Source organism: Domibacillus sp. PGB-M46 (assembly GCF_022668875.1).
Lineage (GTDB): Bacteria > Bacillota > Bacilli > Bacillales > Domibacillaceae > Domibacillus.
In genome coordinates this window covers 57,672-115,342 of record NZ_JAKGCR010000011.1, presented here as the reverse complement: position 1 = coordinate 115,342, position 57,671 = coordinate 57,672, and the positions used below count along the sequence as shown (strand labels likewise).

Here is a 57,671-nt window from a genome sequence, read left to right as displayed (position 1 = left end):
CTTCATAGCCCTTTTGCGTCCTTCTCCGGTGCGGGAAACAATCATATCCCGTTCAAATTGTGCAAAGCTTCCAAGCGTATTAAAGAGCAGCATCTGAAATGGATCATCTTTTGAATTAGCTTTGAATGTCATATTATGATCGATGAACGTTATACTGATTCCCTTCTCCATTAACCCACTGACAATCTTATTCAAATCCAAAATGCTTCTGGCCAAACGATCAATCTTAGTTACATAAATATGGTCACCAGAACGGGCATGTTTTAGAAGTGCTTGTATTTGTTCTCGCGCCGCCATTTTTGTTCCGGTCACTTTCTCAATAAATAATTGATCTTTTTGTACACCAGCTGCTTCTAACCGTTCAATCTGAGTTTCTAAATCCTGACCAATTGTACTTACTCTGGCATAGCCAAGCTTCACCCTTGACACCCTTTCTTTTTTGAATTTACATTATTCCCCTTTGAGAGCTTCCCAAAGTTGCTGAAGCTTTCGTAAATCCTCTTCACTTGCATTTAAAAGGTCGTTATACCAATAGTTGAGTTTTGGATCTTGAATAACCAAATCATTCTTAGTAGGCTTATATTCATCTCGTCCAATAAGCCAGTCCGTCGTAACATTATAGAAATCCGCTAATATTTTTAATCCTTTAATAGTAGGGTACCGCTCCCCTTGTTCATAACTTGACAAAGCAGAAGTCGATAAGCCCAACGCTTTGCAAACACCGGTCTGAGACAATCCTTTTTCTATTCTGACAGTCCTTAGTCTTGAAGCAAATATAGAATGAGAGTTTTCAGTCTTCACATAGAACAGCTGCTTTCTTTTTTTGGTCCCTTAGAATACATTGCTTTATTTTAAACATTCTAAGTTCCACCTCTCTTCAGTGATTAATGTTCAAACTTGCTTCAACTCTTTAAATAAATTACACCTAACATTTCCTACCGAGATAAGTATCTTGCCAAACCAATACATCCATATTATACCACACACCATCTGTATCATTGTTATATTATAGACATTTAATTTAGACTAATTTTTAGACTCTATATTCACCCCGAAATGCACCACTTATTTAAAATAAAAAGAGTGTCTAAAACTTTTAGTTTCTAGACAAAAAAAACATAAAGTAGCCTTTGATAGAGCTACTTTACGTTTCTCTCTATTCCCCTTGCTCTCCGCAAATTATTCTTCAATATGAAAGAGATATTTTTGTGAATGTTCTAAATAATTGTTGGACAAATGATTAAAAAACTGCTTTCTCTAGTTTTATGCAGGGTTATATCTGAATAAGTATAAAAGAAGACCATCAGTTTTACGCTAAATTTCTAGGCCAATCCTTGTATTGTTCTTTTGCTTGTTCAACAATTGCATTTGTTAGAAACTTTAATTGTTCTCCTGTAATTTTCTCTTTCATCAAAACCATCTTTACGGCCAGATTCACCTTAGAAAGAACATCTACTCTATGCGGATTGGTCCAGTCTACTTTAAACTCTTTCTTCATGGCTGTTAATACCTTCCGGACTAGACTTGCAATAAACTCATTTGTGAATACCTTATCACCAAGATTTTCTATAACATGGTAAAAAGCTACCTCTTCATCTGAAAGACCAAGATCATCCTCAAAGCGCAACTCATCTTCCATTCCTTTACGTACTTCCATCATCATTCTAATAACATCTGCAGCCGAGATGACTCGATCATGATACTCAGTTATTGCTTTCTCTAACGCTTCTTTTAATGTTTTTTGTTTTGGATTGGAACTTTTCAATTTTAATTTGAGCTCATCATCAAGTAATTTCTTTAAAAGCTTTAGCCGAAGATCTACATGCTTTTTCTCCACTAAATCAGCCATAAATGCTTCATCAAGGATTGAAATATCAGGTTTTTCAATTCCAGCGACAGCAAACAAGTCAATTGCTTCTTTGGCTTCTATGCTTTCGTTTACGAGTTTCGCAACCTGTTGTTCTAGGTCTTTTTCTTTTTTCCGCTTTCCAGTATTCCCTTCAACAATTTTCCGAATTTGAGTCGCTAAAAGTTGGTAAAGAGTAATTTCGTTAGCAAAAGAACGTACTTCATCAATATGCCTAACTAATTGATGAGCCTGCTTCAATTTTAATTGAGCTGTCAAAAATGCTTCTTGATCATCTCCTAAGAGTTTGCCTACTAATTCCGCAATATAATCTTCACGATCCACCTTCTCAAAGGCCTTCCATCCACTTACATCTGTACCTTGTGGAATATAATTACGGATAGTTCCTAGATGTTCATAGAAAATAGCAACTGCAGCTTCTATATCAAATGTCGGTTTACCCTTACCTCCACCATTAGTGTATTTCTTTGTTGCCTCTTTAAGATTTTGCGCAATGCCGATAAAATCAACTATAACACCGCCTTCTTTACCTGGGAACACCCTGTTCACGCGGGCAATGGCTTGCATAAGGTTATGTCCTCTCATTGGTTTATCCACGTATAAGAACTTCATTGTAGGAATATCAGTCCCAGTCAACCACATATCTGTAACAATAACCATTTTAAGAGGATGATCCTCATCTTTTAAATTCTCTTTTATAGTCCTTTGTTCTTCCTTTGTTTTAATATGAGGATACTCACTACCAGGTTGAGTGACTGTTTTCCACTCTTCTGGATCCTTCTTTACATTACCAGTCATGATTATTTCAACTAACGGACAATTTGGCAATTTCTTCATTTCCTCATATAATGCGACGCAGATTTCACGACTCATACATACAATCATGGCTTTATCTTGGGGACTAGCTGCCTGTTCAAAATGATAAAGAATATCCTTCGCTAATCTTGCAAGTCGCGGTTGGGTTCCTACAACACTTTTTAAAGCTGACCATTTTATTTGAGCCTTTGAACTCTCATCATTTGAATCGGCTTGTGAAATTAACTCTTGGAAATCCTCATTGAGTTGTGCGTTCGTGTTATCAAGAGGAATTAAACGAGACTCGTAGTAAATGGGAACTGTTGCTTTATCCAGTACCGCTTGTTGCATGTCATAAACGTGAATGTAATTGCCAAATAGTTCAACTGTATTACGACCTACAAAGTCTATCGGTGTACCCGTAAATGCAATATGTGAAGCATTAGGTAATGCCGTCCGCAAATGACCCGCAAACCCTCCTTCGTTGTATTGGGTACGATGAGCTTCGTCAGAAATTACAATAATGTTTCTCCGTGTAGAAAGAACTGGGTGTTTAATTTCTTTCTTTTTTTCTTCCCCTTCTGAACCTTCTTTCTTTAGACGAAACTTCTCAATTGTTGAAAATACAATCTGTCCTGATTCGTTTTTCAATATTTCACGCAACTCGTCTGCGCTTTCAGCATGATGAATATTACCAACTAAATTTTCTCCATCTTTAAATGTGTCATATAACTGTTGATCTAAATCAGATCTATCTACTTGAATAACAACGCTTGGATTCTCCATGTCAGGATGATTTACAATCATCCCGGCAAAGAACATCATAGAAATACTTTTTCCAGAACCTTGCGTATGCCAAATGACACCAATTTTCCTATTTCCTTCGGGACGTGTTGCTCTTATAGTTTCCTGTACGGCAAATTTCACTCCGAAGAATTGGTGATATTTTGCACCTATTTTATACGCCTTTTCACCGTCTCTCATATAAACCAAGAAAAACCGAATATACTCAAGTAGACGCTTTTTCGGGAACAATCCTTCAATAAGTGTTTTCATAGTATTTGCTACATTATTGTCTACTGTCCTGCCATCTGTAGATTTCCATGCTGAAAAAAATTCGATTGGCGCGCCTGGAACACCGTGAAGTGTTTCTACATTGTCTGAAATAACGGAAAAGGCATTGTAGATGAATAGTTGAGGAATGTCATTAGTGTAATTCGTTATTTGTGTGTAGGCATCATCCACAGTAGCCTGTTCGTTATAGGGACTCTTCAATTCAAAAATAATCAACGGGAGACCATTTATAAAAACAATAATATCCGGCCTTCTTGAAAATCGGCCCTCTATTGAGAGTTGATTAACTACTAAAAAATCATTTTCATCATATTCTTTCCAATTTATTGGGAATATATGCTCGAAATAACGCTCTACCCCATCTTCCCATGAAAAAGTAAAACCTTTTGTTAGCATTTCATGAAACCGTTCATTCCTTTGCTGATTCGTTACACCGTCTGGATTTATGATTAGAGAAGCCAAAATAGGTATTTGTTTATCAGGGAGCGAAGGGTATTCCCTTCGCAAAAAAAACTCTAAACGATCCCGTAGTACTACATCACGAACGCTTTCTCGACCTCTAAATAATTCCGTAGCATGCAGATAACTATATCCAATGCGCTTAAGCCTTTCTATGGTCGTGTCTTCAAAGTCTGATTCATAAAGTCCATTTGCCAATCAAAGTACCTCCTCAACTTGTTTTTCTACTTCTTTCAGTTCAATTGTGCCTGATATTAGGCGTGGTAGAAGGAAGTCACGCAAACTTACCAACACACTGTTTTCTCGTTCATTTTCTAGAGTAATTAAATACCAATCATTAACTATATTTTCGTAATCCTTTTGAATATTAAGAGGTGGATAAACAACTTGAAGATTAAGTACCTCAGAAGAAAGTTCCGCCTGACCAGTACTACCTTCTGTCATTGTTTGCAATAAAGATTCATTCATTTTCATTACTTGACCTATATATAAAGGTGAACAAATTTCTACATTTGGTCTACAAATCCGTACATGACTATCAACTGTAATCGGTTCTCTTACCTCAAATAATTGGGCAACCCTGCCCAAAGTACCTATCCCTGTTGAATTTATGAGAATATCGTATTTTTGCAAATATTTATCTTTGGGAATGTTTTTTATCAAATCATGTCTTCTGGCCAGTGAAGTAGATATTTTTTTATTTCTTATACACTTCTGGTTTATCACAAGTACAGACCCTTCAATATCTTCTGTATATTTTGGTGTTATTCCTTTCTTTGAGAGATATAGAAGTTCAGACAGCTTTTTAGTCTTCCAACCCGCTGGAATCGTTCCTAATTCAGATTCCTCAAAATCATTATCTTGAAATGGACCAAAATCTACAAACCAATTTTTATACAAGGCCGCAGACATGTCATGAAGAGTTTGATTTATTTTGTTATTCATTAGAATTTTATCATCTACATTCGATAAAAATCTTGCAATTTGTTGTTGTTCATGCAGTGGTGGGAGAAGTAGAGAATATTTCATAATTTCTTCTTTATCCCCTCTTGGCATTTTTGCACCCTTTGCTCCAGACATTACATAATCAAAAAAGTTATCAGTGAATAAACAGTAATATAAATATTTGCTATCAACTTGTTCTTTGTCCTTACTACGAATGACTAAGACATCGTTTGAGCATCCACCATCTTTATCTGCAAACCAAATCTTTTTAAAATATGGTCTTATATTCGAAATAAGAATATCACCTGCGCAGTATTTGGAAACGGTTTTTGATGATGGTAAGGAAGAAGCGTTAGTTACTCCATTTCTATCCGGATTCATATTTTCAGTAGAGACATAGTTAGAAAAATTTATTTGCTCTAAACTTATTCTTTCTTTATTATAAAAACTTATATCTTTCAAAGAAACTTCTTTCCATTCACTCAAAATAACCCCTCCAAACCTTTCTTAATCTTTTCTTGGAGACGATTAGATTCTTCAAATTGTTCCGTTAGTGTTATCATTAATTCTTCCATTTTTTCCTCAAATGGTATATCATCCATTTCTATTTCTTCTGCTCCTACATAAATACCTGGCGTTAATTTGTAATCATTCCCTTTAACGTCCTCAATAGTAGCAACTTTACAAAATCCTTGAACATATTCACATTCACCTTCACCTGTCTTATAGGCATGGTAAATAGTCGTTATTGTGTCAATGTCCTCTTGTGTAAAGGCTCTCTGTCTGCGGTTGACCATTATCCCTTTCTTCCGAGCATCAATAAATAATATTTCATTCCGACGGTCCCTAAATCCATTTTCACCTTTACGATTTTTACTCAAGAAAAACAGACAACAAGGTATCCCGGTGCCATAAAAGAGCTTTTCAGGAAGCTGAACAATACAGTCAATATAGGAATCTTCGACTAATTTTTGACGTACTTCCTTTTCTCCAGAGCTATTAGTAGTCATAGCCCCATTTGCCATAACGTATCCTGCCGTCCCACCTGGAGCTAAGTGCCACAGGAAATGTTGCATCCACATGTAGTTAGCATTAGTATTGTTTAAAGCTTTTTCATGTTTAACAATCAAACGGGGGTCTTGCTTTGATACACGCTCTGCTCCCCAATCTTTCAAATTAAAAGGAGGATTTGCAATAACATGGTCAAACTGAATAGGCTCAAACGAACCATCCTCATGCTTGATTAGAAATTGATCGTTAAGTAGCGAGTTCCCTAAGCGAATATCAGCATTAATTCCATGCATAAGAACATTCATCTTTCCGAGACGAAGGGTCATATCTACGTTTTCTTGTCCGTAGAACGACAAAGAATGTTTATTAGGAGTATAGTCCTCCGATTGGACAAACATTCCTCCACTACCACAAGCAGGATCGAATAATGTACCTGAAAGTGGTTCTAACATTGCAACGAGAAGCTTTACAATGGAAGCAGGGGTAAAAAACTCGCCACCCCTTTGACCTTCACTTGAAGCAAATTCTGAAATGAAATATATATATGTCGCTCCTAATACATCGATTGCTTCACTATTATTTCCAAAAACATCCCTTGAAAAAACTTCAATGAGCCCAGCAATGCTTTCTGCAGGAATGTTACTCGCTTGATATATATTGCGCGGCAAAACTCCTTCCAATTCTGGATTAGCTTCTTCAATTAACGTCATAGCTTCATCTAATAATTTTTTGATAGTTGGCTGCTTCGCATTAGCAATGATGTATGACCAATTCGCTTTATTAGGAAGAATGTATACCCGCTCTGAACGGTATTGATCTTCATCAGAGAGAACTTCTTCCCTCATTTTAAGGTCTTCCATATACCAATCACTGTTTGGATTGCTTACTAACGCTTCAAGTTCTTCACGTCTTCTCTCATATCGAAGTGAAAGATACCGAAGAAATATAAGTGGTAGGACAAAATTTTTATACTCGGATGGAGCCACACTGCCTCGGAGTTTGTTAGCTGCATCGAATAAGTCTTTAGTAAAATCTATATCTGCTTTTAGTTTCATTTTTAGTACCTCCTGTTGTTTTCCAGTTACAATTTTACCACTTTTATATAAGAATCATAATAGTCTTCCTCATTTTAAAAAACAAAACTCTTGAATTAAAGAACCTATTGAGGGTTATAGTACCCAAGCAAACATTGAAGGAAAAAGTTCTCCTGCTCTACACATTTTTCTTTTGGATGGCCTGGTAACTCAACCTTTTCTATAGAAATTATTGCTCTCCTTTTTGGTTCCTGGTATATCTTCTATTAATTTCCCTGTTTTAATTGCTGTAGAAAAGTGTTGTGTGACAAGGTATCTTGCCACACCCACTTCCTCTCTTCCTTTTACAACTGGATTGGATGGCATGGTCGCCTTTTAACTTTTCACATTTAGTAATTCAAACGATTTATGAATTCCCATCTCTTCGTACGCCTTTCTCTTTTCGCTTTTCAATTGTTGTTCTGCTTCTTTTACAAGTTCTTTATAACGCTCATTTGCTAATTTATATCGTTTAGCTACAGCTTCCTGTAGATCCAGGGATGGCAGTGAAATTTGGAGGCTACCAAAGTTTTTAGGATTTAAAACTGGCATTGCAGTACCGATCATTAAATGACTTAGTTGATATTTTCCAATTGGACTTTCCAAATATGCTTGTAGAAAGTGTGGGTACAGCTTGTTTTTTACAGATCGAAAACCAATGAAATTCTGGGAAAGCAGGATAGCTCCTTCATGTTCTGGAACCACAGCAATCTTTATATTCGATCCTTTAGATGAAATGATAACGTCTCCTTCCTGAACCTGGTAAAGTGAGGTCTTGAAATTTGTCTTCGCTTCGATAGTAGATAGTTCATCCATTAAGATTGCACCATCTTGAACGTCGGACAATTTAATGACCTTAAATTCACCATTATCTACCTCATCTACTGTTTTAGAGGTTATATTTAATCCTCTGTAAATCTTCCCGAGTGAATTGATCTCCACAAGAGGGGTTTGATCGTTTCCTAAACGATTTATATGGATACGGAAAGTGCCTTCACCATCAATTTCAAATTCATTTGATTGGATGTATCTTGCTACAGTTAAGCTCTCTTCAAGGTCACTTATAGGAACATACTTGCTAAAACCCTCTACTTCTTCAGCATTCTCCAGTGCTTGATGAATTTTACTGATATGTTCTTCCGTTAAATATCTGATTCTTCCCTGCTCTTGAAACAACTCGCTTGCCTGAATAAACTGAACCTTCTTCTGTTTATACTCTGGTTTATTTTTGTTGAGAATCAACAGGCTAATTGGGATAGCCGTATTCATTAAAAGATTAGGCGCCAGTGAGATAACGGCCTCAATTTGGTCAGTGTCAATTAGATTTTGACGAATAACCTGTTCCGGGCCACTTCTGCTTAAGACACCGTTAGTGACAGTGATTATTGCTTTTCCCCTATCTTTTAAAGAAGACAGAGCGTGTTGAATAAAGGCCATATCTGCACTGTTTCTTGGAAGGTCTCCCATTGAAAATCGTTGATAAGTATCATTACTCAGTTTTTCTTGTGTCTGCTCATCCAAACGGAGACTTAAAGGGATCGCCATGGCAATACAATCAAAATTTTTCACCTTGTTTCCTTCCAGGAAAAGTGGATTGGTCAATGTATTTCCCTGTTCAAATTCAGCATCTATAGCACCTGACATAAGTAAACAAAGTTTACCAGCAGCCCAGCTACTTGGATTTAGTTCCTGGCCATAAAGAGTAATTGTTTTTTCCGGATGCTGCCTTTTCACTTCAATCATAGAACCGCCATAACCTGCAGCGCCATCATAAAAAGAATTTCCGGCTTTTATATCTAATAAAGTCACCATTAACTGATTTAAAAAATTAGGTATTAAATGTTCTCCTCCCTTTTTTCCTTCAGTCCTCATAGCCCAATTTCTAATTTCGTGGACTATCTCTGAAAACTCTTCAGCCGGTGTTTTATATACGGAAAGCATCGTTTCAAATATTGTTTTATTATCAAACGAATCCCAGTCGATGTTTAGTTTTTCATATACACCCTGCAATTCCGATATCTGTTTTTCAATTATTTTAAATGCTTTTTTAATGTTCTCTTTTGCATTCACTGCATCTTTCACCAGGTAAGACAACCTGGCTTCATTTGACAGACGTTCTTCAAATTCTTGTTCTACATATTTAAGACTGAAACTGGCCAGCATAATGGATGCTGACATTGAAGAACCCCTTAAAATATCTGCTACATCCCATACGTTTTTTTTGTACAAGCAAATCATCTCCTTAGTAATTAATTACTAACTTTTTATTTCTTGTTCAAAGTATATTATCTTTTGTATTTAAAGTCAACAAAAAAGTTAGTAATTACTTACTAACTTTCGACAACTTAAATCCTTAAATTAATTTGGGATTTCTTAAACCCTTTTTGAGTTAATCTTCTTCCTCAATATTTCAATTACGTAATTAGTTCTTTGAAGAGAAAGTATTGCTTTTCTTTTCCATAAAGTGCTTTCTTTGTTCTGAGTAAGTTTCTGTTATATAAGTTTTTACTCGGTTAAAGCTTTTTAATTTATCTTTTCGAAGCATTAAATATTGCCCGTTTTTGCGGCCATCACACTAGAGAAGGATTGTACTACTTCTTTTAAATAGCCTCATCTTACTTTTGCATAATCAATGAACCCTATTCCAAAGTTATACGACTGCAGAGCTAAATCTACATCACCTCTAGCCTTTTTCAGCACACTTGCAAAATACTTCACCCCAACAGCAATGGGCTGTTCTGGATCGGTAATCGTATTTCTCGGCAATCCAACCGATTCAGAGGACTGCATAACATCCGATATCCCTCCTCCTGATTCCTGCAGCATTTTCGTAAGGAGGAGCTGAGTATAATCAGAAACTCCATATTGCGCTGCATATTTAGCTATTAACGGCTCGTACTGTTTAACAAATGCTGATATTTGTGCCTTACCGACGGTTCCGTTCCCAGTATATCCACCTTCCTGCTGTTGTTCTTGCGCACCGAAGAAAAACAAGAACATAACCATAAAGATCGCAATCAACAAAATGAGTAGCTTCTTCCAATGTTGAACAGCAAATACAGCTAGTTTAATGTACATGCTATAACGCCGCTTTCTGTCCGTAAGTTTTCTCGTATTTTTCTGGGTGGATCAGCCTCATTTCTTCTGGTCTATGGTCTACACTCATATGAATACGATTGTTTCCGACTATGTAGATTCCTTCACCCTGTAGGAACTTGCTGATAATGAGCTCTTTCTCTTCTGATAACTTAAGAATTTCATGATTCTTTAAGTCGGCAATATCCTTCTCTTTTAACGGCAGAATTAGCTGAGAAATAGAGTTACCGATGATGATTACTTTATAATTCCCTCTATTTGATGTTGTGCTTATTACAAAACGTAACAACCCTGTTCTGCATCCTTCAGATACTTGGGTAATCTTTCTTCCCTCTACTCTTACTAGAACGATATAGCAAGGCTTTATATATGAATGGATTGGAAGATCAATTATTCCTTTGAACTTTTCTTTATTCATTTTTAATCCGTGAAAGAGCGGAAGATACCCATCAACCTTCGTTACTAGTTCTTCAGATGGATGAATAACAAGTTCCTTAATGAGCTTTCTTATCATAGTCATCGAAACTTGCTGCCTGCTTACTGTTTGACTCTTCGTGTTTCTCCTTGTATTAGCCCATGGTTTTGATGTTTCTGCTATCTTAGTGGACCATAAGATAACTTTCCGATATTTTATCTTTGATGTTTTTTATAATCTAATTAGGTATTCTATATTTTAACCCTACCTTTAATTTTAACTACAAAAAAGAAAAATCCTAAAATACAAAGAAACTTTGTTTATAACTTATTCAATCTCAGTGTTTGGATTCCACACTGTATGCTCCAAATAATGCGTTATTTCTGGATATAAAATAGTAACATCACTTAAGGCCATAAATAAATAGTTAGAAAATATTTTAATATGTGTGTTCTGACTATCACTAGGAATAAAAACATGCTTAAATTCCTTATTTTTCTTCTTTGGATACTGTGAATATTTCTTTGATTGACTAAATTCGTCTTGGTAAAGAAATAATCCATCCTCTAAACTAAGTATCATATTATGCCTAAATTCTTTCTTAAGCTTACTTGGGTACTTATCGATTACTGCCTTCGCCTTGTTATTAGTATTTTTATTAAAATTAATTTTTTCACATATTAAAAAAGTTAATATGTTATCCTCATGGTTGGTATTTAGATTAAATTCATTATTTCTTTTGTTTTCCTTGTGATAAAAATATTTATCCAGATTATCTATTAATTTCTCTTGAATCGAATGCTCCTTTATATAGTTTTTTATGTTGGTTATAATCTTATCCTGGGCTAAATTAAGCTTAAATTTATTTAGATCACTAGGATTAACTTCACGTTGAACAACCTTATTGTGAAAGTACACACATTCTTCAATTCTTTGCTGACTATTTTCTACATTTGACCTAAGATGCTCTGTTCTATAAATTAAAGATGGATCTTTAAGTATGTCTCTCATTCTCTTTGTATTTGCAAGTCGATTCAATGCTTTTTTCAATGTTGTCTCAGTGAGTACTGATTTTACTTCCCCAACTGCTGCCACTGTCTCTATAGGATAAAATCTTTGGAGTGCAGGATCTTGAACTAAAGGGGTAGCACTTTTATCAAACAATATTACATCACATTGCGTACTTCTCCCACTTTCATTTTGTCTATGGTTAATTACAAAACCTTCACTAATAGAAAATTTCCCCGGGGTAAAGTACCTAATAAATTCTCTTACTAATGCTTCTCTATACATTCCAAACTCGCCATTATGAATATAAGATTTACTATTCTCTGTTTTAAAAAGCTCTTTAGATTTATTACAAAAGTTGTTTTTAAAAATTTCTATATTTGTATTTAATATCTCCGTAAAATATTTGTTTGGCATGCTCTACCTCCAGAATAAGTGAGTAAGAAAAAAATAAGGCTATAATTTCTTTTGATCTACTTCCTAATTTATTTAACATAAAAACATTTTATCAAATAATTATCTAGAGCTAATGAGAAGATTTAAGATACTATAATTTTTTTAGATATAGAGAATGCTAAGCTTTACTTAAGCGTTATGATATAATTTAGTATTTCACCTAAAAAATAAGCGCTGAATACATGCCAATATTAATTTTTATTTCCTAATAAGTAGAGAACAGCACTCTACCTAACTTTCCTTCTTTACACAAAGATTCGTCGATATTGTACTTGTGGCTATCTGGAAAAAGTACATTGTTATCTATACGCTCAAGTAAAGAAGGAAAGGAGAATGCAAATGGCTAGTATCCGCAAGTATAAAAAAAGCGGTGATAAAAAAGCGTATTATGAATTTCGTATACGCTATAAAGATCCTATAACGCATGAATACAAAGAAAAATCAAAGAGGGGTTTTACGTCGTCAATTGAGGCTCAAATTGCTGCTGCAGAAGAAGAAAAAAGAATTTTGGAAGGCTTTGAAGTAAATGAAAAAGTATACACCCTGGAATCATTCTTAACAAACTGGCTGCTTGAGTATAAAAAAGGTTCAGTTCGCAAAAATACGTACCTCGTACATGAAAGGAATATAAAAAACCACATCATTCCATATTTTCAAAACCTCCTGCTGAAAGATTTAAAGCCCATTATGTATCAAAAGTTTTTAAATCACCTGACTGATAAAGGTTACAGCAAACGAACTGTGGAAATCGCGCATGGAACAATGTATAACGCCATGAGTAAAGCGATTATTCTTGGTATACTGCAGAAAAATCCCTGCTTGGGGGCGACCGTTAAAGGCACGGAAAAGCGAAAAGAAATCCAATTCATCGATTCCGCCGACATTCCGGCCTTTTTACAGGCAGCCTACCAGGACAACTATCTTTACTGGCTCTTTTTTATGATGCTTATTGAAACTGGGATGCGTAAAGGAGAAGCCGCTGCCCTCCAATGGACTGACGTTGATTTAAAAGGAAAAACCATTTCTATTAATAGGACATTAGATTTTGATCCGAAAGAAGATGAGGAGTTGTTTGGAGATACAAAAACGCATAAGTCAAAACGAATCATCACGATTAGCCAGTCTTTAACCAATGCTCTTCAATTTCATTTGAAATACCAGAATCAAAATAAGCTGGCGCTGAAGGATTTCTATAACCATGATTTAAATCTCGTTTTGTGCCGTAATGATGGAAATGTCATGCCCAAATCCACTCTCTTCAATTCCTTTGCCCGCATATTGAAAAAAGCAGGCCTCCCTCAGCTTTCAATTCATTCGCTGCGCCATACCCATGCAGTCCTTTTATTAGAATCTGGCGCTGATATGAAGTATATACAAGAACGCCTCGGTCATGGGAGTATGGGTATTACGGCAGATGTGTACTCTCACATTTCGAAAAAGCTGGAACAGGGGAATCTAAAAAGGTACGAAGATTATTCAGAACAGCTTTTTAAAAGAGAATAACATCTTGTGGGTGTTTTGTGGGTGCGGGGTTTTCCGCACTCTTTTTTCATGTCTTTTACCCACATTTTAAAACATAGAAAAACCCCTTGAAGCCATACGGCTCAAGGGGTTGTCCATCTTAGTACATTGACATGTACTGTTCGCGCTCCCAAGGATGTACTTGTGTGCGGAACATATCCCATTCAATTTCTTTTGCTTCGATGAAATGCTCAAGAATGTGTTCGCCTAGCGCGTCTTTGATTGTGTCGTTTTGCTTCAACACTTCAAGAGCTGCTGCTAGTGTCGCTGGAAGGTCGCGTACGCCTTCTGCTTCGCGCTCTTCTTTGTCCATTGCGTAGATGTTACGGTCTACTGGAGCTGGAGCTGGCATTTTGTTTTTGATTCCGTCAAGACCTGCTTTTAGAAGCACAGCCATTGCAAGGTACGGGTTCGCTGACGGGTCAACAGAACGTACTTCTACGCGTGTGCTCATGCCGCGTGATGCCGGGATACGGATAAGCGGGCTGCGGTTTTGTGCTGACCATGCAACGTAGCAAGGAGCTTCGTAACCTGGTACAAGGCGTTTGTAAGAGTTAACTGTTGGGTTACAGATCGCTGTGAACGCTTCTGCGTTTTTCACTGTACCCGCGATAAATTGGTAAGCTGTTTCGCTTAGTTTCAATTCGCCGCTTTCATCAAAGAACGCGTTTTTGCCGTCTTTGAATAGAGACAAGTTCATGTGCATGCCAGAGCCGTTTACACCGAACAGTGGTTTTGGCATGAATGTCGCGTGCAAGCCGTGCTTGCGGGCAATTGTTTTAACAACAAGCTTGAATGTTTGGATGTTGTCACAAGCTGTAACGGCATCCGCATATTTAAAGTCGATTTCGTGCTGTCCTGGTGCTACTTCGTGGTGAGATGCTTCGATTTCAAAGCCCATTTCTTCAAGCTCAAGCACGATGTCGCGGCGGCAGTTTTCACCAAGGTCTGTTGGCGCAAGGTCGAAATATCCACCGTTGTCATTTAGCTCAAGAGTTGGTTCACCTTTTTCGTCCAATTTGAACAAGAAGAATTCCGGCTCAGGCCCAAGATTAAAGTCTGTGAAGCCAAGCTCTTCCATTTCTTTTAAAACACGTTTTAAGTTTGCACGCGGGTCGCCTGCGAACGGCTCGCCTTCTGGAGTGTAGATATCACAGATAAGACGCGCTACTTTACCTTTTTCAGCAGTCCAAGGGAATACAACCCAAGTGTCAAGGTCTGGATAAAGCTGCATGTCAGATTCTTCAATACGCACAAAACCTTCGATTGAAGATCCATCGAACATCATTTTGTTATCAAGCGCTTTGTCAAGCTGGCTCACTGGAATTTCTACGTTTTTGATTGTGCCAAGAATGTCTGTGAACTGAAGACGAATGTATCTTACGTCTTGTTCTTTCGCTAAGCGCTGAATGTCTTCACGTGTGTACTTACCCATTTGTATCCATTCCTCCTCAAATATGTAAACCTTGTATGCAAAAGATTAGTGAAAAAACCGCCGGTCCATTCCAGAAGAACGATTGAAGCGCCCAGCATTGATCAGTTCTTTGCGAAGCAGCTTGCGAAGTTCTTCATCCGTGAACTCTTTTTTTGGCTTTTGGCCACTATCTCTTGTTTCTAATTCGAGCTCCTGCGAACCGTCTTTAAGCAGGATTTTTTTAATCCCGGCCATATTGATGCCCTGGTCCAGAAGATCTTTTACTTCTAAGAGGCGGTCAATATCGTTCAATGAATAGAGACGCCGGTTTCCATCAGAACGATCCGGGGTAATTAATTGATGCTGCTCATAATAGCGAATCTGCCTTGCGGTTAAATCCGTTAATTTCATGACGGTTCCCATTGGAAAAAGCGGCATCGTCCGGCGTATTTGGCTGCTCATATTATCCCCCTCCTTTTTCTTATCTGATCTGATACCTTTACTATAAATCATGTAAGATCATTTGTCAACTCTGTGTAACATTTTATCACACTTCATTCATTTTTTGATTCATAGGTTGTCAGATTTTTTCCGTTTCCATTAAATAGTCAATCGCGCTTGCCACCGCGATTTTCACATGCGCATACGTAAGTCCGCCCTGTACGTATGCCGCGTATGGTGGACGCAGCGGCCCGTCTGCGGTCAGTTCAATACTGGCACCCTGTACGAATGTGCCTGCCGCCATAATCACGTCATCCTCATAGCCTGGCATGTAAGCAGGCTGAGGGGTTACATGCGAGTTTACAGGCGAGGCAAACTGTATTGCCTGGCAAAAAGCGACCATTTTATCGCGGTCACCAAACTCTACCGCTTGAATTAAATCTGTGCGCGGCTCGTTCCATGCCGGTGTAGTACTCATGCCAAAGCCTTCAAGCATCGCTGCTGTAAACACAGCGCCTTTTAAGCTTTCCGCCACTACATGCGGGGCGAGAAACAGTCCCTGGTACATTTCCTGAAGGCTGTAAAGGCTGGCGCCTGCTTCCGCCCCGATGCCCGGTGAGGTCATGCGGTACGAACAGCTTTCTACATATTCCTTTTTGCCGACAATGTATCCGCCGGTCTTAGCAATGCCGCCGCCCGGATTTTTAATGAGGGAGCCGGCCATCAAATCAGCACCGGCATGCAGCGGCTCTTCCTGCTCAACAAATTCCCCGTAGCAGTTGTCTACAAACACGACAGCATCGGGCTTGATTTCTTTCACAAACGAAACCATTTCGCGAATGTCTTCTATCGTAAAAGACGGCCGCACGGCGTACCCTTTTGAACGCTGGATCGCAATCATCTTCGTCCGTTCATTGATACTGGCGCGGATACGGTCAAAATCCGGCCGGCCGTTTTCATCCAGATCCACGTGCTGATAGGAAATGCCAAATTCACGAAGTGAACCATTGGATGGTCCGTTTATACCGATAATTTCATCTAATGTATCGTATGGCTTTCCAGTAATATAAAGCAATTCATCGCCAGGACGCAAAATGCCGAACAGTGAAATCGTGATCGCGTGCGTGCCGGAAATAATTTGCGGGCGCACAAGGGCACTTTCACCGCCAAATACGTCTGCGTATACTTTTTCAAGTGTTTCCCTTCCCGCGTCATCGTAACCATAGCCGGTGGATGGGGTAAAGTGAAAATCGCTCACTTGATTCGATTGAAAGCTTTTGAGTACACGAAATTGATTGAACTCCGCCCGCTCGTCAATCTGCCGGTGAATGCCGGCAATTTTCGCCTCTGCCTCTGCCGCTTTTTCGCGGATGGCAGTGCCGTTTTTCAGTAAATCAAACATGCTGGTCATTATTGTGTTCCTACTTTCTTATTCGCTTTTTTCATCATAGCAAAATACCGGATTTCTTGAAAGAAAAAGTAGATGCGAATGAATAGAATGGTTTATAATAGAAGCCGAACATTAATCATTTTGAATGAAGGAAGGTTCGGAATGGAGCTTACATGGGATGTTTTTACGATCCTTGGCACGATTGCTTTTGCGATTTCAGGGGCAATTGTGGCAATGGAAGAAGAGTATGATTTGTTTGGCATATATATTTTAGGGATGATTACCGCGTTTGGGGGCGGTGCTATCCGGAATTTATTAATCGGTGTTCCGGTTTCCGCGCTGTGGGAGCAGGGAGAATTTTTCACGATCGCAGCTCTTTCCATTACGGCGGTCATTTTGTTTCCACAAAATCTGCTCCGCCACTGGCCGGTATGGGGGAATTTTTTTGATGCGATCGGCCTCGCTGCTTTTGCTGTGCAGGGTGCATTATATGCAGCCGGCATGAATCACCCGCTCAGTGCTGTTGTTGTGGCGGCTGTACTGACTGGAAGCGGCGGCGGGCTTGTACGGGATGTGCTGGCACAGCGAAAGCCTGCACTGCTGCGCGATGAAGTATATGGCGTCTGGGCGGCGCTTGCCGGCTTAATCATTGCCCTTGGCGGTGCAGAGACGCCGGCGCAGCTTATTATTTTATTTCTGTTTATTACGGTGCTGCGCATTCTTTCTTACAAATATGGCTGGCATCTGCCAAAACGTACGGTTAAACTGTAAGAGCCCGTCCCAGACGGGCTTTTTTTGCGCAAAAAAAGAACCCGTTTACTGGACGGATTCTTTTTTTAGCAGGAATTGATCTCCTTTTCCGGCTTTCATGGCGCTTTCGGTCAATAGGGAATGCAGCATCATATCATTAAAAATACGGGCAATGTCTTCAATCGACAATTCGCCTTCTTTTTTAAACCATTTGTACATCCAGTTGATCATTCCCATAATCGCCATAGTGGAAATTTCAGCCGGCACTTCCGGACGGAAATCACCATTATCCTGCCCTTCACGGATAATCTGGAGAAGCAGCTGGCGGTACTGGTCACGTTTTTCGTTAATCTGCTTTTCAAAATCCCCTTTTAAATACGTACTTTCCTGGTAGAATACCGTAATATGCGGCTTATACAAATCAAAGATTTTTGTAAACGAGGTAATAATTCCGCACATTCGTGAAACAGGGTCTGTTTCTTTTTCGTACGATTCTTTGGCTTTGTTGAGCAGATACGAAATAAACACGTCATGAATATGGTACAGCAGCTCATCTTTTGACCGGAAATTGTGATAAAATCCGCCTTTTGACGTTCCGCATTCATCTACAATCTGGTCGATGGTCACTCCGTGGTAGCCGTGTTTTTCAAACATTACTAAAGCGGTTTCAATGATTCTTTCCTTCACAGGCTTTTTTTTCATCTTCATCATCCTTTTGGACATTCTAACATATGTTTTTTTATTGTGACAATTGAAAATCTTCCCCTTTCAATGTTTTCAGCTCTTTTTTTGAATGGGCGGTCTGCTTCATCAGCCGGATCGCCTGGCGCCGGGCCGCTTTTTCAATGAGCGTCCGCACATTCCTCCCGTTTGCGAAACGAAACCCCGCCCGCCGTTTTTCCTGTTCAATCATCGCCTGAAGGACAGCCCGGCCTTCCCGGTCGATTTCATAATTTTTTTCTCTGGCGATCACATCCGCAATTTGAAGCAGCTCCTCCGTTGTATAATCCGGAAAGTGGTGAACAATTGGAAATCTTGACTGAAGCCCCGGATTCATCGACAAAAAGTGCGCCATTTCCCGTGGATAACCGGCCAGTATTAAAATAAAGCTGTTTTGATGATCCTCCATTTGTTTCACAAGCGTATCAATCGCTTCTTTGCCAAAGTCTTTTTCTCCGCCCCGCGCCAGGGAATAGGCTTCATCAATAAACAGCACGCCGCCAAGCGCTTTTTTAACGAGATCGCGTGTTTTCTGCGCCGTATGACCGATATATTCCCCGACCAGGTCCGCCCGCTCGGCTTCAATAAAATGGCCTTTTTCCAGCAGGCCGATCCGCTTAAACATCGAAGCAAACAGCCGCGCAGCGGTTGTTTTTCCGGTGCCCGGGTTGCCGGTAAACAGCATATGCAGCATTTGCCCGCGCGTATCGATGCCGGCTTCGATGCGCTTTTTGCTGATGTAGGCTGCTGCATACAGCTCCCGTATGAGTATTTTGAGGCCGCTCAGGCCAATTAACGTATCCATTTCTTCTTCAATCTTGCGAAGCACCCCGTGCTCCGGGTGCTCCGGCCAGCCGTCAGCAAGCGGTGCCGGCTTTTCTTTTGGGTTGAGGACGACATGAATACGGCCTTCCTTGTTTGTCTGCTTCATGCTGCGCCCCTCCTTTATAAAAAAAGATATGCAGGCGTACAAAAAAAAGACCCGCTCTAGGCGGATCTCTGGAGTCTTCTCTTATTGTTCTTCGAAATTCAAGTTGACGCTGCGCTGAGGAGCAAATGTCGAAATGGCATGTTTAAACACAAGCTGCTGTTTCCCATCAGTTTCTACCAGGACGGTAAAGTTATCAAATCCTTTAATCAGCCCGCGCAGCTGAAATCCATTCAGTAAAAACACGGTAACCATCGTATTTTCTTTGCGCAGCTGGTTTAGAAATTGGTCTTGAATGTTAATTGGCTGTTTCATGCTTGGTTCCTCCTCTTTCTCTCTGAATCCATTATTATTAATTCTACCTTAGATTCAGCTTTCCTGCCAGCAGCGAGCAAATTTGTTGTTTTTTTTCTTTTCGTGCAGCTTCATCCGTTACATCAAACCAGTCAATCTCCATTTTATTACGGAACCAGGTAAGCTGGCGCTTGGCGTACCGGCGTGAATTTTGCTTGAGCACATCGAGTGCTTCTTCAAGCGCCTGCTCACCGCGCAAAAACGGAAACAGCTCTTTGTAGCCAATCGCCTGAACAGCCGGCACATCGGACAGCTGCTGGCGGTACAGCCATTCTGCTTCTTCCAATAAGCCCTGCTCGACCATCAAATCTACCCGGCGGTTGATTCGGTCATACAGCACATCCCGGTCCATGGTCAGCCCGATCATGGCACTTTCGTACTTTTCTGTCGGTGCCTCAGCACTTGGCCTCTGGGATGGCGGCTCGCCTGTTGTCCGGTAAATTTCAAGCGCCCGGATCGTCCGGCGCACATTGTTCGGATGAAATGTGGCAGCTGTTACAGGGTCCACCCGCTTCAACTCATCATGGAGTGCTTGTGACCCTACCCTGTCCGCTTCTGCTTCAAGAGCTGCCCGAACGGTGCCGTCTGTCTCCTCACGGGCAAATTGGTAGTCGTATAAAACAGATTGAATGTAAAGGCCCGTGCCGCCGCATATGATGGGCAGCCGGCCCCGAGCGTTGATATCCGCGATTTTTTCGCGGGCGAGCTGCTGAAACTCGGCAGCAGAAAAAGATTCATCTACATTTTTAATATCAATTAAATGATGCGGAACCCCGTCCATTTCTTCTTCTGTTACTTTTGCGGTTCCGACGGAAAGCCTCCGGTAGATCTGCATGGAATCCCCGCTGATCACCTCACCGTCAAATTGTTTGGCCAGGTGAATACTTAAATCGGTTTTTCCGGATGCTGTCGGGCCAATCACGACAGCGACTTTGTTTTTTGTCACGTTTTTCACAGCCTTTTATGGATAAGTATCCTTATTATAGCGGATACGGATCCTTACGAACAGGCATCGATCTCTTTTTGAAGCTCTGTGGCATGTTTGGCCCTTTCTTCCTCTGACCAGCCGAACAGCCGGGCCATTTTGTTTATCACCTGCTCTTTGTACGTAAGGACAGTTTGGATATCAAACAGCAGGGCTCCTGTACGGCGGATGAAAAAGTCTGCCGGCGTATACGCCATTTCTTCTTCGATTGCATACATCAGCTGCGCATTTAACAAGTCCGGCAGTTCGCTGTCTTCCTTATAAGCAAACACTTTTTCCGCATTGGACCCGTACATACGGGCAATTTTTTCTGCATCCTTTTGAGTAAAGCCTTTGGCTGCACCGGCTGCTGCTTTCGATTGCACAAACGCCGGGAAGTTCACCGAGCCGCCCACATCACCGCCTGAAATCGGCAGGTGCTTGGTTTCGGATGGGCTATAAAGAATGCCCCGCTCCTCCTTCAGCCGCTTGGCAACCAGATCCACAATCGTTTCAGCCATTTTCCGGTAGCCGGTCAATTTCCCGCCGGCGATCGTCAGCAGGCCGGACTCGGTTTCCCAAATTTCATCTTTACGAGAAATTTCAGACGGGTCTTTGCCCTCCTCGTAAATAAGCGGACGAACACCCGACCAGGACGATTCAATATCGGCTTCCTCCACCTTTATAGAAGGGAACATAAACCGGATCGCACCAAGCAGATAAGCGCGATCCTCCGCTGTAATATCTGGGCGGATCGGATCGGTGTTGTAGAATGTATCGGTTGTACCGATATACGTTTTTCCGTCACGCGGAATCGCAAACACCATCCGTTTGTCCGGCGTATCAAAGTAAACAGCCTGCTGAAGAGGAAAAACGGACTGATCGATAACAATATGAACGCCTTTTGTCAGGCGTAGGTGCTTTCCGTTTTCACTTCCGTCTTTTTTACGCACTTCATCTACCCACGGGCCGGAAGCGTTAATCACTTTGGCAGCCGTAATAGTCAGCGCCTGGCCGGTTAATTGATCAATGGCTTGAACGCCGGTTACTTTGCCGTCCTCATATGTAAAGCCTTCCGCTTTCACATAGTTCATGCAGTGTGCTCCTTTTTCGGCCGCCCGCTTCATCACTTCAAGCGTCAGGCGTGCATCGTCCGTCCGGTACTCCACATAGTAACCGCCGCCTTTTAAGCCTTCACGCTTTACAAGCGGTTCCTGCTTCAGCGTTTCTGAAGCCGAAAACATTTTCCGGCGCTCTGACCGCTTGACACCTGCTAAAAAATCATAAACACGGAGGCCGAGAGATGTAGATAGCGGGCCGAATGTACCGCCTGCGTGAAACGGAAGCAGCATCCATTCTGGTGTGGTTACATGCGGGCCGTTTTCATATACGATCGCCCGCTCTTTGCCAACCTCTGCCACCATTTTCACTTCAAATTGTTTTAAGTAGCGAAGGCCGCCGTGCACAAGCTTGGTGGAACGGCTTGATGTACCTGCCGCAAAATCCTGCATATCGATCAAAGCGGCTTTCATGCCGCGCATGGAAGCATCAAGAGCAATGCCGGCGCCGGTGATGCCGCCGCCAATTACGAGAATGTCATACTGCCCGTTTTGCAATGTCTGTATCGCTTCTGACCGCTGATGATTGGTGAACTTCATTTTGTCATCCCCTTAGTGTTGGTTGTTTCTTTTTACCCCTGGATAAACAAAAAGAGACCTGAAAGAACAAAACAGCGATGCTGTCTTGCTTTCAGGTCTCTCCCGTTTCTCCGGACAATGTATTAACTTGTATTTATTTTATCATTAGTGTTATTGAAACGCAATAGCAGCCTTTATCGCTTTTTTCCAGCCCGCATATAATGTCTCGCGAACCTCTTCCATCATTTCCGGCTCGAACGTGCGGGCTACCTGCCAGTTTTGTGCGATTTCCGACCGGTCATTCCAAAAACCAACTGCAAGACCGGCTAAGTAAGCCGACCCAAGCGCTGTCGTTTCATTGATTTGAGTACGTTCAACCGGCACATTCAGCACATCGCTTTGAAACTGCATTAAAAAAGCATTCATGACGGCGCCGCCGTCTACACGGAGCGTTTTCAGCGAAATGCCGGAGTCCGCTTCCATCGCTTCAAGCACATCTCTCGTTTGATACGCAAGAGACTCAAGCACCGCGCGGATAAAATGCTCTTTCTCCGTTCCGCGTGTGACACCAAACACAGCTCCTCGTACATCACTTTCCCAGTATGGCGTACCCAGTCCCACAAAAGCCGGTACCACATAAACGCCATCGGTGGACTCTACCCGCTCCGCATATTTCTCACTGTCTGCCGCTGTTTTGATCATCCGCATGCCGTCACGCAGCCACTGAATCGCAGAACCTGCTACAAAAATACTTCCTTCAAGCGCGTATTCTACTTTTCCGTCAACACCCCAGGCAATCGTTGTCAGCAGGCCATGCTCTGATTTCACGGCTGTTTCACCGGTATTCATCAGCATAAAGCAGCCGGTGCCGTATGTATTTTTCGCCATGCCTTTTTCAAAGCATGCTTGTCCGAAGAGCGCTGCCTGCTGGTCTCCTGCAGCGCCGGCAACCGGAATTTCCTGTCCAAAAAAGTGAAACGGTGCCGTTTTGCCATATACTTCTGAAGAAGGGCGAACGTCCGGCAGCAGCTGCTTTGGCACCGTTAAAATCTCGAGCAGTTCTTCGTCCCAATTCAGCGTATGAATGTTAAACATCAGCGTCCGCGCCGCATTTGAATAATCGGTCACGTGCGCTTTTCCGCCTGTCAGCTTCCAAATCAGCCACGTATCAATCGTACCGAATAATAATTCTCCTCTTTCCGCCCGCTCGCGTGCTCCTTCTACGTGATCCAAAAGCCATTTTACTTTCGTTCCGGAAAAATAAGGGTCAACCAAAAGCCCCGTTTTGTCACGGAATGTTTGTTCATGGCCTTTCGCTTTAATATCGGCGCAGATATCTGCCGTCTGGCGCGACTGCCAGACGATGGCGTGATAAATGGGACGGCCGGTTTCTTTGTCCCAAACGACCGCTGTTTCACGCTGGTTGGTAATGCCGATGGCTTCGATTTGGTCAGCACGAATGTCCACTTCACTTAATACTGTTGCAATACAAGATAAAACGGAAGCCCAAATTTCATTTGCGTCATGCTCCACCCAGCCTGGATTCGGGAAATACTGCTTAAATTCTTTTTGTGCAGAATGAACGATTTCTCCTCCTTTATTAAACAAAATCGCCCGTGAGCTTGTTGTTCCTTGATCAATTGACATAATGTACTTTTCCATTCCAAAATCCCCCTCATTTATGTGTATAGCTTTGCACAGCAGGCCACGCTGAAGCAAGCTTGATCATTAAAATAAAAACCACTGACAGCGCCAGTGTAATGAAAAATGCGCCTGTTCCTTCATTCAGGAAAAATCCTTTATAAAAGAAAGCAGCCAGCACCGAGCCCAAAACCGGCCCTACTACCGGAACCCAGGCATACTTCCAGTTCGAACCGCCTTTACCGGCAATCGGAAGCAGAAAATGCGCGATGCGCGGACCCAGGTCACGGGCCGGGTTGATCGCATAGCCCGTTGTACCGCCCAGCGACAGCCCAATGGCCATAATTAAAAAGCCGACAATTAAAGGATTCAAGCCGTCCGTAAACTTATTCGCTCCAATAGTTAATAGTCCAATCACTAAAATAAAAGTTCCAATCACTTCACTCACTACATTGGCATATGGGCGGTTAACCGCCGGCGATGTAGCAAAAACGCCAAGCTTCGCGCCAGGATCGTCCGTTTCTTCCCAATGCGGCAGAAAGTGCAGAAATACAACCGCCGAGCCAATGATGGCGCCGATCATTTGAGCTGTTACATATGATACAACATCTGTCCATGGAAAAGAACCAGTAATCGCCAGTGCAATCGTCACCGCCGGGTTCAAGTGCGCCCCGCTGGCTCCGCCTACCGCATACACAGCCATTGTAACGGCCAGTCCCCAGCCAAACGCGATCACCATCCACCCGCTTCCATTGGCAAATGATTTTTTTAAACTCGTGTTAGCGCATACACCTGCTCCAAAAATAATGAGCATTGCCGTTCCAATCAACTCTCCCATAAATGGTGTCATTTTGTTTTCATCCCTTCTTCTCGTTGTTTCGCCTTTTACGCCCGGGACGCCTAAAGCAGAAAACAAAAAAACTCACACTGGTCCCCTTGAGGGGTGTCAATGTGAGTCTCCATGTTCTCGGTCACAAATTTATGAACTTGCTGTTTATGATAACGCTAACTGAAAGCGGTGTCAAATGTTTTTAAAAAATGTTGAAAAAGCGTGATAATGGGTATGGGAATGAAAAGGAGGAATGAAGATGAAAATCCAACTAGAAAAATTAAAGCAGGACAAGCAGTTAATGGATAAAAAGCTGTATAAAGTGGAGCTTGAGAAGTACCAGCGGCGCCTTCTTGCTCTGCAGCAAACGCTGTTTCATGAAAAAATCGGCTTAATTATTGCATTTGAAGGCATGGATGCGGCCGGAAAAGGCGGGGCAATCAAGCGGATGAATGAACAGCTCGATCCGCGCGGCGTATTGGTTCATCCGATTTCAGCTCCCCAGCCGCATGAGCTGCGCTACCATTACCTGCAGCGGTTCTGGCGCAAGCTGCCGCAGCACGGGCAAATTGGGATTTTCGACCGCTCCTGGTACGGCCGCGTGCTCGTTGAGCGAATTGAAGGCTATGCTGTCAACTGTGAATGGAAGCGGGCGTACGATGAAATTAATGCATTCGAAAAATCATTAACAGATGAACGATACATAATGATGAAGTTTTGGGTGCACATTTCCAAAGACGAGCAGCTGCGCCGTTTTGAAGAACGGCAGCAAAACCCTTTAAAACGCTGGAAAATTACCGATGAAGACTGGCGCAACCGGAAAAAGTGGGGCCAGTATGTGGAAGCGGCCGAAGAAATGCTTGAGAAAACAGATTTTGCTCACGCACCATGGTTCGTGATTGAAGGAAATGATAAAAAGTTTGCACGGGTAGAAGTTCTCAAAAGAGCCGTCTCGCATATTGAAGAATCGCTTCTGCAGCTTGGGCTGCCGCTGCCCGACTATGCCCTTTACGGTGCCAATTAAAGAAGCGCAGCCTTATTGGCTGCGCTTCTTTTTAGCTCCCGGCAAATTCTTTCCACAGGGCGACATCTGATGTGGTTACAGCAGACGCACCTGCCGAAAGAGCGGCTTCTACTTCCTCTTTTGTTTCGATCAGCCCGCCCGCAAAAACCGGCTTTCCGGTTTCACGGCGGATCAGCTGGATAATCTTTGGTGCTACACCCGGCAGCACTTCAATAAAGTCCGGCTCCGCTTTTTGTGCAAGCCGAACGCTTCTGTTGACCGCATTCGAATCTAGAATAAATGCCCGCTGCGTGGCCACGAGCCCTTTTTGCCTTGCTTTGACAAGGGCGCTTCCTTTTGTGGAAATAATGCCGTATGGCTTGGCGTATCGGGCAATAAATTCCACACCATGCTCATCACCGGCAAGCCCGTTTATTAAATCAAGGTGAACAAACATCTTTTTCCCATTTTGCCGGGCAAGATCAAGCACACTTTTTACCTGCCCGATGTGCAGATCTAAAAACACACCGTATTCATAATTCATGGAGAGCATTTTCTCAAAGTCTTTCATTGACCGGATTGCCGGCAGAATTGCTTGTCCATTAAAAGACATCGTGCCACCTCTTTACATAATTCTTTTAAACATTTTTTCAATATCATAGTTGGACAGATGAATGGTGATGGGCCGGCCATGGGGACACGTAAAAGGGTCTTCGCTGCGTCGCAGATCGGCCAGCAGCTGCTCAATTTCATCATTCCGCAGATGGCGGTTCGCTTTGATTGATCCTTTGCAGCTCATTAAAATCGCTGCTTCCTCGCGAATTTTTTTCACATCTGGCTTTTTCATCGCCAGTACTTCTTCAATCATTTCTTCGATCACATCACGCTCTTCATTTTTTGGAAACCAGACTGGATGTGCACGGACAACGTACGACCGATCGCCGAATGGCTCTAAAAATACACCGACACCTTCAAGTGCGGACCGGTTTTCTTCGATTTTCATAAACTCATCCGCTGAAAAATCAAACGTGAGCGGAATAAGCAGTTCTTGAAGCTCCGGTTCCGTTTGTCCGACTTTTTCCCGGAAGTATTCATATTTAATTCGCTCTTGAGCGGCATGCTGGTCGATCATATACAAGCCGTTTTCGTTTTGGGCAAAAATATACGTGCCATGCATCTGGCCGATAGGATAAAGCATCGGCATGCGCTCTTTCGGCTCTGCCGGTTCGGCAGGCACAACTGGTGCCTCCTCTTTTACCGGCTCCGGTTCGGCAGGCGGTTCGTGATCAGCTGGATAAAACGCGGTGTGCGGCGGCTCCTCTTTTACAGGCTCCTCGTAATATTCAGGCTTGTACAGCTTTTCCACTTCCGACACCGGCGGCATGGCCGGTTTGCGCGGAGGAGGCGGCGCATCAAATTGAAAGGCCGGCTGCTCTGTAAAGTCTTTACGCTTTTTTAGTACAGGCAGTGCATCTGGAATCAGTGTTTCCTTTCGCAGCGCTTCTTTAATGGAGGAGGCAATCAGTGCGCAAAGCTCCGCTTCTTTACTAAAGCGCACTTCCAGCTTCGCCGGGTGTACGTTTACGTCAACAAGCAATGGGTCCATTTCAATATTTAACAGCACGATCGGATAGCGTCCGACCGGCAGAAACGTGTGATAGCCTTCTAAAATAGCGTTAGAGATTTTAAAGTTTTTAATAAACCGCCCGTTAACAATCATCGACATATAATTTCGCGACGCACGTGTCACTTCGGGAAGCGACACGAAGCCGGACAGCCGAAAATCGAGCGACTGCGCTTCGACCGGAATCATTTGCTTGGCAATAGACGTTCCGTAAATAGCGGCAAGCACCTGTCTTGCATCGCCGTTTCCGTTTGTTTTTAATAGCTCACGGCCATTATGGCGGAGACGGAACGATACATCCGGGCGGCTTAAAGCCATCCGGTTGACCCCGTCGGTAATATTACCGAGCTCCGTGTGAACGCTCTTCATGTATTTCAGCCGGGCCGGCGTATTAAAAAACAGGTTCGCGACCGTAATTTCCGTTCCTTTACGGGCAGGCCCCGGCCGCTTGGACTGGATGGCGCCGCCGGACAAAACAATCTCCGTCCCGGCGCCGCTTCCTGTAGACGTAGCCATCGTTACATCAGATACCGAGGCGATACTCGGCAGTGCTTCGCCCCGAAAGCCGAGTGTGCGGATGCGGAACAGGTCATTTTCATCTTTTATTTTACTTGTAGCGTGCCGGTAAAAAGCCCGCTCTACATCATCCGGCTCTATGCCGGACCCGTTGTCGGTAATTCGGATCAGCCCAAGACCGGCTTCTTCCACATCAATTTCAATAACCGTACTTCCGGCATCAAGCGCATTTTCGGTTAGTTCTTTCACAACTGAGGCCGGACGCTCCACCACTTCACCGGCCGCAATTTTATTGGATAATGACTCGTCAAGCTGGCGGATAATCCCCATTTATGTTCACCTCATTTTTTTGCTTCTTTTTGCAGAGCATATAATGTATTCATTGCTTCCATCGGCGTCATTTCCATAATGTCATAGCTGAGCAGCTTGGCAACAATAGACGGATCTTCCTTGGACGGCTTTGGCTCCTTCTCAACCGGAGCTGGAACAGGTGCTTGATCAAAGAAAGAAAGCTGTCCTTCCTGGTGAGCGGCAGCCGGCGCATCGTGCTCCTCACGATTTTCTAAAGAGTGCAAAAGCGTTGACGCCCGCGAAATCACCGCTTCAGGAAGGCCAGCCAGCTCCGCTACATGAATGCCGTAGCTTTTATCGGCCGCACCGTCTTTTACTTTGTGCAAAAAGACGACTTTTCCGTCCTGTTCCGCTGCAGTGACGTGAACATTTTGCATATGCTCGAGAGATTGGTCCAGCACTGTTAACTCATGGTAATGAGTAGAAAACAGTGTTTTCGCGCCAATTGTTGTATGAATATATTCAATCATCGCCTGTGCAAGCGCCATCCCATCATACGTGGATGTACCGCGGCCAATTTCGTCAAATAAAATGAGCGAGCGGTTTGTGGCGCTGACGATCGCATGCTTCGCTTCAAGCATTTCAACCATAAATGTACTTTGTCCGGACACCAAATCGTCCGCTGCACCGATCCGGGTGAATATCTGGTCAAAAATCGGCAGCACCGCTTCATCTGCCGGTACATAACAGCCGATTTGCGCCAAAATGGCAATCAGCGCTGTCTGGCGCATATACGTACTTTTCCCGGACATATTCGGTCCGGTAATCAGCAGTACGTTCCGGCCTTCTTCCATATGGCAGTCATTCGGCACAAATCCTTGTGCGTCCATTACTTTTTCTACAACCGGATGGCGGCCTTCTTTAATCCACATCCGGCCTTCCTTTGAAAACACCGGTCGGACAAACCGACGCGACTCACTTACCGCCGCAAAGCATTGCAGCACATCTACTTCACTCACTATGCGGGCAAGGAGCTGCAGGCGCGGAATAAAACCCTTCACGTGCTCGCGCAGCTCGCAGAACAGGTCATACTCAAGCTCCACCATTTTTTCGTTTGCTTCTAAAATAAGCGCTTCTTTTTCTTTCAGTTCCGGTGTGACAAAGCGTTCGCAGTTGGCGAGCGTCTGCTTGCGCTCATACCGGCCTTCTTCAAGCAAGCCAAGATTGGCTTTCGTTACTTCAATATAGTAGCCAAAAATGCGGTTGTAGCCGATTTTGAGCGATTTAATGCCTGTTTTCGCACGTTCCTGCTGCTCGAGTTCCGCGATCCACTGCTTGCCGTTGCGGGAAGCATCTCTATATTCATCGAGCTGAGCATGGAACCCGTCCCGGATCATGCCGCCTTCTTTTACCGAGACAGGAGGCTCTTCCACAAGTGCCTGCTCAAGCTCGTCCAAAAGTTCCTCGCACGGATCCAATGAATCAGCCAGCTTATCCAGCTCGGCTCCATTCATTTGTTTTAATACGTGAACAAGCAAAGGAATTTGTCCAAGTGATTTTTTCAACTGGACCAAATCACGCGCATTAACACTGCCAAAAGCGACCCGGCCGGCAAGCCGCTCTAAATCATACACTTCTTTCAGCTGTTCACGCAGCTCTTCCCGCTCAAAAAAAGCCTTGATAAACGTATCTACAACTGCCAGGCGGCGTCCGATTTCTTTTTCATCGAGCAGCGGGCGATCAATCCACTGCTTTAGTAAACGCCCGCCCATGGCGGTTTTTGTTTCATCGAGCAGCCAGAGAAGCGAGCCTTTTTTCCCTTTTGAACGGATCGTTTCTGTCAGCTCTAGATTTCGTTTTGAAAAATAATCGATGTTCATGTAATGGCGAATTTCATACGGCTCCGCGGGCTGCAGGTGGTCGAGGCTGCGCTTTTGTGTCCGGTGCAGGTAATGATACAAGCGAGCCGAGGCCTGGCGGAGCAGTCCGTGCGTCAGCTGGCCCAAAAGAGGGCTGAATGACTCTTCTTCCACCGCTTCCTCTACCGAAAGAACCGCGCCAAGCCGGCCGTGCATTTGCTTTGCTTCCGGCTCATCCAGCGTACCGTCCGTAATCACTTCCTTTACCCCGTAGGCTGCCAGCTCATGAAGAGCCGCATCAAACGAAGGAAAAAGAGCTGTTTTACACTCGCCGGTTGTCACATCCGCTGCCGCTACCGCATAGTCATTGCCGGAACGCTCGAACACAGCCAGGTAATGATTTTCTTTTTCTTGAATGCCGGACCCTTCCATCATGGTACCCGGCGTAATGACCTGTACAACTTCCCGTTTGATCACGCCTTTTGCCTGCTTCGGATCTTCCCGCTGCTCACAGATGGCTACTTTATGGCCTGCTGCGACCAGCCGCTCTATGTACCCTTTGGCAGAATGATAGGGAACGCCGCACATCGGAATCCGGTCTGCACTGCCGCCGTCCCGCGATGTCAAAGTAATTTCTAGTATCTGGCTTGCATTTAACGCATCCTCAAAAAACATTTCGTAAAAATCGCCGAGGCGAAAAAATAAAAAGGCATCTTGGTAGTCTGCCTTTACACGCAAATATTGCTGAATCATTGGAGTATATTGTGCCATGTCGCATTCCTCTCTGTCTTTCTTCTTCTGATAGTATAGCACACGAAAAAAAAGCGGGAAAACGGTTCGTTCCCCGCCAGCTCATTTAGTGGTCATGGTGTTCTTCTGCTGTTTCCCGCTCGCAATCCCATTCATCTTCGTAGTCATGAAACGCCACGCAGACTTTTGTCTCACCTGTGACTTCTACAAGCAATTCGCGCTCCGCCTGCACGTTGATTTTCGTACCGCAGTCAGAAATGACGGCTTCCTGGCAATTTGGCTGCTGCAGCACTTTTACCCAAACATGGTCATCTCCGTCGTACTCATCATCCCGGTACGTTAATTTCAACACGTCTTTGTATTCAACTTTATCCGTGACAACAGCCGTTTTCGTGTGGTTGTGATAAGAATACCAGACGTTGATTTCGTACGTGCCGAATACTTCTACTTTATTGCCGGCTTTTTTCGCTTTGTACTCGTGGTTGATAATCCAGCACCCTAAAATGCCGGACGGCTTATTCGGCGGCAGAACAGCATGGTGCGACTGCGTATACTTCCGGCCTTTGGCAACGACGGACTTTGTGATGATCTCGCGGAATTGGCTCAATCTGTTGTCCCTCCTCTGATGTGGTCTTCCTATTGTATGCAGAGAAAGTGAGACGGGTGCCCAAGATTGAAAAAAATCCCGCCTAAAAGGCAGGATTGTTTTTTTACGAGCAGCTGCCTGGCGGGCGGTTCCTTACCTGGGCGCCTGTTTCACCACGGAGCAGGTCGCCGCCTGTTTCCATAATAATATTGTCGGTCACTTTATTGGAGATGGCAGTCGCAACCATCTGTAAAATGGCATTTACATCTGTCTGTGACTGCTTGAATTGCTGCACGATCGGCATTTCATCAAGCTCCTGCTCAATTTTAGCAATTTTTTCTTCTGTTGTTTTCAGCGCTTCTGCTTTTTTATAGTGCTGGAAATTAACAGCTTGCTTTTGCAGGCTTTTTAAACCCGCCATTTTTTCACGGAGCTTCTGGTTTTCGTGGATTTTGGCTTCTGCCTGTTTAAAAAACGCCACTTCTTCCGTAGCCGAAATCATATTGGCGAGTTCTGTTGCTTTGGCAATAATCTCGTCTTTTGTGTAAATGGTTTTCTCCATTTTAGTTCACCTCGGCCATATTTTCGATTTCTACCGCTTCCCCGTCCATTGACCATGATTTTGTTTCCGTAATACGCACCGGAATAATTTTTCCGATGGCCGATTTTGGTGCTTTTACGTTTACAAGCTTGTTCTTAGATGTGTAGCCGGCAAGAACATCCGGATTTTTCTTGCTCTCTCCTTCAATGAGTACTTCAACGATTTGGCCTTTATACTGCTTCATGGACTCATTAGACAGTTCGTTCACAAGCGCATTTAACCGTTGCAAACGCGCTTTTTTCACGTCCATCGGCACATTATCAACCATTTTTGCAGCCGGCGTGCCTTCACGCGGTGAATACAAGTACGTATACGCCATTTCAAAGCCGACTTCACGATAAAGCGACATTGTTTCTTCGAATTGTTCTTCGGTTTCGTTCGGATAGCCGACAATAATATCGGTTGTCAGTGCTACGTCCGGCATCGCTGCTTTGATTTTACGCACAAGCTCTAAAAACTGCTCGCGTGTGTATTTACGGGCCATGATCTTGAGGATATCCGTTGAACCGCTTTGCACCGGCAGATGGATATGATCCATCAAGTTGCCGCCTTTAGCGAGCACCTCGATTAAATGGTCGTCAAAATCACGCGGATGGCTTGTTGTAAAGCGTACACGCGGAATGCCGATCTGACGGATTTCATCCATTAAGTCTCCCAGGCGGTATTCCATGTCAGCAAAGTCTTTTCCATAGGCGTTTACGTTTTGGCCAAGCAGCATCACTTCCTGGTAGCCCTGCGCCGCAAGCTGTCGTACCTCCTGGATAATTTCTTCCGGACGGCGGCTCCGTTCTTTTCCGCGTGTATACGGCACGATACAGTACGTGCAGAACTTGTCACAGCCGTACATAATGTTTACCCAGGCTTTTACATTGCCCTGGCGTACCTTTGGAAGGTTTTCAATTACGTCTCCTTCTTTAGACCATACTTCTATAACCATTTCTTTGGACATGTAGGCTTCGTTTAGGATTTCCGGCAGACGGTGAATATTGTGTGTACCGAAAATCATATCCACATGATGATACGATTTTAAAATTTTGTTTACTACGGATTCTTCCTGGGACATACAGCCGCATACGCCGAGAAGCAGGTTCGGGTTATCCCGCTTTAAATGTTTCAGGAACCCGATCTCACCAAACACTTTGTTTTCTGCGTTTTCACGGATGGCACATGTATTCAGTAAAATAACATCTGCTTCTTCCGGTGTTTCCACCGCATTGTAGCCGAGTGCCATAAAAATACCCGCCATGACTTCCGTGTCGTGCGCATTCATTTGACATCCGTACGTACGGATATAAAAGTTTTTGCCATTGCCCATCCCTTGAAAACGCTCGTCGATTTTAAAATCATTGTGATACGCTACTTCTTCTTTCCCGCGCTTTTTAGCGTCTTTTAAAGAAGGCGGCGTGTAAACAGATTGGAAATACTGGCTGTAGTCCTTAACGGATTTTTTGTCCGATGGACGGGCCTGCTCGCTATTTTTTCGTTGTTCTTCGTTCATGGTGAATCCCCTTTCCGATCTTTCAAACTATCGTGCACATTCCTTAAGTATATACCGTTCAAAGACCGCACTCAAGCAAGGCACAGAAAAAGCACAGAGATTTCTTCTCTGCGCCATAAATCTTACATAAATTCTTCAACAAGCTTCTTAAATGTTTCTTCTCCAAGATCCAGATCCGCTTCAGTGAGCGGCGTTTCCGCGTAGCCTTCAACGAGCTCCTGGTAGGATGGACGCTCTGTATCCTGATAAATAATGCCTGTTACCAGGTCGTCGTGCTGCATCAGTGTATTCATCGCAGCCTGGCGGTCAGACGGATCGTAGCCTTCAATTGTCGAAAGCTTTGTTAAGTTTTCTTTGAACCAGTCATACGTGTTCACTTTATTATATGTTACACATGGGCTGAACACGTTAATAATAGAAAAACCTTTATGGTTAATACCCGCTTCAATGATGGCTGTTAAATCTTTTAAATCCGTTGAAAAGCTTTGCGCCACGAACGTAGCACCTGTTGTAACCGCCAGCTGCATCGGTGACAATGTCTGCTCAATCGCACCAAGCGGTGTTGATTTTGTTTTAAAGCCGGCCGCTGAACGCGGAGAAGTCTGGCCTTTTGTTAATCCGTAAATTTGGTTGTCCATAACGATATACGTTAAATCGATGTTGCGGCGCATCGCATGAATGGTATGCCCCATTCCAATCGCAAATCCATCGCCGTCACCGCCGGATGCGATAACTGTCAAATCTTTATTGGCCATTTTCACACCTTGCGCAATCGGAAGCGCCCGGCCGTGAATGCCATGAAGTCCATACGAATTAATGTAACCGGAAATTCGGCCGGAGCAGCCGATCCCGGAAATAACCGCTAGTTTTTCGGGCGTTAACCCCACATTGGCTGCCGCGCGCTGAATAGCCGCCTGCACGGAGAAGTCACCACAGCCGGGGCACCAGTTAGGCTTCACGCTGTTACGGAAATCTTTAAATGTTGTAGTTGTTGCTGTTGCCATGATTAAATCAGCTCCTTGCTGTTTTCAACAATATGATGCGGCTGGAATGGATTACCGTCATATTTCAAGATGCTTTTAATTTTATGCGGGTAGCCGGCGTTCATTTTAATAATACTAGCCAGCTGGCCTGTCGCGTTGTTTTCTACAACTGCGACCTTTTTTGCCGACTCAATAAGCGGCAGAATTTCATCTGTCGGGAACGGGTGGATCAACCGGATGCGCGCATGGTTTACTTTGATGCCGTCCGCTTCAAGACGCTCCATCGCTTCTTCAATCGCACCGCCGGTAGAATTAAAGCCAATCAATAAAAGGTCTGCTTCTGCATGCTTGGCATTTTTATAAACAGGGTTCGGGAACACATGTGGCAGGTTTTCGAGTTTCCTCATACGCTTGTCCATTTGTGCGTTCCGGTTAGCCGGCGACTCGGACGGCTTGCCTGTTTCATCATGCTCAACCCCGGTTACGTGATGAATCCCGCCGACAACGCCTGGAATCACCCGTGGGGATACACCGTCTTGTGTGACTTCATACCGTTTAAAATAAGATTTATCTTCGCGCGGCGCAATGCCCTCTTTTACCAGTTTGCCGCGGCGAATGTTCACCCGGCTGTAATCGAGCGGCTCCACCGTGTGTTTGCCAAGTGAAAGCTGCAGGTCAGACAGGACAATTACTGGCACCTGATACTCCTCAGCAATGTTGAACGCTTCTACTGTATCGTAAAATCCTTCTTCTGCCGTTCCCGGCGCGATTACCACTTTTGGAATTTCACCATGTGTTCCATAAATCATTGCCATTAAATCAGACTGCTCCTGCTTTGTTGGAAGTCCTGTTGACGGACCGCCGCGCTGTGTATCAACGACGACAAGCGGCGTTTCCGTCATGCCGGATAAGCCAATGGCTTCCATCATAAGAGACAGTCCCGGACCGGCTGATGCCGTAAAGGATCGGATACCGCCGTAGTTAGCGCCGATTGCCATCGTCGCAGCTGCAATTTCATCTTCCGTTTGAATAACGGTGCCGCCGACTTTCGGTAATTTTTTAATTAAATATTCCATAATTTCCGAGGCGGGTGTAATCGGATAAGCTGCCATTAAGCGTACACCTGCTGCAAGCGCACCAAGCGCTATTGCATCGTTGCCGATCATAAACATCCGCTTCTGTCCATCTGCCGGAGGAAGCTGAAGAGCGCTTGTCCCACCGTCAAGCTGTTCTTTCATGTACGCATAGCCATGCTGTATAGCTTCCATATTTTTTTGAACGACGGTTTCACCTTTGCGGCCAAAAATCTCTTCTACGACCCCGAGAAACACAGAAACGTCGAGGTTAATAACGGCACATGTAGCACCAACAGCCACCATGTTTTTCATCAGTGAGGTGCCAAGCTCCGTTGCGATTTCGGTGAATGGAACCGCATAAAAACCAGCTTCTGTGTCATCCGGCTTGACCGGTTTAAACTTCGTATCCGCAATGATAATCCCGTTTGCATGAAGCTCGCGGTAATTCACATCAATCGTTTCCTGGTCAAAAGCCACCAATATATCAAGGTCATCTGCGACCGAGCTTACTTTTTTCGTGCTGACACGAATTTTATTGTTTGTATGTCCGCCTTTAATACGAGATGAAAAGTGGCGGTACCCGTAGAGGTAGTATCCGAGGCGGTTTAACGCCATTGAGAAAATTTCACCTGTACTTTCAATTCCTTCCCCTTGCTGTCCTCCCACTTTCCAAGAAAGCTGCTCTGCCATTGTTTCTAACACTCCTTTAAATATGACCCCATCAATTTTCTGCTTCTCCTAGTGTATCACTTTTAAACTTAAATCACTATACGAATGCTTCATCAGTAAAAAATGTCTTTTTGTGTGTTTTATGGTGTCTAAGGGGGCTCCACTTAAAAAAGCATTCCAGCCAAATGGCTGGAATGCTTATCGGGATTGGACAATTAATTTCATTGCCGTTCGCGCTTCTCCTGCGATTACAATACTTGTAAAAGCGGGGATACAAATCAGATCGATGCCGCCGGGTGCGACAAATCCTCTCGCAATAGCGACTGCTTTAACCGCCTGGTTCAAGGCGCCTGCTCCGACGGCTTGTATTTCTGCACTGCCTTTTTCCCGCATGGTTCCGGCCAGCGCACCCGCGACCGAATTCGGGTTTGATTTTGATGATACTTTTAACACATCCATTCCCTAATCCCCCTTCTAAAGCCTCCATTCGTCTTTCATATATATTCAAAGGAAGAAGGGCTATGAATCAATAATCGTGAAAAGGGTGGTCATCGTTAATTAAAATACGCTCTATCGACTTGGCACGTCCTGTTTTCCGGTCTGTTTGAATGAGACATGCTGATAATTGGGTGCGTCCTTCTTTTGGCACCTCGAATCGGGCCGGGAGCTGGTTTTGAAACTTTTGGATAATCGTTTCTCTTTCCATGCCTAAAATCCCGTCATACGGCCCTGTCATGCCTACATCTGTTAAATAAGCGGTTCCGCCTGGCAGCACCCGGTTGTCTGCTGTCTGTACATGTGTATGTGTGCCGACAACAGCGGTTACCCGTCCATCTAAAAACCAGCCCATTGCCTGTTTCTCACTTGTTGTTTCCGCATGAAAATCAACAAAAATAAACGGCGTCCGCTTTCTTGCTTCTTCTACAAGCTGGTCAGCTTTTTGAAACGGGCAGTCCAGATCATTCATAAATACGCGGCCTTGTAAATTAATAACTGCTACTTCGAATTCACCGGCCGGCACATAAGCAATCCCTTTTCCAGGAACGGATGCTGGAAAGTTCGCCGGACGGACGAGCCATTTTGCCCCATCAATAAAATCAAATATATCCCGATTGTCCCATGCATGGTTGCCGAGTGTGACGACGTTGGCACCATCCTGCATAAAGGTTTTATAAATCTTTTCTGTAATGCCGCGTCCCGCCGCTGCATTTTCACCGTTAATGATGGTAATAGCCGGCCGGTACTTTTTCTTTAATTTCGGCACGTACTCACTTACCATATCGCGTCCCGGGGAGCCGACAACGTCCCCAACAAATAATAAATCCATATTTCTCCTTCTTTCTTCCTGTTAAAAAAGAAAAGCGGTGTGATTTTCGCACACCGCTTTCACTTATTTTGCGTATTCAACTGCTCTCGTTTCACGAATAACGGTTACTTTAATATGGCCCGGATAATCGAGCTCCCCTTCAATTCGTTTGCGAATATCGCGTGCAAGACGGTGAGCCTGCAAATCATCAATTTGCTCCGGTTTTACCATGATCCGCACTTCGCGTCCGGCTTGAATGGCAAATGATTTTTCAACACCATCGTATGACTCTGAAATTTCTTCCAGTTTTTCCAAACGACGGATGTAATTTTCAAGTGTTTCACTTCGTGCACCCGGTCGCGCGGCAGACAAGGCATCTGCTGCTGCAACAAGAACGGCAATAACAGATGTTGGCTCTGTGTCACCGTGGTGAGAAGCAATGCTGTTGATGACAACAGGATGTTCTTTGTATTTTTGACCAAGTTCTACGCCGATTTCAACGTGGCTGCCTTCCACTTCATGATCGACTGCTTTACCGATGTCATGAAGCAAGCCTGCTCGGCGGGCAAGTGTTTCATCTTCGCCAAGTTCCGCTGCCAGTAAGCCGGAAAGATAAGCCACTTCGATCGAGTGTTTCAGTACATTCTGTCCATAGCTTGTCCGGTATTTCAAGCGGCCGAGAATTTTGATGAGATCTGGATGCAATCCATGGACGCCGACATCAAATGTGGTTTGTTCGCCAATTTCACGAATATGCTCATCCAATTCACGCCGGGCTTTATCGACCATTTCTTCGATACGCGCCGGATGAATACGCCCATCCTGCACCAATTTCTCCAGCGCAATGCGGGCCGTTTCACGGCGAATTGGATCAAAGCCGGAAAGGATGACCGCTTCAGGCGTATCATCGATAATTAAATCGATACCGGTAAGTGTTTCAAGTGTACGGATATTCCGCCCCTCGCGCCCGATAATGCGCCCTTTCATTTCATCATTTGGCAGTGAAACGACGGATACGGTCGTTTCTGCCACATGGTCAGCTGCACAGCGCTGGATGGCAAGTGATAGTACTTCACGTGCTTTTTTATCGGATTCTTCCTTCGCACGTTGTTCATTTTCTTTCACCATGATTGCAATATCGTGGGATAATTCCTGTTCCGTCCGTTCTAAAATGATGGAGCGTGCATCTTCACGTGTCAGAGCGGAAATTCGCTCAAGCTCGGATTGCTGCTTTTTCACCATCTCATCCACTTTGCTGTCCATCTCTTCAATATGTTGTTGTCTTGTGTTTAACGATGCCTCTTTGTTTTCAAGAGTTTCTTCCCGTTTATTCAGGGATTCATCCTTTCGATCAAGGTTTTCTTCTTTTTGAAGGAGGCGGTTTTCCTGTTTTTGCAATTCATTTCGTCTTTCACGGAGTTCATGCTCTGTTTCCGTGCGCAATTTATGAATTTCATCTTTTGCCTCTAAAAGAGCTTCTTTTTTCGACGCTTCCGCTTCCCGCTTTGCATCTTCAACAATCTGGTCAGCAACGCTGAGCGCGCCTGCGATTTTTGATTCGGCAATTGATTTTCTTACAAAATAGCCAACAACGACACCAATGATAAGGCCAAGCAAAATGGAGATGATTGTAATGGGTTCCATCATTTCACCTCCTCTTGCTATAAATAATTGTCATGTGCTTCACATGTTGGCTGCTGTCGCATAAGTTATGAAACAAACAGCACTACATTTCCATTTTCAAGATAAAAAATGTCAAATATACAAGTTTAATTTTATCGGTGTAAAATTTCATTGTCAAGGTTTTCTCCATGAAACCCCTCATTTCGAAAGAGCCTAATAAAAAAGCAGGAAACGGGCTGGCCCGCTCTCCTGCTTTTTCTCTTATTCTTCGTCAAACAACGTATCCGCTCCGTTGTCTTCTTCCGCCGGCGGAAGATCCTGAACATTGTCCAATCCATAACGCTCACGGATTTTCATCATAATCTCGTGACGTACATCTGGATTTTCTTTCAGGAACTGTTTCGCATTTTCACGGCCCTGTCCAAGACGTTCACCATTGTATGAATACCAGGCGCCGCTTTTTTCCACAATATCTTCTTCAGAACCAAGGTCGATGATTTCCCCTTCGCGCGAGATGCCTTCTCCGTACATAATATCTACTTCGGCTACGCGGAACGGCGGCGCCACTTTGTTTTTCACGACTTTGATTTTTGTTTTGTTTCCGACAATGTCGTTCCCTTGTTTCAACGCTTCTGCACGTCTTACTTCAAGACGAATAGAGCTGTAGAATTTAAGCGCACGTCCGCCTGGAGTTGTTTCAGGGTTTCCGAACATAATCCCTACTTTTTCACGGATCTGGTTGATAAAGATCGCAATCGTGTTTGATTTATTGATCGCACCTGATAATTTACGAAGCGCCTGCGACATCAAACGTGCCTGCAAGCCGACGTGCGACGCACCCATTTCGCCTTCAATTTCCGCTTTTGGTACAAGTGCAGCTACCGAGTCAACTACGATAATATCAATCGCGCCGCTGCGTACAAGAGCTTCTGCAATTTCAAGTGCCTGCTCACCTGTATCCGGCTGTGATAGAAGAAGCTCATCGATGTTCACGCCAAGTTTTTGTGCATAAACCGGATCAAGCGCATGCTCAGCATCGATAAAAGCAGCTTGTCCGCCTTTTGCCTGTACTTCTGCAATCGCGTGAAGAGCAACCGTTGTTTTACCAGAGCTTTCCGGTCCATAGATTTCGACAACACGCCCGCGAGGATAGCCGCCTACTCCAAGGGCGGAGTCAAGTGCAAGCGATCCACTCGGTGTAGTGGACACACGGCGCTCTGCCTGCTCACCAAGCTTCATAACCGAGCCTTTACCGAATTGTTTTTCAATTTGTTTAAGTGCCATATCTAAGGCAGCCTGACGATCGTTCACTATAAAATTCCTCCTCTAAAATGTGTATCTATATGGGAACAGCTGTTATGCCGGTTGTTGTTTTAACCTGCTTTAACTATACCTTAATTGGCGGTGAATTACAAGCAAAAAACGAACATTTATTCGACTTTTTCACCCTTCCTAAAATTGGAATATGCTTGTGGAATGAAGAGATAGAATTGAGTAAAAAGCTATGAAGAAAAAGAAGATCAATTGAAGATTTTTATTTACTTCAACCGGTTTACTGCTTTCTTATTATACCACGAAACCTATTAAAAAAGCCCGCCGGAACTACCGGCGGACCTGCATTTGTGAAGAAATTTTTTGTCTATAAAACTGCCGTGCCAAGTCGGCTTTCCGACCTTCTGCCAGCCGTGAATCACGGCGCTCATTTCTTGGAAAAACGTCCTTTTTAGCCCTGCTCGGCTTCATCAAGCAAAGCAAGCAAATAGTGGCAGCCATATTTAACTGTACGCTTGCGGATGCCAGCCCGGCTTCCAGCCATTTTCAGCGGATGAACAATGGTCTGCTGCCCCGCACACGCAATCGCCAGGAAGACAGTGCCCGGCTCGTGCCCTTCTAATGGGTCCGGCCCCGCTGCTCCTGTGAAAGAAATGCCGATGTCAGCGCCGCACAGTTCACGAACATTTTCAGCCAATTCTTTTGCACATTCTGCGCTGACTGCCCCATGATCTGCTAAAGTTTCACTTTTTACCCCCAGCACCTTATGTTTTACTTCGTTTGTATAACAAACGATGCCGCCTTTTACAACAGCGCTTGTACCAGGGATCGCTGTAAGTTCACCCGAAAACAAGCCGCCGGTTAAGCTTTCTGCAGCAGCAACCGTTACTTGCTTTTCTTTTAATTTCGCCGCCAGTTCTGCCGCGATCGTCGTTTCTCCATAGCCATAGAAAAAAGCACCTACCCGCTTTAAAATGTCGTCTTCTGCCTGTTGAATCAAACGTTCTGCTTCTGCTAACGATTCATGCTTGGCCGTAATTCGCAGAATAACTTCTCCGTCTCCTGCAAGCGGAGCGATCGTCGGATTGGTCTGCTTTACCAAAATATCATCAATTTCCGTTTCAAGAGCTGATTCGCCAATGCCGAAAAACCGCAGTACGCGCGACTCAATGCGCTCTACTTTTTCCATTGTCTTTAAAATTTCAGCGCGGCCGTAGTTCGTAAACATCGGCTGCATTTCACGTGGCGGACCAGGAAGAAGCATATAATATGTATCGCCTGTTTTTGCAAACATCCCCGGAGCCATGCCGTTATCATTTGGCAGCACGGTGCTGCCTCCGATCACGAGCGCTTGTTTTTTATTGTTTTCCGTCATGATACGGCCGGTTTTTTGGAAGTACGCCTCGATACTTTCAAGCGCCTCTTTGTTGTATTCGAGCGCCTTACCGATTAAACGGGCAATGGTTTCTTTTGTTAAGTCGTCTTTTGTCGGACCGAGGCCGCCTGAAAACACGATTAAATCCGCCCGTTTTTGCGCAAGCTCAACGGCGTCCACTAACCGCTGCTCATTGTCGCCGACGACCGTATGATAATAAACGTTCACGCCGATTTCCGCTAGATGCTGAGACAGGAAGCGGGCATTGGTATTGGTAATCTGGCCAAGCAATAATTCGGATCCTACTGCGATAATTTCTGCATTCACCTTATGTATACACTCCTTTTAGTAAGCGAAAGGCACCGTGGAGAACCCAGGGTGCCTCTTTGCTCATTTCGAGTCTTTAAAAACATTTTTGTTTAACTTAAAGTAGTCCCAGCCGGACCAAAGCGTGAAGAACAGGGCCACCCACAGCATAATATCGCCAAATGGAAAGCCTATACTTTCAAATGGCGCATTATGCAGCAGCAAAACGGCAATGGCAACGATCTGCGTCCACGTTTTAATTTTCCCAAGCATATTCGCTGCCACCACTTCGCCCGTTTCCGCCAAAATAAGGCGAAGCCCTGTTACCGCGAATTCACGGCAAATAATGGCGATGACAATCCACGCGGGCGCGAGCTGCAGTTCCACCAGCAAAATAAGCGCTGCTGATACAAGCAGTTTGTCTGCCAAGGGATCGAGAAACTTGCCGAAATTTGTTACCAGGTTGTACTTTCTTGCAATGTAGCCGTCAATCCAATCTGTTGTTGAAGCAATGATGAAAAGAAGAGCTCCGACAAAATGCTCGACCGGCATATTGGTTCCCAAAACCCGTATTGTTCCCCATCCAAAATCAGCCGACATAATTAAGATAAAGAATGGAATCATTAAAATACGTGAAATGGTAATTTTATTAGGTAAATTCAAAACTGTTCCCTCCAGAAACGACCGTTATTGTGCTTTCGGGCGAATGATAATATCCTGCAGCACCTGGCTGTCTGCCGGCAGTTTGTATGCAAGTGCCTGGCCATTCACCGTAATAACGGTATCCGGGGCAAAGCCGACTTTAATCTTCGCTTCTTTTTGACCGGTCATATTATGTGTTTGCGTTTGTCCTTTTGCAAGCATGCCGCTGAAATAGCTTTTGCCGCTTCCATCTGTAATTTCAATCCATGTTTCTCCTTTGGAAGCAACAGCAATTTCTAGCTTGTCCGCTCCAGAAAGCTCATAAACCGTCTGGCGTCCGCTTGTAGATACGGCTGAAAGTGTTTGAGCCGGTGCCGCTGGTTTAGCCGGTGCTGCTTTTTCTTCCTCGGCTGGTTTTTCCTCAGTTGCCGGTGTTTCTTCCACAGCCGGCTTCTCCGTTTGCGGTTCTTCTACCTGTACCTCTTCCTCTACAGCTGGATCACTTTCTGAACCGCTTTTTGGAATAAGCACATAAACGAGTGCGATTGCGCCAATGATAAACGCCCCTACTAAAAGCTTCGGCAGATAATCAAGCCATTTAGAAGATTCACGAACGGGCTTTGATGCATCAACGCGTGTTTTCTGCTCAGACAAAGCGGCGCCGGTTGGACGAAGCGGCACTTCATCTTCGTTAGAAGACGGCACCTCGCTTTTAAATTCTTCAAATAGTTGTTCTGCATTTAAACCGACCGCTTCCGCATATTGCTTAATAAATGCCCGGACATAAAACTTGCCCGGCATAATGTCGTATGTGCCTTCTTCAATACCTTCAAGATACCGTTTTTGAATTTTAGTGGTTTCCTGAACATCTGAAAGTGACATTCCTTTTGCTTCGCGCGCTTCCTTCAATCTTCTCCCTAATTCTGTCACCCATAACACCTTCCAATATTAAAAGTTAAACCCACCGAACTCCGAGTCCTGAAATAGGTTATTTTTTTCGACTGCTTCATATGTAATCTCTTCGTCCGGTTCATTGCGCAGCTCGATAATATAGTCAAAATCGTCGATTGAGTAGTGACTGTTTTCTGCAAATACATCCGGGTGCTCTACCACTTTTACAGCCGGAAGCTGCATCACTTCCCGAATAAGCTGCCAATGCTTTTCACCGGCACGTTTGGCCGAGATCACTCCATCAAGAATAAAGATATTCTTTGGACTGTATTCATCACGAAGCAGTTGTTCACGAACGGTCTGTTTTATCATGGTGGACGACATGAACAGCCATTTTTTGTTCGCACATACACTAGCCGCAACGATAGATTCCGTTTTCCCCACTCTTGGCATACCACGAATACCAATTAATCGATGGCCATCCATTTTGTACAATTCTGCCATAAAATCAACCAGAAGTCCAAGCTCACTTCGTACAAAGCGAAAAGTTTTCCGATCATCCGCATCGCGTTCAATATAACGGCCGTGGCGCACCGCCATTCGATCCCGCAGCTTCGGCTCTCTCAGTTTCACAATCTCAATTGTGTCCATTGTGCGCAAAATAGATTCAAGACGCTTGATTTGGTCTTCACTTTCCGCACGCATTAATAAACCGCGATTTTGATCATCTACACCGTTAATCGTGACAATATTAATCGACAGCATGCCCAGCAGAGAAGAAATATCCCCGAGCAGGCCCGGACGGTTTTTTTTAATTTTGTATTCAAGGTAATATTCTTTTTTTACCATCATATTCCTCCAGCATGGCTTGTATAGTGCAGCCATGGACCCTTTTACTATAATAAAGGATATTATGTATTTTTAAAAGCACAAGTAAAAAGAAAACCCTTTCCAGCTTTAAACAGCTGGAAAGGGTTCGCCTTTGTATTATTTTTGAACGAGTTTCATCATGCATGACGCCAGGACTTTTTGCTCAGATTCATCAGCAACAGACCATAAATCGGCTAACACACGCTCTTGCTCATTTTTTGGTTCTACATTTGCTTGCAAGTAGTCACCGATCTCATATGCCAATTTGTTAACTGCTTCTTCCGGCATACCACGGTGCAGAGCATTATCCATACGGTTACCTAAAAATTTCTTCCAATCCTGCCAGTTGTCAAGTACAGACATGTTGAGCATCCTCCTTTTCAAGTAAGAATCCTCTTTAGTCTGTACCCGGCGCACGAATTTATGCGTACCATCCACCATTTACCGACAGCGTGTGGCCGGTAATGTAACCGGCTTCGCTGGAAGCTAAAAAAGAAGCCGCCGAAGCAATTTCATCAGGAAGAGCAAAACGGCCAAGCGGGATATCTGAAGCGATCTCCTCTTTTTCCTCCTGGGAAAATTCGCTGTTCATCGGTGTATCCACTGCCCCAGGTGCAATCGTATTTACACGAATTCGGGACGGTCCAAGCTCTTTCGATAACGCTTTGGCAAAAGCAATCTGGGCTCCTTTCACAGCCGAATAAACAGATTCACACGAAGCACCCGTTTCACCCCAGACTGACGAAATAAACGTGATGGAAGCCGGCGCTTTCCGAAGCAAAGCCGGCAGCAGCTCTCTCGATAAAATCATCGGCGCTTTTACATGAACAAGCCAGAGCCGTTCCATTTCTTCATCTGAGACATCCTGGAGCAAGCCGTACTGGCTCATGCCGGCGGCAAAAATGAGCGCTTCAGCTGATTGAGATGCTTCTGCCAGGTGCTGGACCTCCTGCCGGTTTGTTAAATCCGCTTGAATCGCCAAAGCTTCCCTGCCCATTTTTTGGATGGTTTGTGCCGCCCCGCGCACTGATTCTTCGTTGCGGCTGTAGTGAAGAATGGTATCCCAGCCTGAAGCGGCCATTTTCAAGGCAATCGCCCGGCCGATGCCGCCTGATGCCCCGGTAATTAACACTGTTTTTTTCATTTATGCCGTCTCTTTTGGCAGTACAAAGCAGGAAGAAAAACGTTCAGCTTTAATCATTTCTTTTGCAAAAGCAGTCACATCCTGAAGAGTCATCTCTTCTAACACCGGTACTGTATCAAATAAATTCAGTTCATTGAACTGATATCGCGTAAATTGGTTGGCAATGTACTCAGGCGAGTTAAACGCGCGAAGTGTAGCGCCGATTTTCTTTTTGCGGGCACGTCCAAACGCTTCCTCCGTTAAATGACCGCCTTCTTTTGCTTCTAACAGCTGTGTTTGAATGCGTTCAGCCAGCGTACTCGGATCATTGGAATCCCCGCCGACAAGCGCGAAGCTGAACCCTCGTTCTGCTGTGTAGTCAAAGCCGAACGTGTCGTCAATCAAGCCAGATTCATACGCTTTTTCATAAAACCCGGCTGTTCTGCCAAACAGCATTTCAAGCAAAAGACTTGCCGCCAGTTCTTCTCGCAGCTTATCCTTGCCTGTGCGGTCCGAGGCCGGCATTTTAAAGCCTACTTCGCATTTTGGCGTATTCACACTCATGCGGATCTCTTTATGCTCAAGACCTGCTTTCTCAGCCTCTTCAGGAAACCGCCGCTCAACTGGAACGGGCTCTGGAAAAGACTTTTTCGATTGGTTTTCTTTCACGAAAGCCATCATCTCACCGGCATCCACCGGTCCAACAATAAACAGCGACATGTTGACTGGATGGTAAAACGTGTTGTAGCACGTGTAAAGGTGGTCTTTGGTAATTTCGGCAATGGATTCGACCGTGCCGGCAATATCAATTTTCACGGGATGGTCTTTATATAAATTTTCAATTAAGCCAAAATATACGCGCCAGTCAGGATTATCATCATACATCCGGATTTCCTGGCCGATGATGCCTTTTTCTTTCTCGACCGTTTGTTCCGTAAAATAAGGATCTTGAACAAAATCAATCAATGTTTCTGTGTTTTCTTTTATGTTGGATGTGGCTGAAAACAAATAAGCCGTCCGCGTAAAAGAAGTAAAGGCATTCGCTGATGCCCCCTGGCTGCTGAATTTTTGAAATACATCGCCGTCTGCTTTTTCAAACATTTTGTGTTCAAGAAAATGGGCAATGCCGTCCGGCACATGAACAAATTCTGTTTCTCCATTTGGGATGAAGTCATTGTCGATTGATCCGTAGTTTGTTGTAAAGGTTACGTACGTTTTATTAAACCCTTTTTTCGGAAGTATATACACATTAAGCCCATTGTCGAGCTGTTCATGATAAACCGTTTCATTCATTTGGTCAAAAACTGTTTTCTCCATCACTCTTCCTCCTTGCCTGACAGAAAGTATACCGTATCAATCGTAATGGTTTGGGCGGCCGCTGCTGCCCGTTCTTTTGTCACAGCATCAATCTCTTCCAGCCATTGATTGATTGGGCGCTTTGTCCCTGATGCGAGGTTATGGTAAAGCACTTCTACCAAACCGCGCGCTGTATCGGCTGATTCCTGCAGCTGGTTTTTCAAGAGTGCCTTTGTTTGATTGATTTCCAGATCGGAAATATGGCCGTTTTTCATTTCTTCCAGTTGTTCTTTCATGATGCGGACTGTTTTTTCATAATTTTTTTGATCAATACCCGCAAGCATTGCCACAAAGCCTTTATGGCTGTCGAGACGGCTTGCCGCGTAATACGCAAGACTTTCTTTTTCACGTACATTCATAAACAATTTCGAGTGGGAAAAAGCACCGAATATGCCGTTTGCAACCTGCATGGCAACAAATTGCGGATCTCCATACGTAATGGTTGTACGGCAGCCGATGTTCAGCTTGCCCTGATTGATATCCTGCTTTTCATGAATTTCGCGCACTTCCTGAGGACCCGTGCCCGGCTCTGTTTGGACAGGTGTTGCAGTCCGGTTTTGAAAAGGAAGATGCGACTCGATTTTGGCAGCGACTTCTTCTGCTTTCACATCACCAATCACGAAAATATCAATGATATCTTCTGCAAGCGCTTTTTGGTAATACGTATACAGTGATGCTGTATCAATCGAACCCACTTTTCCCAATAAGCCGCCGGCTGGCAATGCATACGGATCATCTCCGTACATTTCTTCCACAAGCTTAAGTGAAGCATAACGGGTTTTATCATCATAAATGGACCGGATCCGCTGCTCCAGGCTTCGTTTTTCCTGCTGAACGACTTTGTCCGGGAAAACCCCTTCTTTTAAATGGGGACGAAACAGTACGTCGGCCAAAAGTGTAAGCGCCCGGTCGAACAAACCATTCTCGCCGTGCAGGTATTTTTCATTGGCTGCTTCCATTGTAAAGGTAAGCACGTGCTCGTTTCCTTTTTTTGTGGAATCTGAAAAAAACAATGCACCGTATAGTTCATCCAGCTCTGTACGAAAAGCAGCTGCTGACGGCGCATTTTCGGTGCCGGACTGCAAAACATGCGGCAAAAGTGCACGCATCGTCACGGTCTCTTTTTGGAGAGGCGCCCTCATTTTAATAATAATCGTATTTGTTTTAAATTTTTCCGTTTCAATCGTGTGAATATTATATCCTGGTTTAGCAAATGTCTGTTCACGTGTCGTTTCCATCGAATTCCTCCTCTGCATCCAGATGCTGAATACCTTTTACTAGTATATCTTCACTATCTTCCTATAGGAAATATAATGTCTTAAAGGAAACAAAAACCTTATATATAATGAAGAATTTGGGCAGGATATACCTGTCAACATGTACGAACTTTAAAAACAGTATGAGAAAAAGCAGGCGTTTTTAATCACCTTTTCTCCTTCTGTTTTAAAGAATGATGTAAAAGGTAAACAAAAGGCTATGATCTAAAGCAAAAAAAGAATCCCGCATATAGCGGAACTCTTTTTTATCTGCTGCCTTTAACATAGGGTGTACCCGATGCTTTCGGTGCATCAGCACGTCCGATAAAGCCGGCCAATGCTAAAATGGTCAGCACATATGGAGCAATCAGCAGGTAGACATCCGGAACATCCTGCAAAAACGGAATGTTCGAGCTGACAATACTGAGGCTTTGAGCAAAGCCAAAGAAAATAGCCGCTCCCATCGCGCCAAGCGGATGCCACTTTCCGAAGATCATGGCTGCAAGTGCCATAAAGCCCTGGCCAGTAATGGTAGCATGGCTGAAATCCAGTGAAATAGACTGGGCATACACCGCGCCGCCAAGACCGCCAAGAAGTCCTGAAATAAACACGGCGATATAGCGTGTTTTGGCCACATTTACGCCCATTGTGTCAGCCGCCATCGGATGCTCCCCAACAGAGCGGAGACGCAGGCCAAACGGTGTTTTGTACAGCACAAACCAGGAAATAATGGCGATCGCAAAAGCTAAAATGGTTGGTCTTGCAATATCGCCAAAGAAAATATCTCCAATAATCGGGATATCACTTAAAAAAGGGATATCTTTTTTAATAAAATTCATTTTGATCATGTCTGTCTGGCCTTTGTCATACAGCAGTTTTACAAGAAACAGGGACAGACCGAGTGCGAGGAAGTTAATAGCGACCCCGCTGACAACTTGATCGGCACGGAATGTAATAGACGCCAAACCGTGAAGCAGCGACAGCAATCCTCCGGCAAGCATGGCCGCCAGAAGCGCAACCCAAGGTGTTGCACTGCCAAATGTATCAGCAAATGTTAAGTTAAAAACAATCGCTGTAAATGCGCCAATAATCATCAGCCCCTCAAGGCCGATGTTTACAACGCCGGATTTTTCCGAAAATACGCCGCCAAGTGCTGTGAAAATAAGCGGTGTAGCTGCGAACAAGGACGAAGAAACGATTAACGCAATGATCGTTAACGCATCCATTTATTTCGCCTCCTTCTTTTTAAAGCGGCCTAGGAGCCAGGTAATCATATAGCTTGATGCTACAAAGAAAATAATCAGCGCAATGACAATTTCAACGAGCTCATTCGGCACGCCTGATTCGATTGGCATATTCAATGAACCTACTTTTAATGCACCGAACAAAAGAGCCGCCAGCACAACGCCGATCGCTGTATTTCCTCCCAAAAGTGCAACGGCGATACCGTCAAAACCGATACCGGAAAATCCGGAGTTAATAAACATATTGCCAAATGTGCCAAGCCCCTGCATGGAGCCGCCAATACCAGCAAATGCGCCTGAAATGACCATGGACAAAATAATGTTCCGGTTTACACTCATGCCGGCATATTCAGAGGCGTGCTGGTTGTAACCAACTGCACGCAGCTCATAGCCAAGCGTTGTTTTTTCCAGCATAAACCACATCAAAATGGCAGCCACAACTGCTAAATAAATTCCGTTATGAAGTGATGAAAAATCTGTTATACTTTGCAGAAACTCCGATTGAAGGCTGGCTGTTTCATGCACAGGATCTGTTGCATCCGCTCCGTCGCTGATTACGTCACGGATAAAATAGTTTGTTACGTGAAGCGCTGTGTAGTTCATCATAATGGTTACAATAACTTCATGTACACGCAGGCGCGCTTTTAGGAAGCCGGGAATAAAGCCCCAGGCCGCTCCTGCAGCCGCCCCCGCCAAAATAGCGAGCGGCAGATGAATGAATTTCGGAAGCTCAAATGCCAGACCAACCCACACCGAAGCAAGCCATCCGACAAGAAGCTGTCCTTCTACCCCGATATTAAATAAACCTGTTCGGAAAGCGAAGGCAACGGCAAGGCCTGCAAATACATATGGCGTCATTTGGCGCAATGTTTCACCTGTATAAAACGAATCACCGAATGCCCCGTTCCATAAGGCGGCATACCCCGCTGCTGGATCGTTTCCGCTGACCAGCATAATAATGGCCCCCGCAAGCAGGCCAAACAGAACGGAAATAACCGGAACTGCCAATACAGTCCAATTTTTAGACACGCTCATCCGCTCCCTTCTTTGATCCGGCCATTAGGAGGCCGAGTTCCTGTTCTGTTGTTGTTTTCGGATCCACGTTGGCGACAATCTGCCCTTCATAAATAACCGCGATCCGGTCTGATACATTCATAATTTCATCAAGCTCAAATGAAAGAAGCAAAACCGCTTTTCCACTGTCACGCTGTTCGATAAGACGACGGTGAATAAATTCAATTGCTCCGACGTCAAGTCCGCGTGTCGGCTGGGCGGCAATTAAAAGGTCGGGATTACGATCCACTTCCCGGCCGATAATGGCTTTTTGCTGGTTCCCGCCTGAAAGAGCCCGTGCCAGCGTTGTCTCAGACGGCGTCCGTACGTCAAATTCCTTGATCAGCGTGGCTGCTTTTTTGTATACTTCTTTATAATTCATAATTCCCGTTTTTGAATACGGCTTTTGATAATACGTTTGAAGGACGATGTTCGTGCCAATCGGGTAGTCAAGCACTAAGCCATGCTTGTGCCGATCCTGCGGAATATGCCCAACACCAGCTTCGGTCACCTTCCGCGGCTTAAAGCCTGTAATATCTTTGCCATTCAGCTGAATAGAGCCCTCAGCTGCTTTTCGAAGTCCTGTAATGGCTTCGATCAATTCTGTTTGGCCGTTGCCGTCTACACCACAAATACCGACAATTTCACCGGCCCGCACATCGAGGTTTAAATTGCGCACCGCTGGGACACCGCGCGAATCGTTTACCGAAAGTCCACGTACCTCGAGTACATTATGAGCTGGAGCGGCTTCCGTCTTCTCAGTCGTAAAGGTGACGTCGCGGCCCACCATTAAGCTCGCTAAATGATTCGGATTTGTTTCTGATACGTCTACTGTGCCAATTCCTTTTCCTTTTCGAATGACCGTTACCCGGTCACATACTTCCATAATTTCTTTTAATTTGTGCGTAATGAGAATAATTGATTTTCCTTCTTTAATGAGCGCACGCATAATTCCAATCAATTCTTTGATTTCCTGCGGCGTCAAGACGGCGGTTGGTTCATCAAAAATTAAGATTTCCGCACCGCGGTATAGTGTTTTTAAGATTTCGACACGTTGCTGCATACCCACTGAAATATCTGCAATTTTCGCTGTCGGATCAACCGAAAGGCCATACTGCCCTGACAATTCCCGCACCTTTTGTTCGGCTTTTTTCATATTTACCGTTCCGAATTTTTTCGGCTCATTGCCCAGCACAATATTTTCCGTTACAGTGAACGTGTCCACCAGCATAAAATGCTGATGCACCATGCCAATGCCTAAATCGTTCGCTTTATTCGGATCAGTAATGTGAACGTCCTTTCCATTTACCCGAATTCGTCCTGCTTCTGGCTGATAAAGACCGAAAAGCACATTCATTAAGGTCGATTTTCCCGCTCCATTTTCACCGAGAAGAGCATGAATTTCTCCTTTGGCGAGCTGCAACGTAATATTATCGTTCGCTACGAATCCGTTAAATTCTTTCCGAATGCCAAGCATTTCGATTACATAATCCATCTTTCTCACTCTCCTTTTTAAAACGCTTATAATCCAGTAGGATGTCTGACCTTATGAGCAAAATTTTTTAAAAATCAAGGCAGTATAGTATAGCTTGTCTATACTCCCGTCATCTTTAAAAAGGGATGCCGGCGTTCAGTCCGGCATCCGCTAGACGGATTATTTTCCGCTTGGTTTTGTTGGCACTTTAACTTCACCATTTTTAATTTTATCTGTCCATTCCTGTACGGCAGCTTTTGATTCTTCTGTTAAGTTATCCTGTGTTGGCGCAATGCTTACACCGTTTGCCTCAAGACCATACTCAATCACTTCGCCGCCCGGGAATTCACCGTTTTGGGCTTTTGTTGCCACGTCTTGAACAGCAAGGTCTACACGTTTAACCATAGAAGTCAGCGTTACGTTCATTTCCTTGCCGCCTGCTGTTACTTTTCCTTCTTCTGCCTGGTCGCGGTCAACACCGATGACCCAGATCTCTTTGCTTGGATCTTTTTGTTTTAAGCTTTTTGCTTCTGTAAATACGCCATTTCCTGTACCGCCTGCTGCGTGGTAAATGATATCGGCACCGGAAGAGTACATAGCAGATGCCATTTGCTGGCCTTTATCCGCTTTATCAAATGCACCGGCATATTCAATAACAACGTCCGCGTCTGGATTTACAGCTTTGACACCGGCTTCAAAGCCGCCGGCAAATTTGTCGATCAGTTCACTTTCAACTCCGCCAATGAATCCAACTTTGTCTGTTTTTGTTTGAAGGCCTGCTACTACCCCAACAAGGAATGAACCTTCATTTTCTTTGAATGTAATGCTTGTCACGTTATCTAAACCTTCTACCACATCATCCACAATTGCAAACTGGCTGTTTTTCCGCTGTTTTGCCACTTCTTCAATGGCTGGTTTTAACTTGTAACCAATACCATACGTTAAATCAAAGCCATTTCGAACTGCAGTATTCAAGTTTGTTTTGTAATCGGCATCGCTTTTTGATTGAATGTAATCAAAACCATCCGTGCCCTTTTCAAGATCGTTTTCTTTACCGAATGCCTGAAGCCCTTCCCAGGCAGATTGGTTAAAGGATTTATCGTCAACACCGCCGACATCTGTTACCATCCCAACCGTAAACTTATCGGATTCTCCTCCGCCGTTGCCGCCGCCATTATTATCAGCTTCTTCACCGCCGCCGCATGCACCTAAAATGGTGCCGGCTGCTAAAACCATGGACATTGCAAAACCAAAATTACGTTTTTTCATTCTTTTATGCCCCCTCTAGTAATTTAATTAACGTGGATGCCTGGATTACATACGTCTGCGCAGAACATGAAAACTGAACTTGTCCGCCCGAAAATAATTCACCGAGTATAAAACCGGCACATCATTCTCCGTATAATGAAGCTGCTTTAGGGCAAGCAGTGCGGTTTCAGGCTCACAATCCAGGATCGGTGATACTTTTTCATGCCAGCCATATGGTTCAATGTTGGCTACAGCATGCGAAACAGGATGTGCAGCATGCTCGTCAAACAAGGTAAACAAGGATTCCTGCCCTGCGTCAAACTGCCCTGGAAACAGTACTTTCGGTATTTTATCAATACAATAAACAACCGGTACTCCGTTGGCGGTCCGCACACGCTCAATCACCATTAATTCCGCATCCGGCTCACATGCCAGCCTGCGAGCATCCTCCTCAGTTGCCTGCATCACTGCAGACGAGAGAAAAATAGTACTCGGTTCCATGCCAGCATTTACAATCATATCCGTCACGCTGATCAACTGCTCAATGCCGGATGTGAATAATGGCTTGGAATGAACAAATGTGCCTACTCCATGGCGCCGGATAATCACATTTTCCTCCTCGAGTATGCGCAGCGCTTCCCGAAGAGTGGCTCTGCTGACGCCAAGCTGTTTGGCCAGCTCAAATTCTGAAGGAAGCTTTTCTTTTTCTTTGTAGATCCCTTCTTCAATATCTTTTTTCAGCCGGTCAATTACCTGAAGGTATAAATGCCGGTTGTCCTGTTTAATGGACACGGAATCGTCACCACCTTTTCTTTTCATTCGCACGAGACATCAGACCTCTGAGGTTTAACATTTACGCTAATTTCATTTAACATATCATTTTTTTTGATAATTGAAAAGATACTATTTAATAGTGAAAAGAGAGAATTTCTTAAACATTCTCCCATTCGTATTATTATACAAGCAAAATAATAACCCCAAAGAAATCGCTTGCAAAAACATGCATACACTAGTAAAAAAGTTTTTAAAAAAAAGAACAGCCCTTCGGCTGTTCTTTTTACATATGCTCTTCAGACGGCTTTGGAACGAGCACCGTTCTCGGTTTGCTTCCTTCGTACGGACCAATAACGCCTCTCATTTCCATTTCGTCAATTAAACGTGCTGCCCGGCTATAGCCGATGCGAAAGCGGCGCTGCAGCATAGACACCGACGCAGTCTGCATTTCAGCAATCAGCTGCACCGCGTCATCATACAGCTCATCCTCCGACTGGCCGGCTGTTTCTGGCACATCCTCTGGAATCATTTCTTCCTGATATTGCGCTTTTTGCTGGGCAATTACAAAATCCACTATATCTTCTACCTCTTCATCTGACAAAAAGGCACCTTGAACCCGAATCGGCTTTACCGCTCCAGACGGGTAAAAAAGCATATCCCCGCGTCCGAGAAGTTTTTCGGCACCGCCCATATCTAAAATGGTGCGGGAATCGGTTGCCGATGAAACTGAGAAAGCGATGCGCGAGGGGATATTCGCTTTAATAACGCCGGTAATAACATCTACAGATGGACGTTGGGTGGCAATAATTAAATGAATGCCGGCTGCCCGGGCCATTTGTGCAAGCCTTGTAATCGAATCTTCTACGTCGCTTGAGGCAACCATCATTAAGTCAGCCAGCTCGTCCACAATCACAACAATGTACGGCAAATGAGGCTGCTTCTCGCCCGTTTCGTTATTGTGCTTGGTCACATGCCCATTATAGCCTTCGATATTTCGCGTGCCTGTGTGTGAAAACAAATCGTACCGGCGTTCCATTTCCCCTACTACTTTTTTTAATGCCTGTGATGCTTTTTTTGCGTCTGTTACAACAGGGGCGAGCAAATGCGGAATGCCATTGTACACATTAAGCTCCACCATTTTCGGATCAATCATCATCATCTTCACTTCGTGCGGCTTAGCACGCATTAAAATACTAGTGATAATGCCGTTAATGCAGACACTTTTTCCGCTTCCCGTTGCCCCGGCAACAAGCAAATGCGGCATTTTATTCAGTTCAGCTGCAATGGCTTCACCGGTAATATCACGCCCGAGTGCAGCCAAAAGTTTTGAATCCTTTTTTTCATGCTGCTTTGCTTCAATCACTTCACGAAAGCTGACCATCGCCACTTCAGCATTCGGCACTTCAATTCCTATAGCGGATTTGCCCGGAATTGGCGCTTCCATCCGAATATCTTTTGCTGCAAGCGCCAGCGCCAAATCATCCGTCAAGCCGACAATTTTGCTTACCTTTACGCCGGTATCCGGCTGTACTTCATATTTAGTGACAGCCGGACCAAGATGGATCTGAGTCACTTTCGCTTTAACACCAAAGCTTTGAAAGGTTTTTTCGAGTTTTTGAGCATTTTTTTGAATATGTTTTTTTTCATTGCTTTGATCTGCCTGCTGCGGTTTTTGGAGAAGAGAAGCCGGCGGCAGCTTGTAGTCTTTGTTTTCTGATTCTGTAAACGATAGAACCGCTGGCTCCGCTTCCTGCGGTGCGGCCGGTTCATGTTTCTTCTGCAACGCAACCGGTTCTTCTGTGTAGGCTTTTTCAGCAAAGCTTGAAATAAGCGGTGCGGCCTCCGACATAACAGGCTCTTCTTTGCTTTCTACTTCAGGCAGCGCTTCTTTTGCCGATGCTCTCGGCTTGTCCTTCTCAGCCTGCTCCTGCTCCTTCCATTCTCTTCGCTCCGCCCACTGTTCCCTCGCTTGATGCCAGGAATCGTTCAGCTTTTCGCCCGCAAGAGCGGCGCCATGTACCAATTTTTCAACAAGCGGCTTTCCGCCTACTAACACAATCCCTGCGAAAAACAAAGTCAGTCCAAAAATCCATGTGCCTGGCTGGCCAAATAAAAAGAAAAAAAGATGAAATAAGGCTCCGCCAATCATTCCGCCACCGATATCCATCGTTCCGACACCTGAAACGCTTTGTTTGTATAAATACCACGTTTCAGCTGTGTAATTCACACCTTCTGCCGGATTTTCAAACAGGCGAATATGCAGAAATACAAGCAGACTGGCAACCACCAGCAGGCTGCCCGTGATTTTACGTTCCCAAACCGGCGGCCGTTTTCGCCTTACAATCATATAAAGTGCCATACCGCATAGACCGATCAATCCGAACGCATACAGCGTGCCAAAGAAAAAAGCGGCCGCTCCTTTGATAATAGCTCCAGCGACTCCAGTGCCAAGCAGCCCCACAGCGCAAAGAACAAAGATAAGAGCGCCGGCTCCCTGGATCTTCAATGATTCTATTTGCTTTTTTTCTTTATTGGTCCGGCGCCGGACCGGTTTTTTTCGTTTTTTTTGTGCCATGTCGTCACCCTACTTTTCATGATCTTTAAACAGTTGAAAGCAGCCGGTTTCGGCTGCTTTCACATTATATCATATGATCGACACATGAGAACGTATGAGCGTTTATACTTCCATGATAATCGGCAGGATCATTGGACGCCGCTTTGTTTTTTCATGTAAGAATGAGTTTAATTGATCACGAATATCCTGCTTAATACCAGACCATTCAAATGTTTCACCCGCAAGATTTTTCTCAACAATACCTGTCACAAGCTTTACGGAATCATCGATCAGCTTTTCTGACTCGCGCACATACACAAAACCGCGTGAGATAATTTCCGGTCCGGCAACAATTCTTTTTTGTTTTTTGCTTAGCGTAATTACAACCGTGAAAATGCCATCCTGTGACAGTAGCTTTCGGTCACGCAGAACGATATTGCCTACATCTCCCACACCAATTCCGTCAATCAGAACATTGCCGGCGGTTACACGGCCGGCCGGCCGCATTTTTCCATTTTTAAATTCAATGACATCGCCTTTTTCCGGAATGTACGTATTCTCTTCCGGCACACCAGTCGTAAGTGCCAGGTTTTTGTGTGCTTTAAGCATACGGTATTCCCCTTGAATCGGAATGAAATACGTCGGCTTCATTAAATTAAGCATAAACTTTAAGTCTTCCTGAGACCCGTGTCCGGAAACGTGCACACGGCGGCTGCCTGTTAACACATTTGCGCCGGCACGGTAAAGAAGGTTGACTGTTTTGGCCATCAGCAGCTCTAAGCCTGGAGATGGAGATGCAGTAATCAGCACCGTATCGCCTTCTTTGATTTTCACATGACGGTTTGTACCCTTCGCCATTTTCTGAAGCGCCTCAATTGGCTCACCTTGTACGCCTGTTGCGAGGATCACCACTTCATGATCAGCATGCTTGCTGATTTCATTTAAGCTGATTAAAATATCATCTTCGACCTGCAAATAGCCAAGCCGGATGGCAATATCATTTACACGCTGAATGCTTTTTCCGCTCACTGCTACCTTGCGGCCATTTTCATAAGCGGCA

The 57,671-nt window shown here is 44.2% G+C and carries 50 protein-coding genes (2 of these 50 cut by a window edge); 4 read left to right on the top strand and 46 right to left on the bottom strand.

Annotated features, from left to right (window positions below; all coding sequences use genetic code 11):
• From L2D08_RS14265 to L2D08_RS14225, 9 genes are all read right to left on the bottom strand, one after another.
• A protein-coding gene (locus tag L2D08_RS14265; protein ID WP_242234521.1) for a recombinase family protein crosses the window boundary here: on the bottom strand, positions 1-420 show its 5' portion. Its footprint begins 174 nt before the window's first position; the window shows 420 of its 594 coding nt (coding positions 1-420); its start codon is at positions 418-420; its stop codon lies off the left edge, out of view.
• A 30-nt stretch (positions 421-450) separates the two neighbouring features.
• The gene (locus tag L2D08_RS14260) at positions 451-801 is read right to left on the bottom strand and encodes a helix-turn-helix domain-containing protein (protein WP_242234520.1); all 351 of its coding nucleotides are present in this window, start codon (positions 799-801) and stop codon (positions 451-453) included.
• A 508-nt stretch (positions 802-1,309) separates the two neighbouring features.
• Positions 1,310-4,393 (bottom strand): type I restriction endonuclease subunit R, encoded by a 3,084-nt coding sequence (locus L2D08_RS14255; protein WP_242234519.1) that lies wholly within the window; start codon positions 4,391-4,393, stop codon positions 1,310-1,312.
• The gene (locus tag L2D08_RS14250; RefSeq protein ID WP_242234518.1) at positions 4,394-5,626 is read right to left on the bottom strand and encodes a restriction endonuclease subunit S; all 1,233 of its coding nucleotides are present in this window, start codon (positions 5,624-5,626) and stop codon (positions 4,394-4,396) included.
• Positions 5,623-7,206: a type I restriction-modification system subunit M gene (locus L2D08_RS14245; protein WP_242234517.1), complete on the bottom strand. Its 1,584-nt coding sequence runs from the start codon at positions 7,204-7,206 to the stop codon at positions 5,623-5,625. Before L2D08_RS14245 ends, L2D08_RS14250 begins: the two co-directional genes overlap by 4 nt.
• 354 nt (positions 7,207-7,560) lie before the next feature.
• Positions 7,561-9,453, bottom strand: a complete 1,893-nt coding sequence (locus L2D08_RS14240; RefSeq protein WP_242234516.1) for an N-6 DNA methylase — start codon at positions 9,451-9,453, stop codon at positions 7,561-7,563.
• Positions 9,454-9,834: 381 nt separating this feature from the next.
• Positions 9,835-10,302 carry a lysozyme family protein gene (locus L2D08_RS14235; protein WP_242234515.1) on the bottom strand — a complete coding sequence of 156 codons (468 nt, stop codon included), beginning with the start codon at positions 10,300-10,302 and terminating at the stop codon, positions 9,835-9,837.
• Between the two features lies 1 nt (position 10,303).
• Entirely contained in the window at positions 10,304-10,840 is a 537-nt protein-coding gene (locus L2D08_RS14230; RefSeq protein WP_242234514.1) for a hypothetical protein, read from the bottom strand.
• A 222-nt stretch (positions 10,841-11,062) separates the two neighbouring features.
• The gene (locus L2D08_RS14225) at positions 11,063-12,160 is read right to left on the bottom strand and encodes a DUF6602 domain-containing protein (protein ID WP_242234513.1); all 1,098 of its coding nucleotides are present in this window, start codon (positions 12,158-12,160) and stop codon (positions 11,063-11,065) included.
• Between the two features lie 378 nt (positions 12,161-12,538).
• On the opposite strand from L2D08_RS14225, the gene L2D08_RS14220 reads away from it, so the two are divergent.
• Positions 12,539-13,702: a tyrosine-type recombinase/integrase gene (locus L2D08_RS14220; RefSeq protein WP_242234512.1), complete on the top strand. Its 1,164-nt coding sequence runs from the start codon at positions 12,539-12,541 to the stop codon at positions 13,700-13,702.
• Positions 13,703-13,820: 118 nt separating this feature from the next.
• Here L2D08_RS14220 and glnA read toward each other — a convergent pair whose 3' ends face one another.
• From glnA to L2D08_RS14205, 3 genes are all read right to left on the bottom strand, one after another.
• Positions 13,821-15,155, bottom strand: coding sequence for a type I glutamate--ammonia ligase (gene glnA, locus L2D08_RS14215; protein WP_242234511.1), 1,335 nt, complete (start codon positions 15,153-15,155; stop codon positions 13,821-13,823).
• Positions 15,156-15,200: 45 nt separating this feature from the next.
• Positions 15,201-15,596: a MerR family transcriptional regulator gene (locus L2D08_RS14210; RefSeq protein ID WP_242234510.1), complete on the bottom strand. Its 396-nt coding sequence runs from the start codon at positions 15,594-15,596 to the stop codon at positions 15,201-15,203.
• Positions 15,597-15,714: 118 nt separating this feature from the next.
• Positions 15,715-16,977: a methionine gamma-lyase family protein gene (locus L2D08_RS14205; protein ID WP_242234535.1), complete on the bottom strand. Its 1,263-nt coding sequence runs from the start codon at positions 16,975-16,977 to the stop codon at positions 15,715-15,717.
• A 150-nt stretch (positions 16,978-17,127) separates the two neighbouring features.
• Between L2D08_RS14205 and L2D08_RS14200 the strand changes: the two genes are divergently transcribed.
• A complete protein-coding gene (locus L2D08_RS14200) occupies positions 17,128-17,736 on the top strand; it encodes a trimeric intracellular cation channel family protein (protein ID WP_242234509.1) in 609 nt (202 codons plus the stop codon).
• A gap of 45 nt (positions 17,737-17,781) precedes the next feature.
• On the opposite strand, the gene L2D08_RS14195 is transcribed toward L2D08_RS14200, so the two are convergent.
• The 7 genes from L2D08_RS14195 to L2D08_RS14165 all read right to left on the bottom strand — a co-directional run bounded on the left by L2D08_RS14195 (position 17,782) and on the right by L2D08_RS14165 (position 24,809).
• Positions 17,782-18,417 carry a TetR/AcrR family transcriptional regulator gene (locus L2D08_RS14195; protein WP_242234508.1) on the bottom strand — a complete coding sequence of 212 codons (636 nt, stop codon included), beginning with the start codon at positions 18,415-18,417 and terminating at the stop codon, positions 17,782-17,784.
• 37 nt (positions 18,418-18,454) lie between these two features.
• The gene (locus tag L2D08_RS14190) at positions 18,455-19,366 is read right to left on the bottom strand and encodes an AAA family ATPase (RefSeq protein ID WP_242234507.1); all 912 of its coding nucleotides are present in this window, start codon (positions 19,364-19,366) and stop codon (positions 18,455-18,457) included.
• Between the two features lie 81 nt (positions 19,367-19,447).
• Complete coding sequence (hfq, locus tag L2D08_RS14185; protein ID WP_242234506.1) at positions 19,448-19,678, bottom strand: RNA chaperone Hfq; 231 nt, start codon at positions 19,676-19,678, stop codon at positions 19,448-19,450.
• A 43-nt stretch (positions 19,679-19,721) separates the two neighbouring features.
• On the bottom strand, positions 19,722-20,663 hold the full coding sequence (miaA, locus tag L2D08_RS14180; RefSeq protein ID WP_242234505.1) for a tRNA (adenosine(37)-N6)-dimethylallyltransferase MiaA: 942 nt from the start codon (positions 20,661-20,663) through the stop codon (positions 19,722-19,724).
• A 53-nt stretch (positions 20,664-20,716) separates the two neighbouring features.
• Positions 20,717-22,339, bottom strand: a complete 1,623-nt coding sequence (locus L2D08_RS14175) for a glycerol-3-phosphate dehydrogenase/oxidase (protein ID WP_242234504.1) — start codon at positions 22,337-22,339, stop codon at positions 20,717-20,719.
• Positions 22,340-22,489: 150 nt separating this feature from the next.
• Positions 22,490-23,980, bottom strand: coding sequence for a glycerol kinase GlpK (gene glpK / locus L2D08_RS14170; protein WP_242234503.1), 1,491 nt, complete (start codon positions 23,978-23,980; stop codon positions 22,490-22,492).
• A gap of 13 nt (positions 23,981-23,993) precedes the next feature.
• Positions 23,994-24,809: an MIP/aquaporin family protein gene (locus L2D08_RS14165; RefSeq protein WP_242234502.1), complete on the bottom strand. Its 816-nt coding sequence runs from the start codon at positions 24,807-24,809 to the stop codon at positions 23,994-23,996.
• Positions 24,810-25,047: 238 nt separating this feature from the next.
• Here L2D08_RS14165 and L2D08_RS14160 point away from each other — a divergent pair, with 238 nt between their 5' ends.
• Complete coding sequence (locus L2D08_RS14160; protein ID WP_242234501.1) at positions 25,048-25,812, top strand: polyphosphate kinase 2 family protein; 765 nt, start codon at positions 25,048-25,050, stop codon at positions 25,810-25,812.
• A 31-nt stretch (positions 25,813-25,843) separates the two neighbouring features.
• Here L2D08_RS14160 and L2D08_RS14155 read toward each other — a convergent pair whose 3' ends face one another.
• From L2D08_RS14155 to recA, 12 genes are all read right to left on the bottom strand, one after another.
• Entirely contained in the window at positions 25,844-26,404 is a 561-nt protein-coding gene (locus L2D08_RS14155; RefSeq protein ID WP_242234500.1) for a glycerol-3-phosphate responsive antiterminator, read from the bottom strand.
• Positions 26,405-26,416: 12 nt separating this feature from the next.
• On the bottom strand, positions 26,417-28,261 hold the full coding sequence (mutL, locus tag L2D08_RS14150) for a DNA mismatch repair endonuclease MutL (protein ID WP_242234499.1): 1,845 nt from the start codon (positions 28,259-28,261) through the stop codon (positions 26,417-26,419).
• Positions 28,262-28,272: 11 nt separating this feature from the next.
• Positions 28,273-30,852, bottom strand: a complete 2,580-nt coding sequence (gene mutS, locus L2D08_RS14145) for a DNA mismatch repair protein MutS (RefSeq protein ID WP_242234498.1) — start codon at positions 30,850-30,852, stop codon at positions 28,273-28,275.
• Between the two features lie 85 nt (positions 30,853-30,937).
• The gene (gene cotE, locus L2D08_RS14140) at positions 30,938-31,438 is read right to left on the bottom strand and encodes an outer spore coat protein CotE (RefSeq protein WP_242234497.1); all 501 of its coding nucleotides are present in this window, start codon (positions 31,436-31,438) and stop codon (positions 30,938-30,940) included.
• 103 nt (positions 31,439-31,541) lie between these two features.
• Positions 31,542-31,979, bottom strand: coding sequence for a YlbF/YmcA family competence regulator (locus L2D08_RS14135; RefSeq protein WP_242234496.1), 438 nt, complete (start codon positions 31,977-31,979; stop codon positions 31,542-31,544).
• A gap of 1 nt (position 31,980) precedes the next feature.
• Positions 31,981-33,516 carry a tRNA (N6-isopentenyl adenosine(37)-C2)-methylthiotransferase MiaB gene (gene miaB / locus L2D08_RS14130; protein WP_242234495.1) on the bottom strand — a complete coding sequence of 512 codons (1,536 nt, stop codon included), beginning with the start codon at positions 33,514-33,516 and terminating at the stop codon, positions 31,981-31,983.
• 122 nt (positions 33,517-33,638) lie between these two features.
• Positions 33,639-34,520, bottom strand: a complete 882-nt coding sequence (locus L2D08_RS14125) for a 2-oxoacid:ferredoxin oxidoreductase subunit beta (protein ID WP_242234494.1) — start codon at positions 34,518-34,520, stop codon at positions 33,639-33,641.
• Positions 34,521-34,522: 2 nt separating this feature from the next.
• Entirely contained in the window at positions 34,523-36,265 is a 1,743-nt protein-coding gene (locus L2D08_RS14120; protein ID WP_242234493.1) for a 2-oxoacid:acceptor oxidoreductase subunit alpha, read from the bottom strand.
• A gap of 177 nt (positions 36,266-36,442) precedes the next feature.
• Positions 36,443-36,703, bottom strand: coding sequence for a stage V sporulation protein S (locus tag L2D08_RS14115; protein WP_050181379.1), 261 nt, complete (start codon positions 36,701-36,703; stop codon positions 36,443-36,445).
• 67 nt (positions 36,704-36,770) lie between these two features.
• Positions 36,771-37,571 (bottom strand): TIGR00282 family metallophosphoesterase, encoded by an 801-nt coding sequence (locus tag L2D08_RS14110; protein WP_242234492.1) that lies wholly within the window; start codon positions 37,569-37,571, stop codon positions 36,771-36,773.
• Positions 37,572-37,634: 63 nt separating this feature from the next.
• Complete coding sequence (rny, locus tag L2D08_RS14105) at positions 37,635-39,194, bottom strand: ribonuclease Y (protein ID WP_242234491.1); 1,560 nt, start codon at positions 39,192-39,194, stop codon at positions 37,635-37,637.
• Between the two features lie 240 nt (positions 39,195-39,434).
• Positions 39,435-40,484, bottom strand: coding sequence for a recombinase RecA (gene recA, locus L2D08_RS14100; RefSeq protein WP_309087136.1), 1,050 nt, complete (start codon positions 40,482-40,484; stop codon positions 39,435-39,437).
• Between the two features lie 32 nt (positions 40,485-40,516).
• Here recA and L2D08_RS14095 point away from each other — a divergent pair, with 32 nt between their 5' ends.
• Complete coding sequence (locus tag L2D08_RS14095; RefSeq protein WP_242234490.1) at positions 40,517-40,681, top strand: hypothetical protein; 165 nt, start codon at positions 40,517-40,519, stop codon at positions 40,679-40,681.
• A gap of 215 nt (positions 40,682-40,896) precedes the next feature.
• On the opposite strand, the gene L2D08_RS14090 is transcribed toward L2D08_RS14095, so the two are convergent.
• The 15 genes from L2D08_RS14090 to L2D08_RS14020 all read right to left on the bottom strand — a co-directional run.
• Positions 40,897-42,147, bottom strand: a complete 1,251-nt coding sequence (locus tag L2D08_RS14090) for a competence/damage-inducible protein A (protein ID WP_242234489.1) — start codon at positions 42,145-42,147, stop codon at positions 40,897-40,899.
• Positions 42,148-42,210: 63 nt separating this feature from the next.
• Positions 42,211-42,789, bottom strand: a complete 579-nt coding sequence (gene pgsA, locus L2D08_RS14085; RefSeq protein ID WP_242234488.1) for a CDP-diacylglycerol--glycerol-3-phosphate 3-phosphatidyltransferase — start codon at positions 42,787-42,789, stop codon at positions 42,211-42,213.
• A gap of 24 nt (positions 42,790-42,813) precedes the next feature.
• On the bottom strand, positions 42,814-43,698 hold the full coding sequence (locus L2D08_RS14080; protein ID WP_242234487.1) for a helix-turn-helix domain-containing protein: 885 nt from the start codon (positions 43,696-43,698) through the stop codon (positions 42,814-42,816).
• An 18-nt stretch (positions 43,699-43,716) separates the two neighbouring features.
• Positions 43,717-44,508: a DUF3388 domain-containing protein gene (locus tag L2D08_RS14075; protein ID WP_242234486.1), complete on the bottom strand. Its 792-nt coding sequence runs from the start codon at positions 44,506-44,508 to the stop codon at positions 43,717-43,719.
• Positions 44,509-44,646: 138 nt separating this feature from the next.
• A complete protein-coding gene (locus tag L2D08_RS14070; RefSeq protein WP_242234485.1) occupies positions 44,647-44,892 on the bottom strand; it encodes a DUF3243 domain-containing protein in 246 nt (81 codons plus the stop codon).
• Positions 44,893-44,950: 58 nt separating this feature from the next.
• Positions 44,951-45,673 carry an elongation factor P 5-aminopentanone reductase gene (gene ymfI, locus L2D08_RS14065; protein ID WP_242234484.1) on the bottom strand — a complete coding sequence of 241 codons (723 nt, stop codon included), beginning with the start codon at positions 45,671-45,673 and terminating at the stop codon, positions 44,951-44,953.
• The gene (gene yfmH / locus L2D08_RS14060; protein ID WP_242234483.1) at positions 45,674-46,969 is read right to left on the bottom strand and encodes an EF-P 5-aminopentanol modification-associated protein YfmH; all 1,296 of its coding nucleotides are present in this window, start codon (positions 46,967-46,969) and stop codon (positions 45,674-45,676) included. It lies immediately after the preceding gene.
• Positions 46,969-48,246 carry an EF-P 5-aminopentanol modification-associated protein YfmF gene (gene yfmF / locus L2D08_RS14055; protein ID WP_242234482.1) on the bottom strand — a complete coding sequence of 426 codons (1,278 nt, stop codon included), beginning with the start codon at positions 48,244-48,246 and terminating at the stop codon, positions 46,969-46,971. Before yfmF ends, yfmH begins: the two co-directional genes overlap by 1 nt.
• 284 nt (positions 48,247-48,530) lie before the next feature.
• Complete coding sequence (locus L2D08_RS14050; protein WP_242234481.1) at positions 48,531-49,490, bottom strand: ABC transporter permease; 960 nt, start codon at positions 49,488-49,490, stop codon at positions 48,531-48,533.
• Complete coding sequence (locus L2D08_RS14045; protein ID WP_242234480.1) at positions 49,491-50,537, bottom strand: ABC transporter permease; 1,047 nt, start codon at positions 50,535-50,537, stop codon at positions 49,491-49,493. It abuts the gene before it with no gap.
• The gene (locus L2D08_RS14040) at positions 50,530-52,056 is read right to left on the bottom strand and encodes an ABC transporter ATP-binding protein (RefSeq protein ID WP_242234479.1); all 1,527 of its coding nucleotides are present in this window, start codon (positions 52,054-52,056) and stop codon (positions 50,530-50,532) included. The genes L2D08_RS14045 and L2D08_RS14040 overlap by 8 nt, the downstream gene beginning before the upstream one ends.
• Positions 52,057-52,215: 159 nt before the next feature.
• Complete coding sequence (locus tag L2D08_RS14035) at positions 52,216-53,304, bottom strand: BMP family lipoprotein (RefSeq protein WP_242234478.1); 1,089 nt, start codon at positions 53,302-53,304, stop codon at positions 52,216-52,218.
• 45 nt (positions 53,305-53,349) lie between these two features.
• Entirely contained in the window at positions 53,350-54,075 is a 726-nt protein-coding gene (locus tag L2D08_RS14030) for a GntR family transcriptional regulator (RefSeq protein ID WP_242234477.1), read from the bottom strand.
• A gap of 265 nt (positions 54,076-54,340) precedes the next feature.
• Complete coding sequence (locus L2D08_RS14025; RefSeq protein ID WP_242234476.1) at positions 54,341-56,632, bottom strand: FtsK/SpoIIIE family DNA translocase; 2,292 nt, start codon at positions 56,630-56,632, stop codon at positions 54,341-54,343.
• Positions 56,633-56,734: 102 nt separating this feature from the next.
• Positions 56,735-57,671, bottom strand: partial view of a ribonuclease J gene (locus L2D08_RS14020; RefSeq protein ID WP_242234475.1) — the 3' portion only. 731 nt of this gene lie beyond the right edge of the window; 937 of the gene's 1,668 nt are visible here — the last part of the coding sequence; its start codon lies beyond the right edge, outside the window; it ends in the stop codon at positions 56,735-56,737.

What these genes read in the sequence shown, in the direction of transcription:
- L2D08_RS14235 (WP_242234515.1), bottom strand. Translation starts at nt 10,302, where the DNA reads ATGTACATTAAACTAGCTGTATTTGCTGTTCAACATTGGAAGAAGCTA.
- mutL (WP_242234499.1), bottom strand. Translation starts at nt 28,261, where the DNA reads ATGGGGATTATCCGCCAGCTTGACGAGTCATTATCCAATAAAATTGCG.
- L2D08_RS14160 (WP_242234501.1), top strand. Translation starts at nt 25,048, where the DNA reads ATGAAAATCCAACTAGAAAAATTAAAGCAGGACAAGCAGTTAATGGAT.
- L2D08_RS14165 (WP_242234502.1), bottom strand. Translation starts at nt 24,809, where the DNA reads ATGACACCATTTATGGGAGAGTTGATTGGAACGGCAATGCTCATTATT.
- L2D08_RS14220 (WP_242234512.1), top strand. Translation starts at nt 12,539, where the DNA reads ATGGCTAGTATCCGCAAGTATAAAAAAAGCGGTGATAAAAAAGCGTAT.
- L2D08_RS14175 (WP_242234504.1), bottom strand. Translation starts at nt 22,339, where the DNA reads ATGAAGTTCACCAATCATCAGCGGTCAGAAGCGATACAGACATTGCAA.
- glnA (WP_242234511.1), bottom strand. Translation starts at nt 15,155, where the DNA reads ATGGGTAAGTACACACGTGAAGACATTCAGCGCTTAGCGAAAGAACAA.
- L2D08_RS14040 (WP_242234479.1), bottom strand. Translation starts at nt 52,056, where the DNA reads ATGGATTATGTAATCGAAATGCTTGGCATTCGGAAAGAATTTAACGGA.
- yfmH (WP_242234483.1), bottom strand. Translation starts at nt 46,969, where the DNA reads ATGGAGAAAACAGTTTTTGACCAAATGAATGAAACGGTTTATCATGAA.
- L2D08_RS14075 (WP_242234486.1), bottom strand. Translation starts at nt 44,508, where the DNA reads ATGGTAAAAAAAGAATATTACCTTGAATACAAAATTAAAAAAAACCGT.
- miaB (WP_242234495.1), bottom strand. Translation starts at nt 33,516, where the DNA reads ATGAACGAAGAACAACGAAAAAATAGCGAGCAGGCCCGTCCATCGGAC.
- mutS (WP_242234498.1), bottom strand. Translation starts at nt 30,852, where the DNA reads ATGGCACAATATACTCCAATGATTCAGCAATATTTGCGTGTAAAGGCA.
- L2D08_RS14195 (WP_242234508.1), bottom strand. Translation starts at nt 18,417, where the DNA reads ATGAAAAAAAAGCCTGTGAAGGAAAGAATCATTGAAACCGCTTTAGTA.
- L2D08_RS14210 (WP_242234510.1), bottom strand. Translation starts at nt 15,596, where the DNA reads ATGAGCAGCCAAATACGCCGGACGATGCCGCTTTTTCCAATGGGAACC.
- hfq (WP_242234506.1), bottom strand. Translation starts at nt 19,678, where the DNA reads ATGAAACAGCCAATTAACATTCAAGACCAATTTCTAAACCAGCTGCGC.
- L2D08_RS14050 (WP_242234481.1), bottom strand. Translation starts at nt 49,490, where the DNA reads ATGGATGCGTTAACGATCATTGCGTTAATCGTTTCTTCGTCCTTGTTC.
- L2D08_RS14190 (WP_242234507.1), bottom strand. Translation starts at nt 19,366, where the DNA reads ATGAAGCAGACAAACAAGGAAGGCCGTATTCATGTCGTCCTCAACCCA.
- L2D08_RS14095 (WP_242234490.1), top strand. Translation starts at nt 40,517, where the DNA reads ATGGGAACAGCTGTTATGCCGGTTGTTGTTTTAACCTGCTTTAACTAT.
- L2D08_RS14035 (WP_242234478.1), bottom strand. Translation starts at nt 53,304, where the DNA reads ATGAAAAAACGTAATTTTGGTTTTGCAATGTCCATGGTTTTAGCAGCC.
- L2D08_RS14070 (WP_242234485.1), bottom strand. Translation starts at nt 44,892, where the DNA reads ATGTCTGTACTTGACAACTGGCAGGATTGGAAGAAATTTTTAGGTAAC.
- L2D08_RS14025 (WP_242234476.1), bottom strand. Translation starts at nt 56,632, where the DNA reads ATGGCACAAAAAAAACGAAAAAAACCGGTCCGGCGCCGGACCAATAAA.
- rny (WP_242234491.1), bottom strand. Translation starts at nt 39,194, where the DNA reads ATGGAACCCATTACAATCATCTCCATTTTGCTTGGCCTTATCATTGGT.
- ymfI (WP_242234484.1), bottom strand. Translation starts at nt 45,673, where the DNA reads ATGAAAAAAACAGTGTTAATTACCGGGGCATCAGGCGGCATCGGCCGG.
- L2D08_RS14120 (WP_242234493.1), bottom strand. Translation starts at nt 36,265, where the DNA reads ATGGCAGAGCAGCTTTCTTGGAAAGTGGGAGGACAGCAAGGGGAAGGA.
- L2D08_RS14155 (WP_242234500.1), bottom strand. Translation starts at nt 26,404, where the DNA reads ATGTCTTTTAATGGACAAGCAATTCTGCCGGCAATCCGGTCAATGAAA.
- glpK (WP_242234503.1), bottom strand. Translation starts at nt 23,980, where the DNA reads ATGGAAAAGTACATTATGTCAATTGATCAAGGAACAACAAGCTCACGG.
- L2D08_RS14125 (WP_242234494.1), bottom strand. Translation starts at nt 34,520, where the DNA reads ATGGCAACAGCAACAACTACAACATTTAAAGATTTCCGTAACAGCGTG.
- yfmF (WP_242234482.1), bottom strand. Translation starts at nt 48,246, where the DNA reads ATGGAAACGACACGTGAACAGACATTTGCTAAACCAGGATATAATATT.
- L2D08_RS14225 (WP_242234513.1), bottom strand. Translation starts at nt 12,160, where the DNA reads ATGCCAAACAAATATTTTACGGAGATATTAAATACAAATATAGAAATT.
- L2D08_RS14230 (WP_242234514.1), bottom strand. Translation starts at nt 10,840, where the DNA reads ATGACTATGATAAGAAAGCTCATTAAGGAACTTGTTATTCATCCATCT.
- L2D08_RS14135 (WP_242234496.1), bottom strand. Translation starts at nt 31,979, where the DNA reads ATGGAGAAAACCATTTACACAAAAGACGAGATTATTGCCAAAGCAACA.
- L2D08_RS14200 (WP_242234509.1), top strand. Translation starts at nt 17,128, where the DNA reads ATGGAGCTTACATGGGATGTTTTTACGATCCTTGGCACGATTGCTTTT.
- L2D08_RS14245 (WP_242234517.1), bottom strand. Translation starts at nt 7,206, where the DNA reads ATGAAACTAAAAGCAGATATAGATTTTACTAAAGACTTATTCGATGCA.
- L2D08_RS14205 (WP_242234535.1), bottom strand. Translation starts at nt 16,977, where the DNA reads ATGTTTGATTTACTGAAAAACGGCACTGCCATCCGCGAAAAAGCGGCA.
- L2D08_RS14115 (WP_050181379.1), bottom strand. Translation starts at nt 36,703, where the DNA reads ATGGATGTGTTAAAAGTATCATCAAAATCAAACCCGAATTCGGTCGCG.
- L2D08_RS14110 (WP_242234492.1), bottom strand. Translation starts at nt 37,571, where the DNA reads ATGGATTTATTATTTGTTGGGGACGTTGTCGGCTCCCCGGGACGCGAT.